Source organism: Streptomyces sp. RPT161 (assembly GCF_027533845.1).
In the GTDB taxonomy this organism is placed as follows: domain Bacteria; phylum Actinomycetota; class Actinomycetes; order Streptomycetales; family Streptomycetaceae; genus Streptantibioticus_A; species Streptantibioticus_A silvisoli_A.
In genome coordinates, this window is sequence record NZ_JAPZVN010000002.1 from 627,338 (window position 1) to 685,008 (window position 57,671).

Here is a 57,671-nt window from a genome sequence, read left to right on the forward strand (position 1 = left end):
GCGCTGCGGGCCTGCGCGCCTCGGACGGAGCAGGCTGCGCTCGCATCTGTTGTAGACCTCTCGGTTGTTGAGGCGATGTCCGTAGATTCCAGATCACGGATCCACCGCCTCGAGGCTGTCCGGAATCGGCAGAGGCGATACGGGCTCTCGGCGTAGCAGTACCTACGACTTACTGTCCGTACCGGAGTCCTTTCCCTAATGACGAGCAGCACCGAGGCCCCTCGCACCACCCCGCAGGTGGCGGTCAACGACATTGGTTCCGAGGAAGCCTTCCTCGCCGCGATCGACGAGACGATCAAGTACTTCAACGACGGCGACATCGTCGACGGCGTCATCGTGAAGGTCGACCGGGACGAGGTCCTGCTCGACATCGGTTACAAGACCGAGGGCGTCATCCCCTCCCGTGAGCTTTCGATCAAGCACGACGTCGACCCGAACGAGGTCGTCGCCGTGGGTGACGAGATCGAGGCCCTGGTCCTCCAGAAGGAGGACAAGGAAGGCCGCCTGATCCTCTCCAAGAAGCGCGCCCAGTACGAGCGCGCCTGGGGCACCATCGAGAAGATCAAGGAAGAGGACGGCATCGTCACCGGTACCGTCATCGAGGTCGTCAAGGGTGGTCTCATCCTCGACATCGGCCTCCGCGGCTTCCTCCCCGCCTCCCTGGTCGAGATGCGCCGCGTCCGCGACCTGCAGCCGTACGTCGGCAAGGAGCTCGAGGCCAAGATCATCGAGCTGGACAAGAACCGCAACAACGTGGTCCTGTCCCGCCGTGCCTGGCTGGAGCAGACCCAGAGCGAGGTCCGCCAGACCTTCCTCACCACCCTGCAGAAGGGCCAGGTGCGCTCCGGCGTCGTCTCCTCCATCGTCAACTTCGGTGCCTTCGTGGACCTGGGTGGCGTCGACGGTCTGGTCCACGTCTCCGAGCTGTCCTGGAAGCACATCGACCACCCGTCCGAGGTCGTCGAGGTCGGCCAGGAGGTCACGGTCGAGGTCCTGGACGTCGACATGGACCGCGAGCGCGTCTCCCTGTCGCTCAAGGCGACCCAGGAAGACCCGTGGCAGCAGTTCGCCCGTACCCACCAGATCGGCCAGGTCGTTCCGGGTAAGGTCACCAAGCTGGTGCCGTTCGGTGCGTTCGTCCGCGTGGACGAGGGCATCGAGGGTCTGGTCCACATCTCCGAGCTGGCCGAGCGCCACGTGGAGATCCCGGAGCAGGTCGTCCAGGTCAACGACGAGATCTTCGTCAAGGTCATCGACATCGACCTGGAGCGCCGCCGCATCAGCCTCTCGCTGAAGCAGGCCAACGAGTCCTTCGGCGCCGACCCGGCCTCGGTCGAGTTCGACCCGACCCTCTACGGCATGGCCGCGTCCTACGACGACCAGGGCAACTACATCTACCCCGAGGGCTTCGACCCGGAGGCCAACGACTGGCTGCCGGGCTACGAGAAGCAGCGCGAGGAGTGGGAGCGCCAGTACGCCGAGGCGCAGACCCGCTTCGAGCAGCACCAGCAGCAGGTCATCAAGTCCCGCGAGGCCGACGCCGAGGCGGCGGCCGAGGGCGGCCAGGCCGCTCCGCAGGGCGGCGGCCAGGCGTCCGGCGGCTCGTACTCCTCGGAGTCGGCCGACAACTCCGGCGCCCTGGCTTCGGACGAGGCGCTGGCCGCGCTTCGCGAGAAGCTGGCCGGTGGCCAGAGCTGAACGCTTCCCGCTGAGGGCTAGCTGAGACGAAGCCCCGCCTCCCCTTCCGGGAGGCGGGGCTTCGTCATTCACTTGTTCAGGTGACGGTGATGGTCGCGGTACGGGCGACGGTGGCGCCTTGACCGTCCCTCACCCGGACCACCACCTGGTACGTGCCGGGCGCCGTGCCCGCGGGGACGGTCACCCGGACCGGCACCTCGGCGGTGGCGGGCAGGTTGTCGGAGCGCAGGCTCAACCCCCGCTGTGCCGGGTCGGCGGTCAGCGGGCCGCCGGGGGTGACGGTCAGCGTGCCGGTCGCGGTGCCGGGGTCGGTGAGCACCGCGTCGGCGGTCAGGGTCACGGTGCCGCCCGCCGAGGTGGTGGCGGTCGGCGGGGTCAGCCCAAGCGCCAGATGGTGCTGGGCGACCGGACGGCCCTCGATCGTCGGAGGAGCGTCGGTCGGCTTCGTCCCCCACGCGGAAGGTTTACTTCCGACGGTGAAGGCGATATCCCGTCCTGCCCGCAGATCGCCGGTCGTGACATACGTCGCCGAACGCGCCCGGCCGCCCACCCGCACCGACTGGATGTACCGCTTGCTGTCCGAAGTGCCCGGAGCGGTGATGGTGAGATGGCCGCGCGGGTAGTAGTGCTGGTCCAGGGTCAGATCGACCCGGTCGAAGATTGGGGTGGACAGGGCCCAGGTGTCCACTCCGGAGGTCACCGGGAAGATCCCGATCGCGGAGAGCACCTGCCATGAGGACATCGTGCCCAGGTCGTCGTTTCCGGTGAGGCCGTCGGGCGAGTTGGTGAACAGCGTCAGCGCCGCGTGCACCACGTCCGTGGACTTCCATGGCTGCCCGGTGGACAGATAGGTGTAGGGGGCGAGGATGTCCGGCTCGTTGTCAGGGTTGTACTTGTCCTGGTTGTAATAGGTGTACGGCCCGTTCACCCAGATGTTGCGGGCGGTTCCGGCCGGGTCCTTGAGCAACTGCGGATAGGCGAAGAAGGAGTCCAGCCGCTTGTTGGTGGCGACCGCGCCGCCAATCAGCTTCGTCAGCCCGGGGATGTCCTGCGGAACGAGCCACAGATACTGCCAGGCCGTGCCCTCGTGGAATCCCACGCTCTTCTTGGGGTCGGCGGGCCCGGTGAAAACCCCTTGCGGGTCACGGGCCCGGAAGAATCCGGTGCGCTGGTCGAAGATGTTGCGGTAGTTCTGGCCGCGCGCCAGGTAGCGCCGGGCGTCCGCCTCGTGGCCGAGCCTGTGCGCCATCGTGCTCAGGGCCGCGTCCGACAGCGCGTACTCCAGGGTGGCCGACGGGCCGTGGTCGTAGTCGAAGTCCCCTGGCTTGTGCGGGGCGTTGGGGTCCAGCGGTACGTAACCGTCCACCAGGTAGCGCGGGTTGCCGCCGCGACCCTCGTAGGGGGAACCGGCGGGCGGCACCGAGTCGGCGTTCTTCTTCAGCGCCTGGTACGCCTCCTGTTCATGGCCCGCCAACAGCCCCTGGTTGTAGGCGTTCACCAGGAACGGGGTGACCGGGTCGCCGGTCATGATGTTGGTCTCGACCGTGGCGTAGGCCCACTTGGGCAGCCAGCCGCCCTGGTCGTTCACCTTCAGCAGCGATAGGGCCATGTCCCGCATCTGGGCGGGAGCGAGCAGCGACAGCAACTGCGCCTGGGTGCGGTAGACGTCCCACAGCGACCAGTTCTGGTAGTACGTGAACCCATCGGCCTTATGTACGCGGCCATCCCAGCCGGTGTATGAGCCGTCCACGTCGCTGCCCGTGTTGGGGGACAGCAGGGCACGGTAGAGCGAGGAGTAGAAGGTCCGGCGCCGCTCATCGCTGCCGCCCTGTACCCGAACCCGCTCCAGCCAGTGCTCCCAGGACTGCTGGGCCGCCCGGGCGGTGCCGTCGAAGGTGCCGCGGCCCTCCTGGGCGAGGTTGCGCCTGGCGCCGTCGACGCTCACATAGCTGATCGCGGTGGTGGCGGTCACCGTGCGCTGGGACGTGGTGTCGAAGCGCAGGTAGGCGCCGCGCAGCCCACCGCCGGACGAGGAGTCGGACCCGTCGGTGACCGTACCGCCGCTCCAGGTGCCGTGATCGGTGAACGGGCGGTCGAAGCGGGTGACCGTGTATACCGTGTAGGGCCTGGTGTCCTGACAGAAGCCATGGCCGGTGATGGTCGTGGCCACCGTGCGGTTGTCCAGCACGGTGACCGTGCTGGAGCTGACGCTGTGCAGCGCCTGCCCGCTGTTGAGCAGCACATTGGCCTTGGTGGTGGCGGGGAAGGTGTAGCGCTGCCATCCCGTGTGGGTGGAGGCCGTCAGCTCCGCGGTGATGCCGCCGTACGAGGACAGCCCCACCCGGTAGTAGCCGGGGGACGCCTGCTCCTGGGCGTGCGAGTAGGAAGCGGCGTATTTCGCGTAGTCGGTGGAGGAGATGTCGCCGGTGGTGGGCAGTACGGGGAGGTCGCCCCCGATGCCGCAGCCCACCCCCGACAGGTGCACCGCGCTGAAGCCGCGGATGGTGGTCTGGTCGTAGTCGTAGCCGGTGTCGTGCCCGGTGTCGGGGGAGAGCTGCACCATCCCGAACGGCACGGCGGCGCCCGGGTAGGTGTTCCCCTCGTTCTGCGTTCCGATGAACGGGTTGACCAGGTCGGTGAGTTGGCCCCCCGGGGAGGGGGCGGCGTGTGCGGTGGACGTCAGTGCGCTTGTGAAGAAGGCCGCCGCGAAGACGGCGACCAGAGGTGACTTCAGGCGCGGGCCGAGTGATCTCACTCTGTGGTGGGATCCCGCCCGGCGCGGGGTTCTGCCGCGTCGGGCGGCGAACGGTCCGATGGTGCCGCGGTGCGTCGGTCGATGGCTCAAGGCTCGGCGTCCCTTCCTGGCGACATCGTTGTCAGTCCCGGGGTTGCGCACAGCTGCTCGGTGGATCTTCGGCCCCGCTGATCTGCACTGTCAAGGTCGCGTCAACTCAAGGTGACGGTCTGCGGGTTGGTGGCTCGGGAATGTCAGTGGGGCGCCTTACGTTGGTAGCAGGGGAGAGTGGGAAGGGACGGTCACGGTGCTTGATCCGCAGAGTCTTTACGAGTTCGAGCCGGACGGCGTCCACGCGGTCGATTCCGCGGACGCCGGCGGCCTGGTGCTGCTCTACCACCTGGAGGGCTTCATCGACGCGGGCGACACCGGCGAGCAACTCGTCGACGAGCTGCTGGAGAACCTCGACCACCAGGTCGTGGCGCGGTTCGACGTGGACCAGCTGCTGGACTACCGCGCCCGCCGCCCGCTGATGACGTTCCAGCGCGACCACTGGTCGGGCTATGAGGCGCCCGAGCTGGCGCTGCGCCTGATGAAGGACACCACGGGCACACCGTTCCTGCTGCTGTCCGGACCGGAGCCGGACGTCCAGTGGGAGCGGTTCGCCGAGGCGGTGGGCGGGCTGGTCGAGCGGTTCGGCGTGCGGCTCTCGATCAACTTCCACGGCATTCCGATGGGTGTGCCGCACACCCGCCCGGTCGGTCTGACCCCGCACGGCAACCGGACCGATCTGACGCCGGGGCACCGCAGTTGGTTCGACGAGGCGCAGGTGCCCGGCAGCGCGGACTCGCTGATCGAACTGCGGCTGGGCCAGGCGGGGCACGATGTGCTGGGCGTGGCCGCCCATGTGCCGCACTACCTGGCCCGCTCGCCGTACCCGGACGCTTCGCTGGCGGTGCTGGAGGCGGTGACCGCCGCCACCGGTCTGGTGCTGCCCGGTCCGGCGCACGCGCTGCGCGCTCAGGCGTACACGGTCCAGGAGGAGATCGAGCGGCAGCTGGCCGAGGGCGACGCGGAGTTGACTTCGGTGGTCCGCGGGCTGGAGAACCAGTACGACGCCCTGGCGGGCGCGGGCGGCCGGGAGAGCCTGCTCGCCGAGCCCGCGGATCTGCCTTCCGCCGACGATCTCGGCGCGGAGTTCGAGCGCTTCCTCGCCGAACGCGAGGCGGACGGCAGCTGAGGGGCGCGGCTGACGCCGTGTCCGACGGAGTGTGGCTCCGGCGGCGCGGCCGGTTCGGCGCCGCCGGAACGCGCCGTTTCGGTTGCCTGCCGCCGCGCGGTTTTCGAGGCGGGCACGCCGAGCCCCGGATCGGGCGAAGGCATACCCTGGAGCCGTGTTGAAGGTGGGACTGACCGGCGGTATCGGCGCCGGCAAGAGTGAGGTGTCGCGGCTGCTCGCCTCGTACGGCGCGGTCGTGATCGACTCCGACCGTATCGCCCGGGAGGTGGTGGAGCCGGGGACCCCCGGGCTGGCCGCCGTGGTGGCCGAGTTCGGCAAGTCGGTGCTGGCCGCTGACGGCAGCCTGGACCGACCGAAGCTCGGTGGGATCGTTTTCGCCGATCCGGAACGCCTCAAGGCGCTCAACGCCATCGTGCACCCCCTGGTCCGCGACCGCTCCGCGCAACTGGAGGCCGCGGCGGCCGACGACGCGATCGTCGTCCATGACGTCCCGCTGCTGACCGAGAACGGCCTCGCCCCCCTCTTCGACCTGGTGGTCGTGGTGGACGCCGCCCCGCACACCCAACTCGACCGGCTGGTCAGGCTGCGCGGAATGGCCGAGGACGAGGCCCGCTCCCGGATGGCCGCACAGGCCAGCCGGGACCAGCGGCTCGCCATCGCCGACCTCGTGATCGACAACGACGGACCGCTGGCAGACCTCGAACCGCGGGTGCGCGAGATCTGGGAGGCGTTGCGGGAGCGCGCCCGCGACCTCAGCCGCCCCAACTGACCTTGAACACCCAGGCGTACTCCCCGGCCGCCCGCGCGGCGGCCGGGACCTGGACGGTGAGCGTGTCACCGGTGAAGTCCCACTCCAGGGCGCGGTGGTAGCCGAGCATGGTCACCTTGTCGCCCTTGCGGATGGGCACCGGGGCCCGCACCACCAGTTTGCTGCCCGGCTCGGTGAGCGAGGAGATGTAGAACGCCTGGTTCTGCCGGACGGAGAACCGCAGGTCGCCGAGTTGTGCCAGCCGTGACCAGTAGGTGGTGCCGTACACCGACTCGCCGTTGACCGCCAGCCAGCGCCCGGTCTGCCGTAGCCGGGTCTGCATGATCTCCGGAATGGTGCCGTCCGAGCGCGGCCCGATGTCCAGCAGGAAGTTGCCGTTCTTGCTGACGATGTCGACCAGGGTGTGCACCACCTCTTGCGCGGTCATGTACTGGTCGTCGGGCGTGGCCTGGTTGTAGCCGTAGGAGTGCGGATCCAGGCCGCGGCTCGCCTCCCATTTGGCGATCACGGTGTTGTTGTACGTGGTGTACTCGGGCGTGGTGAAGTCGTGCGGGGCGATCCCGGAGCGGTTGTTGACGGTCACGTCCTTGGGCCGCGGCCGGTTCTTGGCGTGGTTGAAGTAGTCCGCCAGCACGTCATGGCTGTCGTTCACGCCGCCGATGTCGCACCAGATGACGTCCGGGTCGTAACCGTGCACCAACTCCCGCATCTGCGGGGCCTGGTAGTCCTTCACATAGTCCCGGCCAGGGGTGTATCCGGTGTACGGAACCGGTGCCAGGGTGTACGGGTTGCGCGGCGCGTGGCCCATCCACGGGTTGTCGGGGTTGAACCACTCCGGCATGGAGAAGTACAGCCCGTTGCGCAGCCGCGGGGTGTACGTACGCGACGCGGTGAACAGCTCCTTGACCAGGTCCCGGTGCGGGCCCATGCGTACCGCGTTGCGGTCCGAGACCTTGGTGTCCCACAGCGCGAAGCCCTCATGGTGCTTGGAGGTCAGTACGTAGTACTCGGCGCCCGCGTCCTGGAACAGCTCGACCCAGGCGCGCGGGTCGAAGCGCCGCGCGGTGAACATCGGGATGAAGTCGTCGTAGGCGAAGTCCTCGCCGTACCGGCCCGCGTGGTAGGAGTACACCGGATTCGACGGGCTCTGCATCGAGTTCCAGTACCACTCCGCATAGGTGCCGCCCACCGGCGCCCAGGCGGGCACCGAGTAGACGCCCCAGTGGATGAAGATCCCGAACTTCGCGTCGTCGAACCAGTAAGGGGCCTGGTGGGTGCCCAGTGAGGCGTCTGTCGGCTGGTAGTCGGGCGTACCGAGCACCAGGCCGGTGCGTCGGGCGGCGGCGCGCCCGCCCCTGCCGTCCACCGCGACCGTACCGGTGCGGGCGGTACCGGCCCTCGTCCCGGCCGAGTTGCGGATGCCGACCCGTACCCGGGCCTGCTCGCCCGGGGCCAGCGCGGTCACCGGTGCGGGCGCCACGGTACGGGCGCCGTCGACGTCGACGGCGACCCGCACCGCGTCGGCGGCGCCGATCCACACCGTGCCCGCGTTGACCACGGTCGCCTCGACGCTCTGGGTGCGCGGATCCAGCAGGGAGTTGGTGGAGGCGGCGGTCCGCAGCTGCAACGCCCGCCCCTGCGCGGCCGGTTGCAGGGACAGCGCGAACACGTGCAGGGCAGGGGAGTTGGCCTTGGCGGGGCCGATGTCCGGCAGGGTGATGGCCACCGCGCGGCGGGCCGGGTCCAGCCACAGCTCCGCCATGCCGATGGAGACCGGATGCTGGTCGGTGCCGCCGGGGCCGTAGCGGAACGGCGTGCTCAGCACGCCGCCGCCGGAGTACCAGTCGGTACCGCCGAGTTGGGCCTGTGAGGTGCTGCCGTCCTGGTACGTGACGGTGGCGGTGCCGGAGGCGTCACCGTAGCTGGCGGCCACCAGCAGCTGGGCCGACAGGTACGCGCCCGGTGCCGGCAGAGCGATGCGCTGGCCCGTCGCCACCACGTTGTTCTTGGCGCCGGCAGCCGACGAGGGGAACAGAAACGGTACGCCGTCGACCACCGTGCGTCCCGCGGGCGGTAGCCGCTCACCGGGGAAGGCGTAACCGGAACCGTCGAAGTCACCGTCGCGGGCGTTCGCGGTGTCGATGCCGTCGTTGTCGAAGCAGCCGTCGAGCGGAACGGGAACCGCCTCCGGAACCGGGACCCAGGACGGCCCCGGGGCGGACGGCGGTTGGCCCGCCGCGTGTGCGGTCCCGGCGACGAACGGGACGGCGACCGCGGCGCCCAGCGCGGTACCCAGCACCTGGCGTCTGGGAAGTCCGGTGGCGCCGTCGCGCCCGGGGTGGGTGGGGGAGTCGTTCATGTGCCCTCCGATGGGTGCGTTGTCGCATGGAGTGGCTCAAGCGGATGGATACATCCGATGAGTCATCTTTGGGAGGGCGTCAAAGGGTGTCAATAGACCGAGCAGTACGGGTTGTTGGCAGAAAGATCCCAGGTTTGGGAGGGCAGGAGGCACTGAGTGGGTCAGGGCTCCCTCGGAGGTATCACCACAGGTTCTGCTTGGCCCAGGTCGGGTCGCCGTCGTACGGGTGGTACTCCTCCAAGGTGTCCTTCGCCGGATGGGTGCGCCCGGCCGGTCCCGCGGCGAAGACGCGGAACATGTTCGCCGTGACCCGCGAGGTGAACTCGGCGGTATGCGGCGGAATCCCATGCCCCGGATCGTCGGTGAGCGACTCCACCCAGCGCATGGTGCCGGTGTTGAACACGCCCGCGCCGCTCCCCGTGGTGTAGTAAGCGGAGTCTCCGAAGGAACGTACTCCACGGCACACCAGCCTGGAGTGGGCGACTATCTCCAGCGGACGGGGCGTGTCCTGGCCGGAGTTGACCCGGTCGTACTCGGTGCCGACCAGATTGGCGAAGCTGGTACCACGGCTGACGCCGGTCCCCTCGAACAGCCAGTGTCCGGGATCGGCCACCACGTAGGGCGCCGATGTCGGATTCGACTCGTACAACGTGCCCGTCATCGAACTCTCCGGCCGGGGGTGCGGCGCCGCCCGCCAGTCGGTGGTCACCGCCGCGTCGTCCTTGCCGTTCATCGGGTCGTGCGGCCAGTCGGTCTTGTAGCAGACGACCAGACGGCGCTGGCCCGTCGGCGCCGGCTCAAGACGGATCCGGCGGAAGCAGGCGTTCGCACCGAGGAAGGCGAGGTTGCACCCGGCGTCCCTGGCCGCGGTCACCCGCTCGCGCATCGCCGGGGTCCAGTACTCGTCATGGCCGAGCGAGATGATCGCCCGTGCCCCGTACAGCAGTCGGGGGTCACGGTCGATGTCCATGTTCGTCACATAGGCGAGCGGCAGCCCCAGCTTCTCCGCGAGCGCTATCGCGGGCTGCTCGTAGGTGGTGAACAGCGGCGCGCCGTCCCGGTCGTAGGGCCGGTCGCAACTGACCGCCAGCGAGCGGTTGTCGTAGTCGGACTTGCCGCCCGGCCCCTGGTAGAGGCTGCGGCCGCCCCAGGTGTTGTACGCCTGCCAGGTGCCGACCGCGTTGACCAGCACCAGCTTGCCCGCGGTGGACGCGGAGCGGACGGTGATCGGCACATACCGCTGCTCCCCGGAGTCCGTGGTCAGCCGGATCAGATAGGCCCCCTCCGGCCAGCCCCGGGTACTGACCCCCAGGGACGGCTGCCAACCCGCCGAGACGGTGCGCGTGTCGCCGTGCGCCGCCGGAACCGGCCGTGCGCCGCCGGGTATGCGCTCCGAGGCCCACACCCTGCGCGCCTGCGCGCCCCCGTACCAGCCCATCCGGAACGCCTCGGCGCGGAATCCGGCTGCGGTGGTGGAGACATGGAGGTGGAACGTCTCGCCGGGCAGCACGCTGACCTGGTCCGCGTAGCCCTCCACCGCCCGGTCGGGGCCCCGGTGCGTCAGCCCCCAGTCGCGGTCGCCGGGCAGCGCGTTCTCGGCCGCCACCGGGTCCGCCGTGGTCGTCCGTCCCGCCGAGCCGCCGCCCGAGGTGCAGCCGGCGGCCAGCGCGCCCACGCCCACGCTCGCCGCGGCGCCGAGGAAGTGCCGACGGTCCCAGTCCGCGTTGCCCATGACGTACTCCTCGATACGACCCCGTCACTCTGCGCACGCCCGTGCGCACAGTCGGTGACCCGCCTGTTTCCGTTCCACGGGACCCACCGTGCGACGGACGCCCGCTCCCTGCAGCGGACGGGCGCCACGGACGGCGCTCGCGCCACGGCCGCGAGCGGGCCGCCCCCGGTCGGCGAACCGATGCTGGGCGTTGCTCCAGACGGGGCACCCGGTCACTGGCCGGGAATGCGGTTGTGCGAGTCGACGTTGGGTAGTCCTGGGACGGTGGACGGCAGTCGGCCGCGCCCTGGAAGGAGGCGGACGTGCCCGAGCGCACCCCGGAGACCAACGTCATCGACTTCCGCGCCGCGGAGCAACTGCTCGCCGCCCGCGATCCGCGCGGCGCGGTGAAGTTGCTGGACGCCGTGATCGCCGCCCACCCGGAGAGCATCTCCGCCCGGCTGCTACGCGCCCGCGCCTACTTCATGGCCGCCCAACTGCGCTCCGCCGAAGCGGACTTCCAGATGGTCCTGGAACGCGAGCCGACCAACGCCTACGCCCACTTCGCACTGGCCCGCACCCTGCAACGCGCCAACCGGCACGACCAGGCGAAACGCCACTTCCGCCTGGCCGCCGCCCTCGACCCGAGGCCGGAGTACGTGGAGGCGGCGGGATTCGACGGGGACGGCTGAGCGGGCGGCGGCCACCGCACGACGGCGCCCGTCCGGTGCCTCGCCCCGTCGGCGACAGCCGCCCACGCCACGCCGCCGACCACGGGTGAAGCGCCTGGCCGCGCCTGGTGGTTAACCGTTCGAAGCGGCTCGGCCATGCCTGCTACCGTCCATGCCGTGGCGAAACTCAATCAGATCATCGCAGTGGAGAAGGGCGTCAAGGCCGGCTCCCACCAGGACCTGGCGGCCGCTCAGCACGGGCTGACCAAGCCCGCACTGCTCGCCGGGATATCCCGCACCTACCAGCCGAAGGACGAAGAGGGCGAGCAACTGCCGCCCGAGTCCACCCGGGTGCAGGTCAAGGCCGAGGACGTACTGCGGGACACCGCGACCACGCTGACCCGGCTGTTCGACATCACCGCCACCAAAGACTGGGCCAACTGCGCGGCGCGCGCCGACATCACGGTCGACGGCCAGGTACTGCTGCGCGAGGTGCCGGTGTCCTACCTGCTGTTCCTGGAGAAGCAGCTGGCAGAACTCGCCGTCTTCGTAAGGAAGTTGCCGGTGCTGGACGGCGCCGAGTCCTGGTCGCTCGACCCCTCCACCGACTGGTGGCGCACCGAGCCGGTGCGCACCGTGCGGACGAAGAAGGTGCCGCGCAACCACGTCAAGGCCGAGGCCACGGACAAGCACCCCGCGCAGGTCGAGGTGTACTACGAGGACGTGCCGGTCGGCTACTGGACCACCGTGAAGTTCTCCGGTGCGCTTCCGGCGCGGCGGGTCAACGAACTGCTGACCCGGCTGGAGAAGTTGCAGCAGGCCGTGAAGTTCGCCCGCGAGGAGGCGAACGGCGCCGAGGTCACCGACCAGCGCGTCGGCGACGCGGTATTCGGCTACCTCTTCGGGTAGCACCTCGTATACCGTGGTGAACTCCCCGACCGCCCATGGCGGTTGGGGTGCGCGAGGAGCGCAAGCTGAAGCTGAAGCTTGTCGTGACGGCGTGGCCCGGACTCTCAACCGGATCACGATCAATCTCAGACTCTCGCTCCAGACTCAGCATTCGCCGCCGATCGCCGAACCGACCGGGCCGGACCTGGTCGTCGGATGCCGGTTCAAGTCCGGCCCGCGCAGCCAACGATGCGTGGTAGTTCAAAGGCAGAACACGACGACATCAGACTGATCCGTGCCCTCAACCGGTTCGGCGTGTCCAACACGGCGGCATTCCCAGGGCTCGGGGGCAGGCTACGCCCCCGAGTCCGCTCCCGCCCCGCCGGCCCGCCCGGCGGCCGTTCAGAACAGCGGTTCCGGCAGCACGCCCTCCAGCGCCAGCAGCGTCCGCTTGATCTCCAGGCCGCCGCCGAAGCCGCCGATCCCGCCGCCGCTCTCCACCACGCGGTGGCACGGCACGACCACCGGAAGCGGATTGGCGCCCATCGCCATGCCGACCGCCCGGGCGGCACCCGGCTCGCCCACCCGGTCGGCCAGCGTCTGGTAGCCGACCACCGTGCCGTACGGGACGCCCTCGGCGAGTTCGTGCAGCACCCGGCGGTTGAACCCGGTGCACAGCGACCAGTCCAGCGCCACGGCGAACTCCCGCAGCGCCCCCGAGAAGTAGCTGTCCAGCTCGCGTATCGCCTGGCCCAGATGCCCGGACCGGTCGCGGACCGGCTCGGTGCCGAAACGGGCGGCGAGCCGGGCCACGGCGTCCCGCGCCGTGCGCTCCCCGGGCCCGGAAGACGACGTTGACCAGGCCGTCCGGCGTCGCGGCGAGCAGCAGCGGCCCGATCGGTGTGTCCTGTACGGACCAGCTCACGGTCCGGTTCGATTCCGTCACGCGCCCAGCGTAGGACCGGGCACTGACAGCCGGACCCCGCGTTGACTCCCGTCACTTCAGCCCCACCGGCATCAGAACGAGTGGCTTGGGCGGCCCATTGTCAGTGGGGGGTCGTACGGTGAATCCATGCGGCCCGTTTCTGAGATCGAACGCAAGGTGGCGCCCTTCGAGGTCGTCAGCCCCTACCAGCCCAGCGGGGACCAGCCAGCGGCCATCGCCGAGCTGGACCGGCGGATCCGCGCGGGTGAGAAGGATGTCGTGCTGCTCGGCGCCACCGGCACCGGCAAGTCGGCGACCACCGCGTGGATGATCGAGAAGCTCCAGCGGCCGACCCTGGTCATGGCGCCGAACAAGACGCTCGCCGCCCAGCTCGCCAACGAGTTCCGCGAGCTGCTGCCCAATAACGCGGTCGAGTACTTCGTCTCCTACTACGACTACTACCAGCCGGAGGCGTACGTCCCGCAGACGGACACCTACATCGAGAAGGACTCCTCGATCAACGAGGAGGTCGAGCGGCTGCGCCACTCCACCACGAACTCGCTGCTCACCCGGCGCGACGTGGTGGTGGTCGCCTCCGTCTCCTGCATCTACGGCCTGGGCACCCCGCAGGAGTACGTGGACCGGATGGTGCCGCTGCGGGTCGGCGAGGAGATCGACCGCGACCAGCTGCTGCGCCGCTTCGTGGACATCCAGTACACGCGCAACGACATGGCGTTCACCCGGGGCACCTTCCGGGTGCGCGGCGACACCATCGAGATCTTCCCGGTCTACGAGCAACTCGCCGTGCGCGTCGAGATGTTCGGCGACGAGATCGAGGCGCTGTCCACCCTCCACCCGCTGACCGGCGAGGTCATCACCGACGACCAGGAGCTGTACGTCTTCCCCGCCACGCACTACGTGGCGGGGCCGGAGCGCATGGAACGGGCGATCGCCGGGATCGAGCAGGAGCTGGAAGGCACCCTCGCCACCATGGAGAAGCAGGGCAAGCTGCTGGAGGCCCAGCGGCTGCGGATGCGCACCACGTACGACATCGAGATGATGCGGCAGATCGGCACCTGCTCCGGCATCGAGAACTACTCGCGGCACATCGACGGCCGTGAGCCCGGCTCCGCGCCCAACACCCTCCTCGACTACTTCCCCGAGGACTTCCTGCTGGTCATCGACGAGTCGCATGTCACCGTGCCGCAGATCGGCGCGATGTACGAGGGCGACGCGTCCCGCAAGCGCACCCTCATCGAGCACGGGTTCCGGTTGCCTTCCGCGCTGGACAACCGGCCGCTGAAGTGGGAGGAGTTCCTGGAGCGGATCGGGCAGACCGTCTATCTGTCCGCCACCCCGGGGCCGTACGAGCTCTCCCGCTCCGAGGGCGTCGTGGAGCAGATCATCCGCCCCACCGGCCTGGTCGACCCCGAGGTCATCGTCAAGCCCACCGAGGGCCAGATCGACGACCTCGTCCACGAGATCCGGGTGCGCGCGGAGAAGGACGAGCGCGTGCTGGTCACCACCCTCACCAAGAAGATGGCCGAGGACCTCACCGACTACATGCTGGAGCTCGGCATCCAGGTGCGGTACCTGCACAGCGACATCGACACGCTGCGCCGCGTCGAGCTGCTGCGCGAGCTGCGGGCGGGCGAGTTCGACGTACTGGTCGGCATCAACCTGCTCCGTGAGGGCCTGGACCTTCCCGAGGTCTCCCTGGTGGCGATCCTCGACGCGGACAAGGAGGGGTTCCTGCGTTCGGGCACGTCGCTGATCCAGACCATCGGCCGCGCGGCGCGCAATGTCTCCGGTCAGGTCCATATGTACGCGGACAAGATCACCCCGGGTATGGAGCGGGCGATCGAGGAGACAAACCGGCGCCGCGAGAAGCAGATGGCGTACAACAAGGAGAGGGGGATCGATCCGCAGCCGCTGCGCAAGAAGATCGCGGGCATCCTCGACTCGTTCGCCCGCGAGGACGCGGACACCGAGGAACTGCTGGGCTCCGGCCGGCAGCGGTCCCGCGGCAAGTCCCCGGTGCCGGGGCTGTCGGCGAAGGCGGGCGAGAAGCGCGCCGGGAAGAAGGCCCTGCCCGCCGAGGAACTCGCCGATCTCATCGGCGAGCTGACCGAGCAGATGCGCACCGCCGCGGCCGACCTGCAGTTCGAGGTGGCGGCCCGGCTCCGTGACGAGGTCGGCGAGCTGAAGAAGGAGCTGCGGCAGATGAGGGAGGCCGGAGTGGCCTGACGGCCTCCCGATACGCCGGTCATGTGGCCTGACGGGCTCCCGACACGCCACATGACCTGCACATTTGGTCTTTGCTTTACCTGTACTTGGTGATTCCTGTACCGTTCCGGGGATGGACGTCTCTCTCGCCCTGTGGGCCGCGACCATCCTCGGACTGTGCGCCCTGATCGCGGTCGACTTCTTCGTCGGCCGCAAACCCCACGACGTCTCGATCAAGGAAGCCGCGATCTGGACCGTCGTGTGGATCGTGCTCGCCGCCCTCTTCGGGCTCGGGCTGCTGGTCTTCAGGGGCGGACAGCCAGCCGGAGAGTTCTTCGCGGGCTTCATCACCGAGAAGTCACTCAGCGTCGACAACCTCTTCGTCTTCGTCCTGATCATGGCGAAGTTCGCCGTGCCCAGCAGGTACCAGCAACGCGTACTGCTCATCGGCGTACTGATCGCCCTGGTGCTGCGCGCCGCGTTCATCGCCGCGGGCGCCGCCGTCATCGCGAGCTTCTCCTGGGTCTTCTACATCTTCGGCGCCTTCCTCATCTGGACCGCGTGGAAGCTGATCCAGGAAGCCAGGGCCGACAAGCCCGACGAGGAGTACGAGGAGAACAAGCTCCTCAAGGCCGTCGAGAAGCGGGTGCCGTCCACCGACACCTACCACGGCACCAGACTCCTCGTCGTCCAGAACGGCAGACGGCTGATGACACCGATGCTCATCGTCGTCCTGGCGATCGGCAGCGCCGACATCCTGTTCGCCCTCGACTCCATCCCCGCCATCTTCGGCCTCACCCAGGACCCGTACATCGTCTTCACCGCCAACGCCTTCGCCCTGATGGGACTGCGCCAGCTGTACTTCCTCATCGGCGGCCTGCTCAAGCGGCTGGTGCACCTGTCCTACGGGCTGTCCGTCATCCTCGGATTCATCGGCGTCAAGCTGGTGCTGCACGCCCTGCACGAGTCCGGTGTACCGGCACCCGAGATCTCCATCCCGATCTCGCTCGGCGTGATCGTCGCCGTCCTCGCCCTGACCACCGCCACCAGCCTGCTGGCCTCGAAGAGGAACGCCACCAGCGCCCATCCGTAGGGTCGCCTACGGCCCGGCGCCACCCAGCGTCTAACGTGGATGCGGCAATCGAGCCGAATCAGGCATCCCAGAAGAGGGCAGGTGGGCGCCGGTGAGCACATTGGCGGTGGAGAGTCTGCCGGAACTGACGGTCTCCCGCTTCCTGAGCACCTGGGAACTCGACCCGGCGGCGCTCGCGTTCGTCGTGCTGCTCGGCGCGCTGTACGCGGCCGCGCTGGTACGGCTGCGCGGCCGCGGCGAACACTGGCCACCGGCCCGTACGCTCGCCTTCGCGGCCATGGGCCTCGGCATGATCGTCTTCGCCACGATGTCCGCCCTCATGGTGTACAGCAGGGTGCTGTTCTGGCCCGCCGCGGTGCAGAACATCGTGCTCGACCTGATCGCTCCGCTCGGCCTCGCCCTCGGCGACCCGCTGGCACTCGCCGGACGGGCACTGTCCGACCCGGCCCGACGGCGACTGGACGCCGTGATGGCCAGCAAGGTGGTGCGGCTGCTCACCTTCCCGTTCGTCAGCACGGTCCTGGTGCTCGCCTCCGAGCTGTCCATCTACTTCACACCGTACTTCCAGACCGCGCTGCGCGACGACGGCGTACGCCAGCTGATGCACCTGCAACTGCTGCTCACCGGCTGCCTGTTCGTACTGCCGATGCTCACCCGGCAGGAGATGCTGCCCCGCTGGTGCACCCACCCGGTGCGGGCGGTGCTGGTGTTCCTTGACGGGCTGTTCGACTCGATCCCCGGCATCGTGGTCATGCTGAGCGGCACCCTGGTGGCCGGTCACTGGTACGCCGCCCACCCCCGCGACTGGGGCCCCACTCTGCAACGGGACCAGCAGATCGGCGGCGGGCTGATGCTCACCATCGCCGAACTGGTCGGACTGCCGTTCCTGATCGCCGTGTTCGCCGAGTGGTGGCGCGCCGAACGCGCGAAGACCGCGGAGCTGGACGCCCGCCTGGACCGCGAACTGGTCACCGTCCCGGCCGCGGTGGCCCCCACACCTGCCACCCCCGCGGCCGCCCCTGCGCCTGCGGCCGCCCCCGAGATGGTCCGCCCCTGGTGGGAAACCGAGGGCGGCGAGGTGGCCGAACGCGTCCGCCGCAACACGGGCCGCCGGTAGGCTCGCGCCTGCCGACGGCCCCTCTTCCAGCGGGGTTGGCAGCCCGCTACCAACCCCGCTCGCGCCACTCCGCGAGGTGCGGCCGCTCCGCGCCCAGGGTGGTGTCGGCGCCGTGGCCCGGATAGACCCAGGTCTCGTCGGGAAGCTCGCCGAACAGCTTCGCCTCGACGTCGTCGATCAGCCTGGCGAACGCCTGCGGATCGTCGTGGGTGTTGCCCACGCCACCTGGGAACAGGCAGTCACCGGTGAAGACATGGGGGTGGCCATGCGGGTCGTCGTAGACCAGCGCGATGCTGCCCGGCGTGTGGCCCACCAGATGGCGCGCGGTGAGCCCGACCCGCCCCACCCGCACGGTGTCACCGTCCTCCACCAGCACATCGGTCGGAACCGGAATGCCTTCGGCGTCATAGCGCCCGGCGTACGTACGCGCCCCGGTCGCGTCCACGACCTCACGCAGCGCGCCCCAGTGGTCGCCGTGCCGGTGCGTGGTGACCACGGACGCGATGCCGCCGTCGCCGATCATGGACAGCAGGGTGTGCGGCTCGGCGGCGGCGTCGATCAGCAACTGCTCATCGGTCGCACGGCAGCGCAACAGATAGGCGTTGTTGTCCATCGGACCCACGGCGACCTTGGAGATTATGAGGTCGGTGAGCTCGTGCACGTCGGGCGGACCGCCGACCTTTACTGCTCCGGTGTATGACATGGCGTCACCCTAGCGGTGGGAGTGTGGGCAGGGGCACGTCGGGATCGCGGCTCAGCTCCTCTCCGCCGCCGCGACCGCTGACCCAGGCGAGCAGGGCGCGGGTGGTACCGCTGACGGTGAGGTCGGGGCTTTCGGCCGCGCCGATGTCCCAGGTCTCGCCGGTCTCGGTGTCATGTAGCCGGACCGCGGCGATCCCCTCACGACCAGAGAGCCGGTCGATGATCGAGGCGACCTCACGGGCGGCGAAGTCGTCTGGCAGGTCGACGCAGGAGCGGCCGATGCCGAGGTCCACATGGTGCAGATGGATCTCGGCGAGACGTTTCGCCGGAATCTCGGCGGCCGGAAGGACCCCGCCGTGCCGGGTGCGGACCTGGGCCGCCCACGCCTGCGGCGGCATCGCCGCCACGGCCTGGTCGAACCGCTCGGCGCTCTGCCGCAGGTCGTCCAGCTGCTCGGGCAGCGGCCGCTTGGCGCCCTCCTCGATGTCCTTGTCCCGCGCCTCCTCGCTGGCGTACATCGGTGTCTCCTCGCCCGTTCGCGCCCAGGTCAGCAGATTGACCAGGGCGTCGGCGTTGCGGGCGAGATGGGCCAGCACATGGCCGCGGGACCAGCCGGGGAGCAGCGAGGGCTCGGCGACGGCTGACGGGTCGAGCGCCGAAACCGCCTCGATGAGCTGCTGCGTGGCTTCGCGCGTGGCGGCCGCATCGCTGACGGGATCAGGTCGTTGGACGGTCAAGGAGGCCTCCCGCTCGTCGGCTCTGGCTCTGCGATCTTCGTCGCCCTCTGCCGATCTTCAACGTCCGATCCGCGCGGAACGATCCCGATCAGGTACGACGCTAGCGCGGCTCACTCGGTCGAGTGAACGTGGCACGAGGCGGCCGTAATTCGAATGCGCGTGCTATAAGCTCGATGGAAGCACGTAGATGACAGACTCGAAGAATTCGACAGGAAGAACGGAAGGCGCCCCGGCTACGCTGATCGGGGGGTGCTGCCCCTCCGTTTCTACGAAAGGTACGGACCGGCGTGGCCGATCGACTCACTGTCCGCGGCGCTCGCGAGCACAACCTCAAGAACGTCTCACTGGACCTCCCGCGGGACTCGCTCATCGTCTTCACCGGGCTCTCCGGCTCCGGCAAGTCGTCCCTCGCGTTCGACACGATCTTCGCCGAGGGCCAGCGTCGCTACGTTGAGTCGCTCTCCTCCTACGCCCGGCAGTTCCTCGGACAGATGGACAAGCCCGACGTCGACTTCATCGAGGGCCTCTCGCCGGCCGTCTCGATCGACCAGAAGTCCACCTCGCGCAACCCGCGCTCGACCGTGGGCACCATCACCGAGGTCTACGACTACCTGCGGCTGCTGTTCGCCCGCATCGGCAGGCCGCACTGCCCGGAGTGCCGCCGCCCGATCTCCCGGCAGTCCCCGCAGGCCATCGTCGACCGGGTGCTGGAGCTGGAGGAGGGCAGCCGCTTCCAGGTCCTCTCCCCGCTGGTCCGGGAGCGCAAGGGCGAGTACGTCGACCTCTTCGCCGACCTGCAGAGCAAGGGCTACAGCAGGGCCCGGGTGGACGGTAAGACGATTCAGCTCACCGATCCGCCCAAGCTCAAGAAGCAGGAGAAGCACACCATCGAGGTGGTGGTGGACCGCCTCACCGTCAAGGAGAGCGCCAAGCGGCGGCTGACCGACTCGGTGGAGACCGCGCTCGGCCTGTCCGGCGGCATGGTGATCCTCGACTTCGTGGACCTGCCGGAGGGCGACCCGCAGCGTGAGCGGATGTTCTCAGAGCACCTCTACTGCCCGTACGACGACCTGTCCTTCGAGGAACTGGAGCCCCGCTCCTTCTCCTTCAACTCGCCCTTCGGCGCCTGCCCCGACTGCACCGGCATCGGCACCCGCATGGAGGTCGACCCCGAGCTGATCGTCCCCGACGAGGAGAAGTCCCTCGACGAGGGAGCGCTCGCCCCCTGGTCGCTCGGCCACACCAAGGACTACTTCGCCCGGCTCGTCGGCGCACTAGCCGACGAGCTCGGCTTCCGTACCGACATCCCCTGGGCCGGACTGCCGCAGCGCGCCAAGAAGGCACTGCTGCACGGACACAAGACCCAGATCGCGGTGCGCTACCGGAACCGGTACGGACGCGAGCGCTCCTACACCACGGCCTTCGAAGGCGTCATCCCGTTCGTCCGGCGGCGCCACTCCGAAGCCGAGACCGACTCCAGCCGGGAGCGCTTCGAGGGCTACATGCGCGAGGTGCCCTGCCCCACCTGCGACGGCACCCGACTCAAGCCGATCGTCCTGGCGGTCACCGTCGCCGACCGCTCCATCGCCGAGGTCTCGGCCATGTCGATCAGCGACTGCGCCGAGTTCCTGCGCTCACTCAAGCTCACCGCGCGAGAGAAGACCATCGCCGAGCGGGTGCTCAAGGAAGTCAACGAGCGGCTGCGGTTCCTGGTCGACGTCGGCCTGGACTACCTCTCGCTCAACCGCGCGGCGGGCACCCTCTCCGGCGGCGAGGCACAGCGCATCCGGCTGGCCACCCAGATCGGCTCCGGCCTGGTGGGCGTGCTGTACGTACTGGACGAGCCATCCATCGGCCTGCACCAGCGGGACAACCACCGACTGATCGAGACCCTGGTGCGGCTGCGCGACCTGGGCAACACCCTCATCGTGGTCGAACACGACGAGGACACCATCCGCACCTCCGACTGGGTCGTCGACATCGGCCCCGGCGCGGGCGAGCACGGCGGCAAGGTCGTGCACTCCGGATCGCTGGACAAGCTGCTCGTCAACAAGGAGTCGCTGACCGGCCAGTACCTCGCCGGCAAGCGGGAGATCGCCACACCGGACGTCCGTCGACCCGTCGACCCCAAGCGGAAGCTGACCGTACATGGCGCGCGGGAGAACAACCTGCGCGACATCTCGGTGTCGTTCCCGCTCGGTGTGTTCACCGCCGTGACCGGCGTCTCCGGATCCGGCAAGTCCACGCTGGTCAACGACATCCTGTACACCTACCTGGCACGGGAGTTGAACGGTGCCCGCGCGGTTCCGGGCCGCCACACCCGGGTCGACGGCGACGACCTGGTCGACAAGGTGGTCCACGTCGACCAGTCGCCCATCGGCCGGACCCCGCGCTCCAACCCCGCCACCTACACCGGCGTCTTCGACCACATCCGCAAGCTGTTCGCGGAGACGATGGAGGCCAAGGTCCGCGGCTACCTGCCGGGACGCTTCTCCTTCAACGTCAAGGGCGGCCGCTGCGAGAACTGCTCCGGCGACGGCACCATCAAGATCGAGATGAACTTCCTCCCGGACGTCTACGTCCCGTGCGAGGTCTGCCACGGCGCCCGCTACAACCGCGAGACGCTGGAGGTGCACTACAAGGGCAAGTCCATCGCCGAGGTGCTGGACATGCCGATCGAGGAGGCACTGGAGTTCTTCGAGGCGGTGCCCGCCATCGCCCGACACCTGCGCACCCTGCACGACGTGGGCCTGGGGTACGTACGGCTCGGGCAGAGCGCGCCCACGCTCTCCGGCGGTGAGGCGCAGCGGGTCAAGCTCGCCAGCGAACTGCAGAAGCGCTCCACCGGGCGCACGGTATACGTACTGGACGAGCCCACCACCGGTCTGCACTTCGAGGACATCAGCAAGCTGATCAAGGTGCTGTCCGGACTGGTCGAGAAGGGCAACTCGGTCATCGTCATCGAGCACAACCTCGATGTGATCAAGACCGCTGACTGGGTGGTCGACATGGGCCCCGAAGGCGGCAGCGGCGGCGGCCTGGTGGTCGCCGAGGGCACCCCCGAGCAGGTCGCCAGCGTGCCGTCCAGCCACACCGGCAAGTTCCTCCGGGAGATCCTGGGCGACCGGGTCAGCGACAGCTCCCCGCAGTCCGGGTCCGGTACCAGGCGGCGCGCGTCGTCGGCGGGCGAGGGTTCCAGTACCCCGAAGAACGCCAAGCGGGTCAAGAGCGCGACCGCGGCCAAGACCACGGGAGCCGCGAAGACCGCGAGCGCGGCCAAGAAGACGGCTGCCGGGCGGGCCGTGGCCACCGCGACCAAGAAGGTGCCCGCGCCGCGCAAGCGCACCGGCGGCAAGGGCTGACCGGTAGCTCATATCGGCGGGGCGTAGGGTACGACTCGCTGACGCGGCGCGTTCCGCCCGTCAGCGAGTACGTGCGCACACTGCCGCGCGCGTCCTGGTAACGAGCGCGGAGAGCTTCACCATGACTGAACAGCCCACCTGCCGCCGCACCCTGCTCCAGGGCGCAGCCCTCGCCGGAGTGGCTGGTCTCGGCCTTACCGCCTGCTCCGGCGGCGGTACGTCGTCGTCGGCGCCGACCTCGCCCACCGAGCTGGGGGCGGCCGACCAGATCCCGGTTGGCGGCGCCAAGCTGTTTCGCGACGACAAGGTTGTCGTCGCACAGCCGTCCAAGGGGACGTACAAGGGGTTCAGCGCGGTCTGTACGCACGCGGGCTGCGTGGTGGACAACGTCGAGGGCACGGTCATCTCCTGCCCCTGCCATGGCAGCCGCTTCAACGCCCTGACGGGCGCGGTCGAGCAGGGGCCAGCGGCCTCGCCGCTGCCGGAGGTGGCGGTGCGAGTGCAGGGAGGCAAGCTCGTCGCTGGGTAGGGGTTTCCCTCACACCCAGCCGTTTGGCCTTCGCCGTTTGAGTCATTGCGCACGGTGGGCTGCGGCTGCATGGGTTGGGGGCCGTCCCCCCCTCGCCCCCCACCCCCCACCCCCACCGTGCGCAGTGGCGCTCATGCGGTTTCCGGGGCTGGGGGTGCGCGCCTCAATCCCAGTCCCATGTGATGCCAAGCACGCCTGCGCGGACCTCGGGTTCCACCAGGTGCACCGTCCTGTGTGCGTTGAGCGTCAGCTCGACCAGCCCGGTGCGGGCGGCACCCGGAGATGTGCGGGTGAAGCGGCGGCAGCGGACCGGCAGTGCTTCGCGGGCGAAGGCGATCTGCAGGACGTAGTCGCCGCCGCCGTAGGTGAAGCCCCGGACGTACTCGTCGGACGGTGCTCCGGTGCCGTCTTCGAAGCGGTAGCCGAGTACCGCGGTGTCGCCGGTGCGCAGCCGGGCGTCGAAGAGGAGTTCCGCGACGACCACCCCCGAGTCGGCGTGCCGACGGACCCTGCCCACACGGCAGTTGTCGACCGCGGTGACCCGTATTCGCTCCACGTCGCACCCCGGGTCGCCCTGGTGGATGGTGAGGTAGCGGTCGACGCCGTCGCGGTGGGCGCGTACCACGTGGTGCGAGTCGCGGAACAGCAGTTCGCGGTGGGCGCCGATGTGTACCCGCTCGTAGTGGACGACGGTGTGCAGCCCGCCGTCCGCGGGGGCCTCCAGGCCCGCGAGCAGGGCTTCGAGTGCCGAGGCCGGTGCAAGTACGGTGCGGTAGGGGCGGGCGACCGGCTGTTCGGCGGTGCGCGGCCCCAGCAGTCTGGTCAGGGCGTGCGCGGGTAGCTCCAGTACCTCTTCGAGTGCGGTGACGGCACGCAGCGACTCGGGCCGGTCGGGTCGCCGGATGCCGCGCTGCCAGTAGCTGAGGCTGGTGACTCCGACCCTTATGCCGCGTTGGGCGAGCCGGTGCTGGACCCGGTTGAGGGCCAGCCCGCGGGCGGCGAGGGCGGTGCGCAGTGCGACCGGGAAGGGCCCGGTGCGCAGCGCCTCGGCCAAGTCGGCTTCCAGGCGGCTGGTTTGGCGCGCTCCGGGCTGTGCCGCATTGCCCTTCGGATTCACTTGTTGTAAGCCTTGCTGTGCTGCCATGGTGTCTTCCCCGCGTCTGGTGAAAACCGTTGTCACAGGCGGCCATTGCCGCGCTGGTCGATGTGACGTGATGTGAACGTTTACTTGCGGACGCGCGGAACCGGTATCCGCGTCCCGGGTAACAGCTGTTATCGGCGGTGGTGTTCACAAAGTACGGCTGGCGTTCACATCCCAGCCACCCCTGTGGATAACTTCGTTGACCTGAACCCGACAACTGCCTGATGCTCTGTCCCAGCGTCCGGACGCGCTCCTCCATCAGCCCCTGACAGCGAGGAACGCCATGTTCAAAACCCCCCACCCCAGGCCGCGTGGCCAAGGTCGCAGACGCCTCGCGGCGGCGGCCCTGGCGCTGGCCGCGGTGCTGACCGCGAGCGTCGCGACAGCCAGCGGCGCCAGCGCGGCCAGCGGTTCGAAGCAGCTGAACATCACCATGCAGGCGCAGCAGCAGAGCAACTGGTGCTGGGCGGCCAGCGGCAACACCATCGCCACCTGGTTCGGCCGCGACTACACCCAGAACCAGTTCTGTGACGCGGCCTTCAACGAGCCGCAGGGCACCCAGTGCGGCAACTGGCAGGCGGCGCTGGACGATGTGCAGAACGCCCTGAACTGGATGGGCATCAACTCCGGTTCGTATGTGACCGGTTATCTGCGCTACAGCACCGTGCAGAGCGAAATCAACGCCAACCGCCCGATCGAGACCCGTATCGAGTGGAGTTCCGGTGGCGGGCACATGCACGTGCTGTACGGCTACGACACCTCCAACAACTGGGTGTACTGGGGAGACCCGTGGCCGTCCAACTACCGCTACAACTGGGCGGATTACAACTACTACGTGGGCAACGACTCGTTCACGTGGACCCATTCGCTCTACGGGATCGGAGCGTGACGCCGTGAACCCGATCCGTACCTGCGCCGCGGGCGTGCTGGCGGCCACCGCGCTGACCCTTGGTGCCGCCTCGGTGGCGCACGCCGACCCCCCGTCCGCCCCTGCCCCGTTCACCGCCGCGCAGACCGCCCAGGCGCGCGCCGCGGCGGACGCCCCGGCCTCCCTCGCCACGCTCTCACGGTTCTTCGACCGCGACGGCAAGCACCCGGCGGCGGCGTCCGAACCGCACCTGGCGGGGCCGACCGTCACCGTGTTCACCCTCGACCCCGGATTCGTCGCCGGACGCGCGGGCGCACCGGTGGCCGACCCGGACTTCCTCGCCAGCAAGGCTGTCTCAGCCGACGGCCAGGTCGCCTCCCTGTGGACGGTGCGCACGGCCTCCGGCTGGAAGGTGGTCAACATCGCCACCGGCGGTGACGAGGTCGACTACGTCACCAAGGCACACGGAGCCGGCACGGTGTTCCGTGAGCCGCAGATCGACGCGTGGTACGTGCTGCGCGCGGGCCGGGTGCTGCCGCTGGACGCCGAGGCGCGGCACGCGGTGGGCGCGGGCGGTGCCACTCTCGCCGACTACCAGCGGCTGGTGCACCGCGAGTACGGCGACAAACTGCCGGGCTCCGCCTATGACCGCGAGGGCAAGGCCGGTGGCTATGGCGGCCGGGCCGCGCCGACGGCGCCGGTGCGTGAACGGGCCGCCGCCACCGGCACGTCGGCCGCCACGGCCGGTACCGCCGCCGCGGCGGGCGCCCTGCTGGCCGGGGCCGCGGCCCTCGCCGTCCGCAGGCTGCGCCGTTCCCGCCGCACCGTCTGACCGCACGAAGCCCGAACCGTGCGTTCCGGCCCCGGAGGCGCCCCCACGCGCCGCCGGGGCCGGGATTGTCGGTGGCCGCCAGTAGGGTTGACCTCATGGCCGACCCCTCCAGCTACCGCCCGCAGCCGGGACAGATCCCGGACTCTCCCGGGGTGTACAAGTTCCGGGACGAGCACGGTCGTGTGATCTACGTGGGCAAGGCCAAGAGCCTGCGGCAGCGGCTCTCCTCGTACTTCCAGGACCTCGCTGGTCTGCACCCGCGCACCCGCACCATGGTGACCACGGCCGCCTCGGTGGAGTGGACCGTGGTCACCACCGAGGTCGAGGCGCTGCAGCTGGAGTACTCCTGGATCAAGGAGTTCGACCCGCGGTTCAACGTCAAGTACCGCGACGACAAGAGCTATCCGTCGCTCGCCGTCACGATGGGCGAGGAATTCCCGCGCGTTCAGGTGATGCGCGGTCCGAAGCGCAGGGGCGTACGGTACTTCGGGCCGTACGCGCACGCGTGGGCGATCCGGGAGACCGTCGACCTGCTGCTGCGGGTCTTCCCCGTACGCACCTGTTCCGCCGGGGTGTTCAGGCGCTCGCAGCAGATCGGCCGCCCCTGTCTGCTCGGTTACATCGGCAAGTGCTCCGCACCCTGCGTGGGTCGGGTGACCGCCGAGGAGCACCGTGAACTGGCCGAGGAGTTCTGCGACTTCATGGCCGGGCGTACCGGCACCTATCTGCGCCGCCTGGAGCGGCGGATGCAGGACGCGGCGGCCGAGATGGAGTACGAGAAGGCGGCCAGGCTGCGCGATGACATCGAGGCGCTCAAGCGCGCGATGGAGAAGAACGCGGTGGTGCTGGCCGACGCCACCGACGCCGATGTGATCGCGGTCGCCGAGGACGACCTGGAAGCCGCCGTCCAGATCTTCCACGTCCGCGCCGGGCGGGTGCGCGGTCAGCGCGGCTGGGTCACCGACAAGGTGGAGGCCGTCGACACCGCCGGGCTGGTCGAGCACGCGCTCCAGCAGCTGTACGGCGAGGAGAGCGGCGACGCGGTGCCCAAGGAGGTGCTGGTCCCGGCGCTGCCGGAGCCCGTCGAGCCGCTGGCGCAGTGGCTGACCGGGCGCCGCGGGTCCAACGTCAGCCTGCGGGTGCCGCAGCGCGGCGACAAGAGGGACCTGATGGCCACCGTGCAGCGCAACGCCCAGCAGGCGCTGGCGCTGCACAAGACCAAGCGGGCCTCCGACCTGACCACCCGCTCGCGCGCCCTGGAGGAGATCGCCGAGGCGCTGGACCTGGAGTCGGCGCCGCTGCGCATCGAGTGCTTCGACATCTCGCACCTGCACGGCGAGGACGTGGTGGCGTCCATGGTCGTCTTCGAGGACGGGCTCGCCCGTAAGAGTGAGTACCGCCGCTTCCAGATCAAGACGTTCCAGGGCCAGGACGACGTACGGGCCATGCACGAGGTGGTTTCCCGGCGGTTCCGCCGCTATCTGCGGGAGATGCAGAAGGCGGGGGAGTGGCAGGAGCAGGACGCCGCCGACGCCCGTGAGGACGCCGAGGGGCCGGTGGGCGGCCCGATCGACCCGGACACCGGTCGGCCGCGCAAGTTCGCCTACCCGCCGCAGTTGCTCGTGGTGGACGGCGGACAGCCGCAGGTCGCCGCAGCCCGCCGGGCGCTGGACGAACTGGGCATCGAGGACATCGCGGTCTGCGGCCTCGCCAAGCGCCTGGAGGAGGTGTGGCTGCCCGGCGAGGACGACCCGGTGATCCTGCCGCGCACCAGCGAGGGCCTGTACCTGTTGCAGCGGGTACGGGACGAGGCGCACCGTTTCGCCATCCGGTACCAGCGCGGCAAGCGCGGCAAGGCGATGAAGGCCGGTGCGCTGGACGCCGTCGCCGGGCTGGGGGAGGCCCGTAAGCAGGCGCTGCTGAAGCACTTCGGTTCGCTCAAGCGGCTGCGCGCCGCCACCGTTGACGAGATCTGTGAGGTACCGGGCATAGGACGCAAGACGGCGGAGGCCGTCGTCGCGGCGCTCGCCCAGGCTTCACCCGCTGTTCCCGCTGTCAACACCGCCACTGGAGAGATCATGGAAGACGAGCTGGCGGCCACGCAGGGGACCGCCCCGGCTGAACGGGGGCAGGAAAGATGAACCAGGTCAATCACAGCGATGACCACGACACGTACGGAGCACAGGTGACGACGGGCGGAGCGGGCGAAGCTGCCGAGGCCATCCCGGAACTGGTGATCATCTCGGGCATGTCCGGGGCGGGCCGCAGCACCGCGGCCAAGTGCCTGGAGGACCTCGGCTGGTTCGTGGTCGACAACCTGCCGCCCGCGCTGATCCCCACCATGGTCGACCTCGGCGCCCGGTCCCAGGGCAACGTGGCGCGGATCGCCGTGGTCGTGGACGTGCGCGGTCGCCGCTTCTTCGACAACCTGCGGGAGTCGCTCGCCGACCTGGACACCAAGAGCGTCAAGCGGCGGGTGCTGTTCCTTGAGGCGTCCGACGACGCGCTGGTGCGCCGCTTCGAGTCGGTCCGGCGCCCGCACCCGCTGCAGGGCGACGGCCGGATCGTGGACGGCATCGCGCAGGAGCGCGACCTGCTGCGCGAACTGCGCGGCGAGGCCGACCTGGTCATCGACACCTCCAGCCTCAACGTGCACGAGCTGCGCGCCAAGATGGACGCCCAGTTCGCCGGTGAGGAGGAGCCGGAGCTGCGGGCCACCGTGATGTCGTTCGGCTTCAAGTACGGGCTGCCGGTCGACGCCGACCTGGTGGTCGACTGCCGTTTCCTGCCCAACCCGCACTGGGTCCCGGAGCTGCGCCCGTTCACCGGCCTCAACGACGAGGTCGCCACCTATGTGTTCAACCAGCCCGGCGCCAAGGAGTTCCTGGACCGCTACGCGGAGCTGCTGCACATCATCGCCGCCGGATACCGGCGGGAGGGCAAGCGCTATGTGACCATCGCCGTCGGCTGCACGGGCGGCAAGCACCGCAGCGTCGCCATGTCGGAGCGGCTGGCCCGGCGGCTGTCCTCGGACGGGGTGGAGACCGTTGTGGTCCATCGCGACATGGGGCGCGAGTGATCACGTCCAGGGCCGCGAGGCGGCTGCGCCGCACCAGCCACCGCTTCGGCGCCACCCCCAAGGTGGTGGCGCTCGGCGGCGGCCACGGACTGTCCGCCTCACTCGCCGCACTGCGCCGCATCACCCAGGACCTGACCGCCGTGGTCACCGTCGCCGACGACGGCGGCTCCAGCGGCCGGCTCCGCGACGAACTGGGCGTACTGCCCCCCGGAGACCTGCGCAAGGCGCTGGCCGCGCTGTGCGGGGACGACGAGTGGGGGCGCACCTGGTCACGGGTGATCCAGCACAGGTTCACCAGTAAGGGTGAGATGCACGGGCACGCGGTCGGCAACCTGCTGATCGTCGCCCTGTGGGAGCAGCTGGGCGATCCGGTGGCCGCCCTGGAGTGGGTCGGCCGTCTGCTGGGCGCGCACGGCCGGGTGCTGCCGATGTCCGCGGTGCCGCTGGAACTCCAGGCCACCGTACGCGGCCACGATCCGGCCCAGCCCGATGTCACCAGCACGGTGCGCGGGCAGGCGACGGTCGCGCTCACCCCGGGCGAGGTGCAGGAGGTACGGGTGGTCCCGCAGGACCCGCCCGCGGTGCCGCAGGCCGTGCAGGCCGTGCTGGACGCGGACTGGGTGGTGCTCGGCCCCGGCTCGTGGTTCTCCTCGGTCATACCGCACCTGCTGGTGCCGGAGCTGGCCGAGGCCCTGATGCAGACCAGGGCGCGCCGGGTGCTGACCCTCAACCTGGCACCGCAGCCCGGAGAGACCGAAGGATTTTCTCCGCAGCGTCACTTGGAGGTTTTGGCCCGACACGCCCCTAAACTCACCATCGACGTGGTGCTGGCCGATGAGGCCGCCGTTCCCGACCGCGAAAGCCTTGACCAGGCCGCCGCGCGCCTGGGTGGCACGGTCGAGCTGGCCGCGGTCGCCGCCCCGGACGGGCCGCGGCACGACCCCGAGCAGCTGGCCGCCGCGTATGACCGGATTTTTCGGATGCATGGAAGGATCGGCCCATGGCGATGACGGCAGCGGTGAAGGACGAGATCTCCCGGCTACCCGTCACCCGTACCTGCTGCCGCAAGGCGGAGGTGTCGTCGATCCTGCGGTTCGCTGGCGGGCTCCATCTCGTCAGCGGTCGCATCGTGATCGAGGCGGAGCTGGACACCGGTATCGCGGCCCGGCGCCTGCGCAAGGACATCCTGGAGATCTTCGGTCACCCCTCCGACCTGGTGGTGATGGCACCAGGCGGGCTGCGCAGGGGCAGCCGCTATGTGGTGCGGGTGGTCGCCGGGGGTGACCAGCTGGCCCGGCAGACCGGTCTGGTGGACGGCAGGGGCCGCCCGATCCGCGGGCTGCCGCCGCAGGTGGTGTCCGGGGCCACCTGCGACGCGGAGGCCGCCTGGCGTGGCGCGTTCCTGGCACACGGGTCGTTGACCGAGCCCGGCCGCTCGTCCTCCCTCGAGGTGACCTGCCCCGGACCCGAGGCGGCGCTGGCCCTGGTCGGCGCGGCCCGGCGGCTCGGCATCCCGTCCAAGGCCCGCGAGGTGCGCGGCGTGGACCGCGTGGTGGTCCGGGACGGTGACGCGATCGGCGCGCTGTTGACCCGGCTCGGGGCGCACGAGTCGGTGCTGGCGTGGGAGGAGCGCCGGATGCGCCGCGAGGTGCGGGCCACCGCGAACCGGCTCGCCAACTTCGACGACGCCAACCTGCGCCGCTCTGCGCGGGCCGCGGTCGCCGCGGGGGCGCGGGTGCAGCGCGCCCTGGAGATCCTCGGTGACGAGGTACCGGAGCACCTGGCCGCCGCCGGGCGGCTGCGGATGGACCACAAGCAGGCGTCGCTTGAGGAACTGGGCTCGCTCGCCGACCCGCCGCTGACCAAGGACGCGGTCGCCGGACGCATCCGGCGGCTGCTCGCGATGGCCGACAAGCGCGCCGCGGACCTGGGGATTCCCGGCACCGAGTCCAACCTCACCGAGGAGATGGTCGGCTAACCGCCGCCGGGCGGGGGCGGGTTGTGCTCATGGGCGCTTCGCCCCAGACTCCGGTTGTGCCCACCCGCGTCGCCCCCCGGAACGACTGCCCACAAACCGGGGCGTGCTCGATGTCACCCGGGACACCTGGGCGAGGTAGGGTCGTGGGTGGTCGGGGACATCCATTCGGCGCAGCCGGATTGTATTCCGGTACATAAACGAGGAGATCGGTTCGTGACGATCCGCGTAGGCATCAACGGCTTTGGCCGCATCGGTCGTAACTTCTTCCGCGCCGCTCTTGAGCAGGGTGCGGACTTCGAGATCGTCGGTGTCAACGACCTGACCGACAATGCGACCCTGGTGCACCTGCTCAAGTACGACACCATCCTGGGCCGCCTCAAGCACGACGTCAGCCACACCGACGACACCATCACCGTCGGCGGCCAGACCTTCAAGACGATGGCCGAGCGCGACCCGGCGAACCTGCCGTGGGGCGAGCTGGGCGCGGACATCGTGATCGAGTCCACCGGCATCTTCACCAAGCGTGAGGACGCCGCCAAGCACCTCGCCGCCGGCGCCAAGAAGGTCATCATCTCGGCCCCGGCCAAGGACGAGGACATCACCATCGTCATGGGCGTCAACAACGACAAGTACGACGCCGCCAACCACCACGTCATCTCCAACGCCTCCTGCACCACCAACTGCGTGGCGCCGATGGCCAAGGTGCTGCTGGAGAACTTCGGCATCGTCAAGGGCCTGATGACCACGGTCCACGCCTACACCAACGACCAGCGCATCCTGGACTTCCCGCACAAGGACCTGCGCCGCGCCCGGGCCGCCGCCGAGAACATCATCCCGACCACCACGGGTGCCGCGAAGGCCACCGCCCTGGTCATCCCGGAGCTGAAGGGCAAGCTGGACGGCATCGCCATGCGCGTCCCGGTCCCCACCGGCTCCGTCACCGACCTGGTCATCGAGCTGGAGCGCGAGGTCACCAAGGACGAGGTCAACGCCGCGTTCCAGAAGGCCGCCCAGGGCCAGCTCAAGGGCATCCTGGACTACACCGAGGACCCGATCGTCTCCTCGGACATCGTCAACTGGCCCGCCTCCTGCACCTTCGACTCCTCCCTGACCATGGTCCAGGGCAAGAGCGTCAAGGTCGTCGGCTGGTACGACAACGAGTGGGGCTACTCCAACCGTCTGGTGGACCTGACCGCCTTCGTCGGCGGCCAGCTCTGACCCCCGCACAGATGTGACGGACGGGGCCCGGACGACGCGCATGTCGTACGGGCCCCGTCCCACGACCTAGGAGCCCTTCACCATGAAGACGATCGACGACCTTGAGGTCGCCGGGCGGCGGGTGTTCGTCCGCGCCGACCTCAACGTCCCGCTGGACGGTGACCAGATCACCGACGACGGCCGCATCCGGGCCGCCGTGCCGACCATCACCAAGCTCGCCGAGCGCGGCGCGAAGGTGATCGTCGCCTCCCACCTCGGCCGCCCCAAGGGCGCGCCGGACCCGCAGTACTCGCTCGCTCCGGTCGCCAGGCGGCTCGGTGAACTCCTCGGCAGGCAGGTCGCGTTCGCGACCGACACCGTGGGTGACAGCGCGAAGGCCACCGTCGCCGCCCTGGCCGACGGCGAGGTCACGCTGCTGGAGAACCTGCGCTTCAACGCGGGCGAGACCAGCAAGGACGACAGCGAACGCGGCGCGTTCGCCGACGAGTTGGCGGCCCTCGCCGACCTCTACGTCGGCGACGGCTTCGGCGCCGTGCACCGCAAGCACGCCTCGGTCTACGACCTGCCGAAGCGCCTGCCGCACGCCGCGGGCGACCTGATCGCCACCGAACTCGGGGTGCTGAAGAAGCTCACCGAGGACGTGCGCCGCCCGTACGTGGTGGTGCTCGGCGGTGCCAAGGTCTCCGACAAGCTCGCTGTCATCGACCAGTTGCTGGCCAAGGCGGACCGGCTGCTGATCGGCGGCGGCATGGCGTACACCTTCCTCAAGGCCAAGGGCTACGAGGTGGGCAAGAGCCTGCTGCAGGAGGACCAGATCCCGGCCGTCAACGAGTACCTGGCGCGCGCCGAGAAGAACGGCGTCGAACTGGTGCTGCCGGTCGACGTGTTGGCCGCGGACGACTTCCCCGACCTGAAGACCAAGGCCCCGGCCGAGTACGTCACGGTCGACGCCGACCAGATCCCCTCCGACAAGGAGGGCCTGGACATCGGCCCGAAGACCCGCGAGCTGTTCGCTTCGAAGATCGCGGACGCCGCGACGGTGTTCTGGAACGGCCCGATGGGTGTCTTCGAGCACCCCGACTACGCCGGGGGCACGAGGGCCGTCGCCCAGGCCCTGGCGGACAGCGACGGCTTCACCGTCATCGGCGGTGGCGACTCGGCCGCCGCCGTGCGCACCCTGGGCTTCGACGAGAACGCCTTCGGCCACATCTCGACCGGTGGCGGCGCCAGCCTCGAATACCTCGAAGGCAAGACGCTGCCCGGCCTCGCCGCACTGGAGGACTGACCTTGAGCACCCGCACGCCGCTGATGGCGGGCAACTGGAAGATGAACCTCAACCACCTCGAGGCCATCGCCCACGTCCAGAAGCTCGCCTTCGCCCTCACCGACAAGGACTACGAGGCCGTCGAGGTCGCGGTCCTGCCGCCGTTCACCGACCTGCGGTCGGTGCAGACGCTGGTCGACGGTGACAAGCTGAAGATCAAGTACGGTGCGCAGGACCTGTCCGCGCACGATGCGGGCGCGTACACCGGGGAGATCTCCGGTTCCATGCTCGCCAAGCTCAAGTGCACCTTCGTGGTCATCGGCCACAGCGAGCGCCGCCAGTACCACCGCGAGGACGACGCGCTGGTCAACGCCAAGGTGAAGGCCGCCTACCGGCACGAGCTGACCCCGATCCTGTGCGTGGGCGAGGGCCTGGAAGTCCGCAAGGCGGGCAACCAGGTCGCGCACACCCTCGCCCAGGTCGACGGCGCCCTGAAGGACATCCCGGCCGACCAGGCGCGCAGCATCGTCATCGCCTACGAGCCGGTGTGGGCGATCGGTACCGGCGAGGTCGCCACCCCCGAGGACGCGCAGGAGGTCTGCGGGGCGATCCGCGGCCGACTGGCCGAGCTGTACGGCCAGGAGGTGGCCGACGAGGTGCGCATCCAGTACGGCGGCTCGGTGAAGTCCGGCAACATCGCCGCGATCATGGCGCAGCCCGACGTGGACGGCGCGCTGGTCGGCGGTGCCTCGCTGGACGCCGAGGAGTTCGTCAAGATCGTCCGCTTCGGTGACCAGGCAGTAGGCTGACGCACTCGCCACGAAGTACCCTGTCGGGGACTGGGTCGGCAGCTCGCCGCCCGGTCCCCGAACCCTTCTACATCGAACTACGTCCCCGAGAGAGTTGGTCCAGCCGTGGTCATCGGGTTCTCCATCGCCCTCATCATCTTCAGCCTGCTGCTGATGCTGCTGGTCCTGATGCACAAGGGCAAGGGCGGCGGCCTCTCCGACATGTTCGGTGGCGGTATGCAGTCCTCTGTCGGCGGTTCCTCGGTGGCCGAGCGCAACCTCGACCGGATCACCGTCATCGTCGGCCTGCTGTGGTTCGCCTGCATCGTGGGGCTCGGCCTGGTGCTCAAACTCCAGCACTGACGGCTCCGGCACTGAGAGCCCGGTACCGCGCCGCACGCTCCAGTACCGGGCGGTGGTTCACGGACACAGTACCCAGATCGCCCCAATCCCGTTCGTTCGGGCATAACTGACGCCTCGTCGCCCCAGCGGCTTATCATGGAACGACGTCCGCGGGTCCAGGTGCGGTTCCCCACTGTGGTGGGGGTGAGCCGGTCCCCGTAAGCTGGACGACCTCGCAGCACCATCACGCAGGGAGTTACGACCGTGGCAAGTGGCAACGCGATCCGTGGTAGTCGGGTCGGAGCGGGGCCGATGGGGGAGGCAGAGCGCGGTGAGTCCGCGCCGCGTCTTCGCATCTCCTTCTGGTGCTCGAACGGGCACGAGACCCAGCCGAGCTTCGCCAGCGACGCGCAGATCCCGGACACCTGGGACTGCCCCCGCTGCGGCTTCCCGGCCGGGCAGGACGAGAACAACCCGCCGGACCCGCCGCGTACCGAGCCGTACAAGACCCACCTGGCCTATGTACGGGAGCGGCGCAGCGACGCGGACGGTGAGGCGATCCTCGCCGAGGCGCTCGCGAAGCTCCGCGGCGAGATCTGAACACGCGAAGAGGGTCCGGGGCAGCAACCCCGGACCCTCTTCGCGTCGGTTCCGTCAGGCGGACGCCAACGGATACAGCTGCTTGGGCAGTTGGGCCGCCGCGGCTTTGTCCAGCAGCCACAGCGTCCTGCCACGGCCGTGCGCCCCGGCGGCCGGGGCCTGTATCTCTCCCGCGCCCGACAGTGCGATGGCGACGGCGTTGGCCTTGTCCTCGCCGGCCGCCAGCAGCCACACCTCACGCGCCGCCCGGATCGCCGGAAGCGTCAGCGAGATACGGGTCGGCGGCGGCTTGGGCGCTCCGCGCACCCCGATGACCATCCGCTCCGTCTCCCGTACCCCCGGGTGCTCCGGGAACAGCGAGGCGACATGGGTGTCCGGGCCGACGCCCAGCATCAGCACGTCGAACGTCGGCACCGGGCCGTGGTCCTGCGGCCCCGCGGCCTTGGCCAGCTCCTCGGCGTACGCCTCCGCGGCGGCGTCCACGTCATTGCCGAACGGGCTGTCCGAGGCGGGCATCGGGTGCACCCTGGCCGGATCCAGTGGCACGGCGTCCAGCAGCGCGGCCCGCGCCTGGGTGTAGTTGCGGTCCGGGTCGCCCTCCGGCAGGAACCGCTCGTCGCCCCACCACAGGTCAAGCCGCGACCAGTCCACCGCGTCCCGGGCCGGCGCCTCGGCGAGCGCCGCCAGCAGCGCGTTGCCGTTGCGCCCGCCGGTGAGCACCACGCTGGCCGAGCCGCGGGCGGCCTGGGCGTCGACCACCTTGGTGATCAACCGGGCCGCCGCGGCCTTCGCCATCAGCTCCTTGTCGCGGTGCACCACGACCTGGGGCGGGGTCACTTCGCCTTCTCCGTACCGGAGTCGGCGGGCTTCCCCGGCGCCTCAGCGGCCTTCTTCGCGGGCGCCGCGGCCTTCTTCTCCGGCTTGTGCGCACCGTTGGACGGCGGCCGCCCGGCCGAACCCTCCTGCGTCGACTGGACGTTCAGCCGGTCCACGCCGAACTGCACGGAGGAGCGGTAGATCTCGTCCGGGTCCAGCCTGCGCAGTTCCTCGGCGATCAGCTCGGCGGTCTCCCGCCGCTTGAGCGCCACCCGGCGGTCCGGCTGACCCGGCATCGCCAGCTCCGCCAGCGCGCCGTCGGCGCGGTCCAGGCAGATCGTGCCGTCCGCGGTGGTCATCCGTACCGCGGTCAGCCCCGGACCGTCCGAGACCCGGCGCTCCACCGGCACCTTCAGCCGGTCGGCGAGCCACATGCCGAGCAGCTCGGTGCTCGGGTTGTACGGCTCGCCCTCGACCACCGCGGCGCTGATCGCCGAGTGCTTCTGGTCCAGCGCCGCGGCCAGCATGCTGCGCCACGGGGTGATCCGGGTCCAGGCCAGGTCGGTGTCGCCCGGGGAGTAGGAACCGGCGCGCACCTCCAGCGCGGCGACCGGGTCCTCGGCCGAGGCGGCGTCGGTGATCCGGCGCTGGGCAAGCTTGCCCAGCGGGTCCTCGGCGGGCTTGTCCGGGGCGTCCTCCGGCCACCACACCACGACCGGCGCGTCCGGCAGCAGCAGCGGCAGCACCACCGACTCGGCGTGGCCGGACAGCTCACCGTGCAGCCGAAGCAGCACCGTCTCGCCGGTGCCCGCGTCGGAGCCGACCCGGACCTCGGCGTCCAGCCGGGACTTGGCGCGGTCCCGCGGGGTGCGGCCCGGCCGCCTGATGACGACCAGGATCCGCGACGGGTGCTCCCGAGAGGCGTCACCGGCCGCCTTGAGGGCGTCGTAGGCGTTGCCCTCGTCGGTGACGATGACCAGCGTGAGCACCATGCCCACCGCGGGGGTGCCGATGGCCCTGCGGGCCTCGATCAGACCCGAGTTGATCTTCGAGGAGGTGGTGTTGGTGAGATCGATCTTCATGGCCGGCGCCAGCTCCTGCCGTCTCGTGCGAGCATCTCGTCCGCCTCCACCGGCCCCCAGGTTCCGGCGGGGTACTGGGCGGGCTTGCCGTGCTTCTCCCAGTACTCCTCGATCGGGTCGAGGATCATCCAGGAGAGCTCGACCTCCTGGTGGCGCGGGAAGAGGTTGGCGTCGCCGAGCAGCACGTCCAGCAGCAGGCGCTCATAGGCCTCCGGGCTGGACTCGGTGAAGGACTCGCCGTAGGCGAAGTCCATCGTCACGTCCCGCACCTCCATCGAGGTGCCCGGCACCTTGGAGCCGAACCGCACCGTGATGCCCTCGTCCGGCTGGACCCGGATGACCAGGGCGTTCTGGCCGAGCTCCTCGGTGGCGCCGGACTCGAACGGCAGGTACGGCGCGCGCTTGAAGACCACCGCGATCTCGGTGACCCGGCGGCCGAGCCGCTTGCCGGTGCGCAGGTAGAACGGGACGCCCGCCCAGCGGCGGTTGTTGATGGTCAGCTTGATGGCGGCGTAGGTGTCGGTCTTGGACTTGGGGTCGATGCCCTCTTCCTCCAGGTAGCCGAGCACCTCCTCGCCACCCTGCCAGGCGTGCGCGTACTGGCCGCGCACGGTGTGCTTGCCCAGGTCCTCCGGCAGCTGGACGGCGCTCAGCGCCTTGAGCTTCTCGGTCACCAGCGCCTTGGGGTGGAAGGAGCCGGGCTCCTCCATCGCGGTCAGCGCCAGCAGCTGGAGCAGGTGGTTCTGGATGACGTCACGGGCCGCGCCGATGCCGTCGTAGTAACCGGCCCGGCCGCCGATGCCGATGTCCTCGGCCATGGTGATCTGTACGTGGTCGACGTAGGACCGGTTCCAGATCGGCTCGAACATGGTGTTGGCGAACCGCAGCGCCAGGATGTTCTGGACCGTCTCCTTGCCCAGGTAGTGGTCGATCCGGAAGACGTCCACCGGCTCGAACACCTCGTGCACGACCCGGTTGAGCTCCTGGGCGCTGGCCAGGTCGTGGCCGAACGGCTTCTCGATGACCGCGCGCCGCCAGGAGTCCCCGGAGCCCTGCGACAGCCCGTGCTTCTTGAGCTGCTGGACCACCTTGGGGAAGAACTTCGGCGGTACGGAGAGGTAGAAGGCGAAGTTGCCGCCGGTGCCGCGGGCCTTGTCCAGCTCGTCGATGGTGGCCCGCAGCGTCTCGAAGGCGTCGTCGTCGTCGAACTCACCGGGTACGAACCGGAAGCCCTCGGCGAGCTGCTGCCAGACCTCCTCGCGGAACGGGGTCCGCGCGTGCTCCTTGACCGCGTCGTGCACGACCTGGGCGAAGTCCTCGTCCTCCCAGTCGCGGCGGGCGAAGCCGACGAGCGAGAAGCCCGGCGGCAGCAGTCCGCGGTTGGCGAGGTCGTACACCGCGGGCATCAGCTTCTTACGGGACAGGTCGCCTGTGACCCCGAAGATGACCAGGCCCGACGGCCCCGCGATGCGCGGGAGCCGTCGATCCTGAGGGTCACGCAGCGGATTGCCGCTGGTGGTCACTGTTCTCACGCCTCCGAAGGGGCGAGGCGCTTCAGCTCCGCCTCGGTGGACTTGAGCAGGTCGTTCCAGGACGCCTCGAACTTCTCCACGCCCTCCTCCTCCAGCAACTGGACCACGTCGTCGTAGGAGATCCCGACCGCCGCGAGCGCGTCGAGGTCGGCCTTGGCCTGCTCGTAGGTGCCCTGGATGGTGTTGCCGGTGATCTCGCCGTGGTCGGCGGTGGCCAGCAAGGTGGCCTCCGGCATGGTGTTGACCGTGTTGGGGGCGACCAGCTCGGTCACGTACAGGGTGTCCGGGTACGCCGGGTCCTTGACGCCGGTGGAGGCCCACAGCGGACGCTGCTTGTTGGCACCGGCCTTCTCCAGCGCGAGCCAGCGCTCCGAGGAGAACACCTCCTCGTACGCCTGGTAGGCGAGCCGGGCGTTGGCCAGAGCCGCCTTGCCGCGCAGGGCCTTGGCCTCGTCGGTGCCGATCTTGTCCAGCCGCTTGTCGATCTCGGTGTCCACCCGGGAGACGAAGAACGAGGCGACGGAACGGATCTTGGACAGGTCCTGTCCGGCCGCCTTGGCCTTCTCCAGACCGGCCAGGTAGGCGTCCATGACCTTGCGGTACCGCTCCAGGGAGAAGATCAGCGTGACGTTGACGCTGATGCCCAGGCCGATGACCTCGGTGATCGCGGGCAGGCCGGCCTCGGTCGCCGGGATCTTGATGAGCGTGTTCGGCCGGTCGACCAGCCAGGCGAGCTGCTTGGCCTCGGCGATGGTGGCCCTGGTGTTGTGCGCCAGGCGCGGGTCGACCTCGATGGACACACGGCCGTCCTGGCCGTCGGTGTCGTCGAAGACCGGGCGCAGGACGTCGGCGGCGTCCCGGACGTCCGCCGTGGTGATCATCCGGATGGCCTCTTCGACGGTGACCTTGCGGGCGGCGAGGTCGGCGACCTGCTGCTCGTAGCCGTCGCCGCCGGAGATGGCCTTCTGGAAGATGGACGGGTTGGTGGTGACACCGACGACATGGCTGTCGTCGATCAGCTCCGCGAGGTTGCCGGACGTGATCCGCTTGCGGGACAGGTCGTCCAGCCAGATCGCGACGCCTTCTTCGGAGAGGCGCTTGAGTGCGTCTGTCATGGGTTTTGCATCTCCTCGTAAGGTCGTTGAGAGGTCAGCGGTTCGCGGCGGCGATGGAGTCGCGGGCGGCGTCGACGACCGCCTCGGAGGTGAGACCGAACTCGCGGTACAGCACCTTGTAGTCGGCGGAGGCGCCGAAGTGCTCAAGGCTGACGATGCGTCCGTCCTCACCGACGAACTTGTGCCAGGTGAGGCCGATTCCGGCCTCGACTGCCACCCGCGCCTTGACGTTGGGCGGCAGAACGTGGTCGCGGTAGGCCTGGTCCTGCTCCTCGAACCACTCCACCGACGGCATCGAGACCACCCGGGTCGGGACGCCCTCGGCCTGGAGCGCCTCGCGGGCCTCCACGGCCAGCTGGACCTCGGAGCCGGTGCCGATCAGGATGACCTGGGCCTGGCCGCCCTCGGCGTCCAGCAGGACGTAACCGCCCTTGGCGGCATCCTCGTTGGCCTCGTACGTCGGCACGTTCTGCCGGGTCAGCGCCAGACCGTGCGGGGCGGGCTTGGCGGAGTGGCGGCGCAGGATCTCCCGCCAGGCGATGGCGGTCTCGTTGGCGTCGGCCGGACGGACCATGTTCAGGCCGGGGATGGCGCGCAGCGCGGCCATGTGCTCCACCGGCTGGTGCGTCGGGCCGTCCTCGCCGAGGCCGATGGAGTCGTGCGTCCACACGTAGGTGACCGGCAGCTTCATCAGCGCGGCCAGGCGCACCGCCGGACGCATGTAGTCGGAGAAGACCAGGAAAGTGCCGCCGTAGATACGGGTGTTGCCGTGCAGCGCGATGCCGTTCATGGTCGAGCCCATGGCGTGCTCGCGGATGCCGAAGTGCACCGTGCGGCCGTACGGGCTGGCCTCCGGCAGCGGGTTGCCCTCCGGGAGGAACGACGACGAGGCGTCGATGGTGGTGTTGTTCGACCCGGCCAAGTCGGCCGAGCCGCCCCACAGTTCGGGGATCACCGCGCCCAGCGCCTTGAGCACCTCACCGGAGGCCTTGCGGGTGGCGATCGCCTTGCCGGGGGCGAACGCCGGCAGGGCCTGCTCCCAACCGGAGGGCAGCTCACCGGCGTTGATGCGGTCGAAGTCGGCGGCGCGCTCGGGGTTGGCGGTGCGCCACTCCTCGAACCGCTTGTTCCAGGTGCTGTGCGCCTCACGGCCCCGGTCGGCCACCGCGCGCGCGTGCGCCAGGACCTCGGGGGCGACCTCGAAGTGCTGCTCCGGGTCGAAGCCCAGCACCCGCTTGGTGGCGGCGACCTCGTCGGCGCCCAGCGCGGAGCCGTGCGCGGCGGCGGTGTTCTGGGCGCTCGGCGCGGGCCACGCGATGATGGTGCGCGCGATGATCATCGAGGGGCGCTCGGTCTCCGCCTGGGCGGCCTTGAGCGCCTGGTACAGCGCGTGCACGTCGAGGTCGCCTTCGGCGGACTGGGTGACGTGCTGGACGTGCCAGCCGTACGCCTCGTAGCGCTTGGCGACGTCCTCACTGAAGGCGGTCTCGGTGTCGCCCTCGATGGAGATGTGGTTGTCGTCGTAGAGCGCGACCAGGTTGCCGAGCTTCTGGTGCCCGGCAAGCGAGGACGCCTCCGCCGAGACGCCCTCTTCCAGGTCACCGTCGGAGACGATGGTCCAGATCGTGTGGTCGAACGGGGACTCGCCCGCCGGGGCCTCGGGGTCGAACAGGCCGCGCTCGTAGCGGGCGGCCATGGCCATGCCGACCGCGTTGGCGATGCCCTGGCCGAGCGGACCGGTGGTGGTCTCCACGCCCACGGTGTGGCCGTGTTCGGGGTGGCCGGGGGTGCGCGAGCCCCAGGTGCGGAAGGACTTGAGGTCGTCGAGTTCCAGGCCGTAACCCGACAGGTAGAGCTGGATGTAGAGGGTCAGGCTGGAGTGGCCGCACGACAGGACGAAGCGGTCACGCCCGGTCCAGTCGGGGTTGGCCGGATCATGCCGCATCAGCTTCTGGAACAGCAGGTAGGCGGCGGGTGCGAGGCTCATGGCCGTGCCCGGATGGCCGTTTCCGACCTTCTGGACGGAGTCCATGGCCAGTACCCGGGCGGTGTCCACGGCCCGCTTGTCCAGATCGGTCCAGTCGAGGTCTGCGGTGGTCGGCTGCGTGCTCACCCTGGGTCAGGGCTCCTCTCCACATTTTCTCCAACGCCGTCAGCCCTTGCGGCCACCGGCGATTTCGAGCCTACCCTCGTACGGGCGGGCGTTCGGCCCCGTCTCAGGCAACGGCAGGCCGACTTTGTTCATTCCCGGTACATAGTCTCTCCCGTCGGTTCCAGCGTGGTCCATGGGGGCTGCTTCCGCCCGGTGGACTGCGCGGAACGGCCGCGTGAATGTCACCTTGCGTGTCGCCGCCGCACCGCCTCCCCGCCACGCACGAGGCTCTACGCCAACACGGGTGCCCCCCGCGACAGGTCCCGTAACAGCAACGTCTAGAGTGGCGTGGTACGCGCAGGGACTTACCCGGTCTTCACAACTGGGAGGGCCTTGCTGGTCTTTCTTCCTCTCAGAGGTGTTCGTGACGGCCGTCGAAACCCGACCCCCCGGGGTCGTCGGGACGAGCCCTGGGCACCGGCCCTTCGGGGCGCGGGTCAAGGCGTTCGTGGAGCTGACCAAGCCGCGCATCATCGAGCTGCTGCTGATCACCACGGTGCCGGTGATGTTCCTGGCCGCGCACGGCGTACCTGACCTGTGGCTGGTGCTGACGACGGTCGTCGGCGGCTACATGTCGGCGGGTGGCGCTAACGCCCTGAACATGTACATCGACCGCGACATCGACGCGCTGATGCACCGCACCGAGCAGCGCCCGCTGGTCACCGGCATGGTCTCGCCGCGCGAGTGCCTGGTATTCGGCATCTCCCTGTCGGTGGTCTCGACGGTCTGGTTCGGCCTGCTGGTCAACTGGCTGTCGGCCGCGCTGTCGCTCACGGCCATCCTGTACTACGTCTTCGTCTACACGCTGTGGTTGAAACGCCGTACCACGCAGAACATCGTGTGGGGCGGCATCGCGGGCTGCCTGCAGGTGTTCATCGGATGGTCGGCGGTGCGCGACGAACTCGCCTGGGCGCCGTTCGTCCTCTTCCTGGTCCTGTTCTTCTGGACGCCGCCGCACTACTGGCCGCTGTCGATGAAGGTCAAGGACGACTACGAGCGGGTGGGCGTGCCCATGCTGCCGGTGGTCGCGGGCAACCTGGTGGTGGCCAAGCAGATCCTCGCCTACAGCTGGGTGATGGTGCTGGTCTCGCTCACCCTGTGGTGGCCGCTGGGCGCCACCGGCTGGCTGTACCCGGTGGCCGCCACGCTGCTCGGCGGCTTCTGGCTGAAGGAGGCGCACGCGCTGTACTCCCGCGCGAAGAACGGCGTGACCGGCCCCAAGCTGAAGGAAATGCGGCTGTTCCACTGGTCGATCACCTACGCGACGCTACTGTTCGTGGTCGTCGCCGTGGACCCCTTCGTGCGCTGATCACCGCTGCCCCGCCACGGTGTCCCCGCCCTCTTCCGTGGGCTGGGACACCTTTTCCGTTGGGCCTTCCAGCAGTGATTACTCGCGGGTAGCATTCTGTTCATGGCAGAGACCGAGGCCCCGCACCGCACCCCCGACGCCCGCGCGGAGCGCCGGGCGCACAGACTCGCCCAGCAGATCGGCGCCTTCGCGCGCGACCACGGCGGCAGCGCCGAAGGCCAGATCGCGTACATCGGCGAGGCCGGTACCCGCATCGTCCTGGTCGGCGAGGACGGCGGTTGGGGCGACCTGGTGGCCCCCTCGTACCACGTCGCCGAGCGCGCGGTGGAACTGTCCGGAATCACCGTCCATGAGGACTTCGACGGCGAGTTCGCGGCCAAGGTCCGTACCGGGCCCTACGAGTGGACGAGGATGGCCGGAATTCAAGTGGGCGGACCCGCCAACACCTGACACCCATCCGTCCCGTTAGCACCATGGACACGATCAAACCCAAGTTGATCGTGAACCGGACCTGGACTAGGGGAGTTGCATGGGCGCGCGGGAAGTACGGGAACAACGGCACCGGCTCGCGCGCCAGGAGGCGGCACGGCTCGGTGCCGAGGGCATTCACGCGGTCGCCCTCACCTGGGTGGACAACGCCGGGGTGACCAGGGTCAAGGCGGTGCCCACCAGCCGTCTCGCGCACGCCGTGCGGCACGGCGTCGGCATGTCACCGGTGTTCGACGTCTACACCTCCGACGACGCGATCGCCGCGGTGCCCGAACTCGGCCTCGGCAGCCCCGACGGCGACCTGCGGCTCATCCCCGACCTCGACCGCCTCACCACCCTTGCCGCGCAGCCGGGTTGGGCCTGGGCGCCGGTCGACCGCCACGACCAGCAGGGCGACCCGCACCCGGGGTGCGCGCGGCTGTTCGCCCGCCGCATGGTGGCCCGGGCCAAGGAGCGGGGGCTGGAAGCGCGCATGGGGTTCGAGACGGAGTGGATGGCCATGCGGCCCGGGGAGCCGCCCACCCCGTCCACCTCGGCGCCCGCCTACGGGATGACCCGGATCGTCGAACTGTCCGACTACGTGCGCGACATCGTTCAGGCGCTCGCCGCCGAGCACCTGGAACTGCTCCAGATCCACCCCGAGTACACCCCGGGCCAGTTCGAGATCTCCACCGCCAGCGCCGATCCGCTGCGCGCCGCCGACGAGTTGATCCTGGCCCGCGAGACGGTACGGGCCGTGACCCGGCAGCACGGGCTGCGCGCCTCGTTCGCGCCCACCGTCGTCGCCGGACAGGTGGGCAACGGCTGCCATCTGCACCTGAGCCTGCGCCACGACGGCGAGGACATCTTCCGCGGCGGCGCGGGCAGCCACGGGCTGGCCGGCGCCGCCGAGGCCTTCCTCGCCGGGGTGCTGGACGCGCTCCCGGCACTGATGGCGATCGGCGCCCCCTCACCCGCCAGCTATCTGCGGCTGGTGCCCTCGCAATGGGCCGGCGCCTTCCAGTGCTGGGGGGTGGAGAACCGGGAGGCCGCGCTGCGGCTGGTGCCCGGCCCGCCGGACGAGGCCGGCAGCGCCAACGCCGAGGTCAAGTGCTTTGACGCCGCGGCCAATCCGTACCTGGTGGTGGGCGCGGTCATCGCCGCCGGGCTGCACGGCATCGACGCGGGCCTGAAACTCCCCGACCCGGTACAGGGCGACCCGGCCACCACCGCGCCCGACACCCCCCGGCTGCCGCGCTCGCTGACCGAGGCGGCGGACCGCTTCGCGCAGTACGAGCCGCTGCGCAGCGCACTGGGCGAGTCGGCGCACGGCGCGGTGCTCGCGGTACGCCGGGCGGAGGCGCGGCAGTTCGCCGACGCCGACCCGGAGCGGATCGCCTCGGCCGTCCGCTGGCGCTACTGATGGCCGAACCGCCGTCGCTGCCACCACTGGTCGACCACCACTGCCACGGGGTGGTACGCCACGACCTCGGCCTCGGCTCGTTCGAGCCGTACCTCACCGAGGCGCAGGCGCCCGCCGCACGCGGCACCACCTACTTCGACACCCAGACCGGGTTCGCGGTGCGCCGCTGGTGCCCGCCGCTGCTCGGGCTGGAACCGCACTGCCCACCCGCGTACTACCTGGCCCGCCGCCGCGAACTCGGCGCGTACGAGGCGACCCGGCTGCTGCTGCGCGGCACCGGCATCGGAACGTTCCTGGTGGACACCGGCCTGCCCGGGGACCTGACGGAACCGGCCGAACTCGCCGCGGCGGCAGGCGGATCCGCCCGGGAGGTCGTGCGTCTGGAGACCCTGGCCGAACAGGTCGCCGACACCTCCGGCACCGCCGCCGCGTTCGTCGCCAACCTCGCCGAGGCGGTGCACACCGCGGCGCAGGCCGCCGTCGGTTTCAAGTCAATCGCCGCCTACCGGTACGGCCTGGCGCTGGCCCCCGACCCCCCGCGCCCCGCCGAGGTGCGCCGCGCCGCGCAGGAGTGGCTGGCCGCGCGTTCCACCGGTGGCCGGGTCAGCGACCCGGTACTGCTGCGGCACCTGCTGTGGACCGCGGTCGCCACCGGGCTGCCGCTGCAACTGCACACCGGATTCGGCGATCCGGACCTACGACTCGACCAGGCCGACCCGACGCTGCTCACCGACTTCGTCAGGGCCGTGGACGGACTCGGTACGGATCTGGTGCTGCTGCACGGATATCCGTACCACCGGCAGGCCGCCTATCTGGCGAACGTGTTCCCGCATGTCCACGCCGACGTCGGGCTGTCCCTCACCCACACCGGGGCGCGGGCGGCGGCGGTGCTCGCCGAGACGCTGGAACTGGCGCCCTTCGGCAAGGTGCTGTTCTCCACCGACGCCTACGGGCTGCCGGAGCTGTACGTGGTCGGCGCCCGGCTGTTCGCCGAGGCGCTCCAGCGGCTGCTCACCGGCTGGGTCGAGGAGGGCGCCTGGGCCGCGTCGGACGCGGCCCGCGTCGCCGTGATGATCGCGGCGGACAACGCCCGGCGGGTGTACCGGCTGCCGTGACCGTCGCCGGGCCCGGCGCACCGGAAGGGGCCTCGCCCCGAACACCGTGGAGCCTCAGACGGCGGCCGGAACGGCCGGGTCCTGCGCCGGGATCTCCGCCGCGCCCGCCTGGTACGGGCGCTCGCGCAGCGACAGCGCCACCCGCAGCACCGCGATCCACACCAGGCACGAGCCGAGCATGTGGATGCCCACCACCAGCTCCGGCAGGTGCGTGAAGTACTGGACGTAGCCCACCACGCCCTGCGACATCAGTACCGCGAACAGCTCGACCACCCGCCGCCGGGCGGCGGTTGGGCCGCCCACCGCGCGCAGCACGAACCACAGTGCGACGGTCAGGCCGATGACGACGTACACGAAGTCGACGTGCAGCTGGGTGATCTCCCGCCAGTCCACCGGGATCCGGTGCACGGTGTGCGCATCGCCCGCGTGCGGACCCGCGCCGGTGACCAGCGTGCCGACCACGATCAGCAGCCCGGCCGCGGTGACCAGCAGCCACGACAGCTGGCGTACCGGCCGCACCACCAGGTCGCGCACCGGTCCGTCGCCCTCCCGCGAGCGTTGCCACATCAGCAGGGCGACGGTCAGCAGCGCCGTCGCCGACAGGAAGTGCGCGCCCACGGTGTACGGGTTCAGACCGGTCAGCACGACGATGCCGCCGAGCACCGCGTTGCTCATCACCAGCCAGAACTGCGCCCACGCCAGCTTGGTCAGGCCGCGCCGCCAGGGGGTACGGGCGCGAGCGGCGATGATCGCCACGCCGACGACCACGCACAGCACGTCGGTCAGCATGCGGTTGCTGAACTCGATGATGCCGTGCAGGCCCATCGCCTTCGTAGGCGTCAGACTCTGCGGGGTGCAGGTCGGCCACGTCGAGCAGCCGAGACCGGAGTCCGTCAGCCGCACCGCGCCACCGGTGACCACGATGACCACGGCCATCACCACGGTGGCGAGCGCGGCCCGCTCCACGAACTTGGCGGAGGGCTGCCAGCGCTCGGCGATCAGCGCGAAGGGATTGAGCGATTTCGGCACCCGCCCATCGTAGGCGGGGCGCTTGTGCATTCCTTCACGAGGGTCGGTTGCAACTACTCCCAGCGGAAGAAGCGTGCCGCCGCGGCCAGCCCGAGCACCGCCCACACGGCCAGGACCGCCAGGTCCGACCAGGGCGTTCCGGCCCCGTGCTGGAGCACCCCGCGCAGTCCGTCCGACAGCGCGGAGATCGGCAGCAGATCGAGCGCCGAGCGCACCCCGGCCGGGAACTTGTCAAGCGGCACGATCACGCCGCCGCCGACCAGCAGCAGCAGGAAGACCAGGTTGGCGGCGGCCAGTGTCGCCTCCGCCCTGAGCGTTCCGGCCATCAGCAGCCCGAGCCCGGAGAACGCCGCCGTGCCGAGCACGAGCAGCAGCACCACCGCCACCGGGTTGCCGTGCGGCGACCAGCCGAGCGCCAGCGCGATCACCGACAGCAGTACGACCTGGAGGACCTCGGTGACCAGCACGGAACCGGTCTTCGCGGTCATCAGCGCCCAGCGCGGCAGCGGCGAGGCGCCGAGCCGCTTGAGCACCCCGTACCGTCGCTCGAAGCCGGTCGCGATGGCCTGGCCGGTGAAGGCGGTGGACATCACGGCGAGCGCCAGCAGGCCGGGGGCGAGGAAGTCCACCCGCTTGCCGGCACCGGTGTCGATGATCGGCACCGCGCTGAACAGCACCAGGAGCACGGTCGGGATCACGATGGTCAGCAGCAGCTGCTCGCCGTTGCGCAGCAGCATCCGCGTCTCCAGCGCGGTCTGCGCGCCGATCATGCGGGGCAGCGGCGCCGCGCCCGGGTCCGGGGCGAAGGTGCTCGGGGATGCGGCGGTCACGAGCGCAACTCCTTGCCGGTGAGTTCCAGGCTGTGCTTCTCCGGGGGACGCCCCCCGGGCCCCCGGCCGGTTGGTGCGTACCCGGTCACGAGCGCAACTCCTTGCCGGTGAGTTCCAGGCTGTGCTTTTCCGGGGGGACGCCCCCCGGGCCCCCGGCCGGTTGGTGCGTACCCGGTCACGAGCGCAACTCCTTGCCGGTGAGTTCCAGGAAGACGTCCTCCAGCGTGCGGCGCTCGACCGCTATGCGGTCCGGCATCACGCCGTGCTGGGCGCACCAGGAGGTGACGGTGGCCAGCATCTGCGGGTCGACCTTGCCCTCCACCCGGTAGTTGCCGGGGGTGAGTTCGGCCGCCGCGCTGTCCGAGGGGAGCGCCTTGAGCAGCGAGAGCAGGTCGAGGCCGGGGCGCCCGGAGAACCGCAGGGTGTCCTCGGCGCCGCCCCGGCACAGCGCCTCCGGGGTGCCACGGGCGATCACCCTGCCGCCGTCCACGATCGCCACGTCGTCGGCGAGCTGCTCGGCCTCGTCCATGAAGTGCGTGGTCAGCACGGTGGTCACCCCGTCGGCGCGCAGCTCGCGGACCAGGTCCCAGGTGGCCCGGCGGGCCTGCGGGTCCAGACCCGCGGTCGGCTCGTCCAGGAAGACCAGTTCCGGTCGGCCCACCACGGCCATGGCGAGCGCCAGCCGCTGCTGCTGCCCGCCGGACAGCCGGCGGTACGGGGTACGGCCGCAGGAGCCGAGGCCGAGGCGTTCGATGAGCAGCGCCGGATCGATCGGGTTGGCGTGCAGCCTGGCGGTGTGCCGCAGCATCTCCTCGGCGCGCGCGCCCGGATAGACGCCGCCGGACTGGAGCATCACCCCGATGCGGGGACGCAGCCGCGCCGACTGGGTGACCGGGTCGAGTCCGAGGACCCGCACCGTGCCGGCGTCGGGGCGGCGGTATCCCTCGCAGGTCTCGATCGTGGTGGTCTTTCCGGCGCCGTTCGGTCCCAGTACGGCGGTGAGGGACCCCCGGGGGACGGACAGTTCGAGCCCGTCCACCGCGGTCTTGGCCCCGTACCGCTTCACCAGGCCGACGACCTCGACCGCGGGGGTGCTCTGCATGAGCCCGAGTTTAGGGAGCCGTCGGGCGGCGTCGGCACGGGGTCCGGGAAAGTCGCCGCGCGGGTTCGGCGAGTGAGGTTCGCCTTACGTGACGGACCTAACCGGCGCGGTGATCCATCCGCCGCTTGTCGTTGTGCGGGGAATTACGCAACAATGGCGTTGTGAAATACACGGGCAAGGTAGCGCACGAGAAGGCGACCGCCGCCGCGGCCGTCGCCTCCGTCGCGCCCGCGCCCGAAGGCAGTGAGGCCGAGGCCCACCGCGGCACCCGTAACCGGGTGGCCCGCTCCATCCTCGACCACGGCCCGTCCACCGCGGCCGACCTCGCCGAGCGGCTGGAGCTCACCCCGGCGGCGGTCCGCCGCCACCTGGACGCCCTGGTGGCCGAAGGCATCGTCGAGCCCCGGGAGCAGCGGGTCTACGGATCACGCTCCCGCGGTCGCCCGGCGAAGGTGTTCGCGCTCACCGACTGCGGCCGGGACGCGTTCTACCAGGCGTACGACCAGCTCGCCGCCGACGCGATGCGCTGGATCGCGCAGAGCGCGGGCGACGGGGAGGCCGGCGAGGCGGCGGTGGCCGCGTTCGCCAGGGCCCGCGCGGCGGGCCAGGCCGAGCGGTACCGCACCGAGGTGGAGGCCGCCGCCCCGGAGGACCGGGCCAGGGCGCTCGCCAAGGCGTTGACCGAGGACGGGTACGCTGCTACCACGCGCAGTGCGCACGCCTCCGCCGGTGAGCAGCTCTGCCAGCACCACTGCCCGGTGGCTCACACCGCCGAGAAGTTCCCGCAGCTGTGCGAGGCGGAGGCCGAGGTCTTCTCCCGCCTGCTCGGAACCCATGTGCAGCGTCTGGCCACCATCGCCCACGGCGACGGTGTGTGCACGACGTTCATTCCGAAAGCACCACAAACCAAAGCACCACAAACCAACACGTCCGACAGCGCACCTGCGTCCGCATCCGCATCTGCCAGGAAGTCCGGGAGGAACCCCGCATGACTGCTCCCACGGAGACCACTCACCCGGAGCTCGAAGGCCTGGGCACCTACGAGTACGGCTGGGCCGACTCCGACGTGGCGGGCGCCTCCGCCCGGCGCGGCCTTAGCGAAGCGGTCGTCCGCGACATCTCGGCGAAGAAGAACGAGCCGGAATGGATGCTGAAGCTGCGGCTCAAGGGTCTGAAGCTGTTCGAGAAGAAGCCCATGCCCACCTGGGGCTCGGACCTCTCGGGCATCGACTTCGACAACATCAAGTACTTCGTGCGCTCCACCGAGGCGCAGGCGGAGTCCTGGGAGGACCTGCCCGAGGACATCAAGAACACCTACGACAAGCTGGGCATCCCGGAGGCGGAGAAGCAGCGGCTGGTAGCGGGTGTCGCCGCCCAGTACGAGTCCGAGGTCGTCTACCACAAGATCCGTGAGGACCTTGAGGAGCAGGGCGTCATCTTCCTGGACACCGACACCGGCCTCAGGGAGCACCCGGAGCTGTTCAAGGAGTACTTCGGCACCGTCATCCCGGCCGGTGACAACAAGTTCGCCTCGCTGAACACCGCGGTGTGGTCCGGCGGCTCGTTCATCTACGTGCCGAAGGGCGTGCACGTGGAGATCCCGCTGCAGGCTTACTTCCGGATCAACACCGAGAACATGGGCCAGTTCGAGCGGACGCTGATCATCGTGGACGAGGACGCCTACGTCCACTACGTCGAGGGCTGCACCGCGCCGATCTACAAGTCCGACTCGCTGCACAGCGCGGTCGTGGAGATCATCGTCAAGAAGGGCGCCCGCTGCCGCTACACGACCATCCAGAACTGGTCGAACAACGTCTACAACCTGGTCACCAAGCGCGCCGTCGCCTACGAGGGCGCGACCATGGAGTGGGTGGACGGCAACATCGGCTCCAAGGTGACGATGAAGTACCCGGCCGTCTACCTGATGGGCGAGCACGCCAAGGGCGAGACGCTGTCCATCGCCTTCGCGGGCGCCGGCCAGCACCAGGACGCGGGCGCCAAGATGGTGCACATGGCGCCGAACACGTCGTCCAACATCGTCTCCAAGTCGGTGGCGCGCGGCGGCGGCCGTACCTCGTACCGTGGCCTGATCGAGATCGGCGAGGGCGCCAACGGCGCCAAGTCCAACGTGCTGTGCGACGCGCTGCTGGTGGACACCATCTCGCGGTCCGACACCTACCCGTACGTGGACGTCCGCGAGGACGACGTGTCGATGGGCCACGAGGCGACCGTCTCCAAGGTCAGCGAAGACCAGCTGTTCTACCTGATGAGCCGCGGCCTGAGCGAGACCGAGGCCATGGCGATGATCGTCCGGGGCTTCGTCGAGCCCATCGCGCGCGAGCTGCCGATGGAGTACGCGCTTGAGCTCAACCGGCTGATCGAGCTGCAGATGGAGGGCGCGGTCGGCTGACCCCCGCCCGACCGCAGCGACGACTCCCTTACCAAGAGAAAGTTCTACGACAGCCATGGCTGAAACGATCCCGGCCGGTAGCACCACCGACGGTGCGATCCAGGTTGGCCAGCCCGCCGACGCGCGGGTCAGCGCCGCCCCGTCCTACGACGTGGCCGACTTCCCCGTGCCGCACGGCCGCGAGGAGGAGTGGCGCTTCACCCCGCTGGAGCGGCTGCGCGGCCTGCACGACGGCACCGCCGAGGCCACCGGTGGCCTGCGGGTCGAGGTGACCGCCCCCGAGGGCGTCACCGTCGAGACCGTGGACCGCACGGATCCGCGGCTCGGCAAGGCGGGCAAGCCGGTCGACCGGGTGGCCGCCCAGGCGTACAGCTCCTTCGAGAAGGCCTCGGTCGTCTCGATCGCCAAGGACGCCGTGCTGACCGAGCCGGTCCGCATCTCGGTGCACGGCGAGGGCGGTGTCGCCTACGGCCACCAGGTGGTCGAGGTCGGCGCGTTCGCCGAGGCCGTGGTGGTCATCGACCACACCGGCGACGCCACGCTGGCCGCCAACGTCGAGTACCTCATCGGCGACGGCGCCAAGCTCACCGTCGTCTCGGTGCAGGACTGGGACCGCCAGGCCGTGCACGTCGCCCAGCACACCGCGCTGGTCGGCCGGGACGCCAGCTTCAAGTCGGTGATCGTCACCTTCGGCGGCGACGTGGTACGGCTGCACCCGCGCGTCGTCTACGGCGCCCCGGGCGGTGAGGCCGAGCTGTACGGCCTGTACTTCACCGACAACGGCCAGCACCAGGAGCACCGCCTCTTCATCGACCACGACACCCCGCACTGCCGCTCCAACGTGGCCTACAAGGGCGCGCTGCAGGGCAAGGACGCGCACGCGGTGTGGATCGGCGACGTGCTGATCCGCGCGGTCGCGGTGGGCACCGACACCTACGAGCTGAACCGGAACCTCGTCCTCACCGACGGGGCCCGGGTGGACTCGGTCCCCAACCTGGAGATCGAGACCGGCGAGATCGTCGGCGCCGGGCACGCCTCGGCGACCGGCCGGTTCGACGACGAGCAGCTGTTCTACCTGATGGCCCGCGGCATCCCGCACGACGAGGCGCGCCGTCTGGTGGTCCGCGGCTTCTTCGCCGAGCTGGTCCAGCACATCGGCCTGCCCGACATCGAGGAGCGGCTGCTGGCCAAGATCGAGCAGGAGCTGGAGGCGTCCGTCGCATGACCGCCGCCAATGGCTTCGTCCGCGTCTGCGCGCTGAGCGAGCTCGAAGACGACACGCCCAAGCGTGTCGAGGTCGGCGACACCCCGGTCTCCATCGTGCGTACTGAGGGCGAGGTGTTCGCGATCAACGACGTCTGCTCGCACGCCAACGTCTCGCTGTCCGAGGGCGAGGTGGAGGACTGCCAGATCGAGTGCTGGCTGCACGGCTCCAGCTTCGACCTGCGCACCGGAAAGCCGTCCGGGCTGCCCGCAACCCGGCCCGTCCCCGTATACCCCGTCAAGATCGAAGGGGACGACGTGCTCGTCTCCGTCACCCAGGAGTCCTGAGGCACCCATGGCAACGCTTGAGATCCACGACCTGCACGTCTCCGTCGAGGCCGAGAACGGCCCCCGCGAGATCCTGCGCGGTGTCGACCTGACCGTGAAGCAGGGCGAGACGCACGCCATCATGGGCCCCAACGGCTCGGGCAAGTCCACCCTGGCGTACTCGCTGGCCGGGCACCCCAAGTACCAGGTCACCGGTGGCACCGTGACCCTCGACGGCGAGGACGTCCTGGCGATGTCCGTCGACGAGCGGGCGCGGGCCGGTGTCTTCCTGGCCATGCAGTACCCGGTCGAGGTCCCGGGTGTCTCGGTCTCCAACTTCCTGCGCACCTCGGCCACCGCCGTGCGCGGCGAGGCGCCGAAGCTGCGCACCTGGGTGAAGGAGGTCAAGGAGGCCATGGAGGCGCTCCAGATCGACCCGTCCTTCGCCGAGCGCAACGTCAACGAGGGCTTCTCCGGCGGTGAGAAGAAGCGGCACGAGATCCTCCAGCTCGAACTGCTCAAGCCGAAGGTCGCGATCCTGGACGAGACCGACTCCGGTCTGGACGTCGACGCGCTGCGCGTGGTCTCCGAGGGCGTCAACCGGGTGCGTGAGTCCGGCCAGGTCGGCACCCTGCTGATCACCCACTACACGCGCATCCTGCGCTACATCAAGCCGGACCATGTTCACGTCTTCGCCAAGGGCCGGATCGTCGAGTCCGGCGGCGCCGAACTCGCGGACAAGCTGGAGAACGAGGGCTACGAGGCATACGTGAAGGGCGGCGCATCAGAGTGATTTCACTGCCGGGCCTCCTCGACACCGAGGCGATCCGCAAGGACTTCCCCATCCTGGATCGCACGGTCCACGACGGTAGGAAGATCGTGTACCTGGACAACGCGGCGACCTCGCAGAAGCCGCGCCAGGTGCTGGACGTCTTGAACGGGTACTACGAGCGCCAGAACTCCAATGTCCACCGCGGCGTGCACGTACTCGCCGAGGAGGCCACGGCCGCCTACGAGGGCGCCCGCGACAAGGTGGCCGGGTTCGTCAACGCCCCCAGCCGGGACGAGGTGATCTTCACCAAGAACGCCTCGGAGTCGCTCAACCTCGTTGCCAACATGCTGGGTTGGGCCGACGAGCCGTACCGGGTGGACCGCGGTACGGAGATCGTCATCACGGAGATGGAGCACCACTCCAACATCGTTCCGTGGCAGCTGCTGTCGCAGCGCACCGGTGCGAAGCTGAAGTGGTTCGGCCTCACCGACGACGGCCGCCTCGACCTGTCCAACATCGACCAGGTCATCACCGAGAAGACCAAGGTCGTCTCGTTCGTGCTGGTCTCCAACATCCTGGGCACCATCAACCCGGTGGAGGAGATCGTCCGCCGGGCCCAGGAGGTCGGCGCACTGGTGGTGATAGACGCCTCGCAGGCCGCGCCGCACATGCCGCTGGACGTGCAGGCGCTGCAGGCCGACTTCGTGGCCTTCACCGGCCACAAGATGTGCGGCCCGACCGGCATCGGGGTGCTGTGGGGCCGCCAGGAGCTGCTGGAGGACCTGCCGCCCTTCCTCGGCGGCGGCGAGATGATCGAGACCGTCTCGATGCACTCGTCCACCTACGCTCCGGCGCCGCACAAGTTCGAGGCCGGTACGCCGCCGATCGCCCAGGCGATCGGTCTGGGCGCGGCGGTGGACTACCTCAACGGCATCGGCATGGAGAACATCCAGGCCCATGAGCACGCCATCACCGAGTACGCGGTGCGGCGTCTGCTGGAGGTGCCCGACCTGCGCATCATCGGCCCCACCACGGCCGAGGACCGCGGCGCGGCGATCTCGTTCACGCTCGGTGACATCCACCCGCACGACGTCGGCCAGGTGCTGGACGAGCAGGGCATCGCGGTGCGCGTCGGACACCACTGCGCACGGCCGGTCTGCCTGCGCTACGGAATTCCTGCGACCACGCGGGCGTCGTTCTATCTGTACTCCACCCCGGCCGAGGTCGATGCCCTGGTCGACGGGTTGGAGCAGGTCCGGAACTTCTTCGGCTGACGAGAGTGCTGACGCTGTGAAGCTTGATTCGATGTACCAGGACGTGATCCTGGACCACTACAAGCACCCGCAAGGGCGGGGCCTGCGGGACGGCGACGCGGAGGTTCACCATGTCAATCCGACCTGCGGCGACGAGATCACGCTGCGCGTGAAGCTCGATGGCGAGCGGATCGAGGACGTGTCGTACGAGGGCCAGGGCTGTTCGATCAGTCAGGCCAGCGCCTCCGTGCTGCACGAACTGCTGGTAGGCAAGGAACTGTCCGAGGCGCGCAGGGTCCAGGAGCTGTTCCTGGAGCTGATGCAGTCCAAGGGCCAGATCGAGCCGGACGACGCGATGGAGGAGGTGCTGGAGGACGCGGTGGCGTTCGCCGGCGTCTCCAAGTACCCGGCACGTGTGAAGTGTGCTCTGCTGGGTTGGATGGCGTGGAAGGACGCGACCGCACAGGCACTGTCCGGTGACGGTGCGAAGGAGACGGCATGAGCGAGAACGAGACCACCACGACCAAGCCCGCCACCGAGGAGGAGATCCGCGAGGCGCTCTACGACGTGGTGGACCCCGAGCTGGGCATCGACGTGGTCAACCTCGGCCTGGTCTACGGCATCCACGTCGACGACTCCAACGTCGCGACCCTGGACATGACCCTGACCTCGGCGGCCTGTCCGCTGACCGATGTCATCGAGGACCAGGCCCGGTCGGCGACCGACGGCATCGTCAACGACCTGAAGATCAACTGGGTCTGGATGCCGCCGTGGGGCCCCGACAAGATCACCGACGAAGGCCGGGAGCAGCTCCGGGCGCTCGGCTTCAACGTCTGAGTGCCTTAAGGCCGCAGGAACGGCCCTCGCGCATGGCGCGGGGGCCGTTTCGCATGCGTTCACCCTCCGTTTATGGACGCTTGTACACAACGATTCGTACACTCGTACGCATGGGATACGCAACGTTGGCCGGCGCCATCTGCGCCGAGGTGCTTGGGACCACGTCGATGAAGTTCAGCCACGGCTTCACCCGGCTGTGGCCCTCGCTGGGCACACTGGTCGGATACCTGATCGCCTTCGTACTGCTGGCGCAGACGTTGAAGACCATGCAGGTCGGAACGGCATACGCGATCTGGGCCGGGGTAGGGACAGCCGCGGTGGCCGTCATCGGGATGGCCTTCCTCGGCGAGAGCGCGAACCTCGCCAAGCTGGTGGGGGTCGTACTGGTGATAGCGGGGGTCGTCGTGCTCAATCTGGGTGGGGCGCACTGAGATGGCCCGGCGGTACGACCCCGAGCGCCGGCAGCGGATCATTGACGCGGCGATCCAGGTGGTGGGTGAACGCGGCATCGCGGGGCTCAGCCACCGCGCGGTGGCCGCGGCGGCCGACGTACCGCTCGGGTCGACCACGTACCACTTCGCCACCCTGGACGAGCTGCTGGTCGCGGCGCTGCGCCAGATCAACACCGCGCTGTTCGAGGACTTCGGGCGGCGGGTGGAGCGGATCGCCCCGGACGCGGACCTGGCAGTCGAACTGGCCGATCTGGTCGGCGAGTTGCTGACCGACCAGCGGGACCGCAGCGTCCTTGAGTACGACATCTATCTGACCGCCCTGCGCCGCGCCCCGGTCCGGCCGATCGCCGCGGAGAGCGTGGACGGCATGGTCGACGTCCTCACCCCCCGCACCGGGCGGGCCACCGCGCAGGCGCTGGTCGCGCTGATCGACGGGATCTCGCTCCAGATCCTGCTCACCGGCCGCGCCTACGACCGGGAACAGGCCCGGGCGATGATCGCCCGGCTCCTCGGCTGACCCACACCACCGCGGCTTCGCGGAACGGATCTTCCGGCATCCGGGCCGGTTGGGCATCGCCCACGGCCAGCGACTAGCGTTCGGTGCATGACTGAAACGACTGCCACGACGCCCTCCCGCGCCACCGGCGCCGCCGCGGCCGGGCTCGCCACCATCGCCGCCGACGGAACCATCCTCGACACCTGGTTCCCGGCCCCCGAACTCGTCGCGGAGCCCGGTCCCGCCGGGACCGAGCGGCTGTCCGCCGAGCGCGCCGCCGAGCTGCTGGGCGAGACCGCCCCCAATGCCCTCGGGTCCGACCCGCGGCGCGGCGTCGAGGTCGTCGCGGTCCGTACGGTCATCGCCTCGCTGGACGACAAGCCGCTGGACACGCACGACGTCTACCTGCGACTGCACCTGCTGAGCCACCGGCTGGTCCGCCCCAACGGGCAGAACCTGGACGGCATCTTCGGTCTGCTGGCCAACGTCGCCTGGACCTCCCTCGGCCCGGTGCCGGTGGACAACATCGAGCGCGCCCGGCTCGCCGCCCGCGCCGAGGGCCGGCACCTGTCGGTCTACGGGGTCGACAAGTTCCCGCGGATGACCGACTACGTGGCGCCGTCCGGTGTGCGGATCGCCGACGCCGACCGGGTGCGGCTCGGCGCCCACCTCGCGGCGGGTACCACCGTGATGCACGAGGGCTTCTGCAACTTCAACGCGGGCACCCTGGGCACCTCGATGGTCGAGGGCCGGATCAGCCAGGGCGTGGTGGTCGGCGACGGCTCAGACATCGGCGGCGGCGCCTCGATCATGGGCACCCTCTCCGGCGGCGGCAAGCAGATCGTCTCGATCGGCAAGCGCTGCCTGCTCGGCGCCGAGGCGGGCCTGGGTATCGCGCTCGGCGACGACTGCGTGGTCGAGGCGGGCCTCTACGTGACCGCGGGCACCCGGGTCACCCTGCCGGACGGCGAGGTGGTCAAGGCGCTGGAACTGTCCGGCGCGGACAACCTGCTGTTCCGCCGCAACTCCATGACCGGCACGGTCGAGGCGCTGCCGCGCACCGGCTCGTGGGGCGGC

Annotated in this window: 50 protein-coding genes and 1 pseudogene (1 of these 51 cut by a window edge); 36 read left to right on the forward strand and 15 right to left on the reverse strand. The window is 69.8% G+C overall.

What is annotated here, in order from left to right; genetic code table 11:
- Positions 1 to 198 precede the first annotated feature (198 nt).
- Positions 199 to 1,698 carry a 30S ribosomal protein S1 gene (rpsA, locus tag O5O46_RS07460; RefSeq protein ID WP_269854441.1) on the forward strand — a complete coding sequence of 500 codons (1,500 nt, stop codon included), beginning with the start codon at positions 199 to 201 and terminating at the stop codon, positions 1,696 to 1,698.
- A 76-nt stretch (positions 1,699 to 1,774) separates the two neighbouring features.
- On the opposite strand, the gene O5O46_RS07465 is transcribed toward rpsA, so the two are convergent.
- The gene (locus tag O5O46_RS07465) at positions 1,775 to 4,453 is read right to left on the reverse strand and encodes a GH92 family glycosyl hydrolase (RefSeq protein ID WP_443072417.1); all 2,679 of its coding nucleotides are present in this window, start codon (positions 4,451 to 4,453) and stop codon (positions 1,775 to 1,777) included.
- Between the two features lie 286 nt (positions 4,454 to 4,739).
- On the opposite strand from O5O46_RS07465, the gene O5O46_RS07470 reads away from it, so the two are divergent.
- Together O5O46_RS07470 and coaE are read left to right on the forward strand one after the other, a co-directional pair.
- On the forward strand, positions 4,740 to 5,672 hold the full coding sequence (locus O5O46_RS07470; RefSeq protein WP_269854442.1) for a PAC2 family protein: 933 nt from the start codon (positions 4,740 to 4,742) through the stop codon (positions 5,670 to 5,672).
- Positions 5,673 to 5,826: 154 nt separating this feature from the next.
- Positions 5,827 to 6,441, forward strand: coding sequence for a dephospho-CoA kinase (gene coaE, locus O5O46_RS07475; protein WP_269854443.1), 615 nt, complete (start codon positions 5,827 to 5,829; stop codon positions 6,439 to 6,441).
- Here the strand turns inward: coaE and O5O46_RS07480 are convergent.
- Positions 6,425 to 8,800, reverse strand: a complete 2,376-nt coding sequence (locus O5O46_RS07480; protein WP_269854444.1) for an alpha-L-fucosidase — start codon at positions 8,798 to 8,800, stop codon at positions 6,425 to 6,427. The genes coaE and O5O46_RS07480 overlap by 17 nt on opposite strands.
- A 181-nt stretch (positions 8,801 to 8,981) precedes the next feature.
- A complete protein-coding gene (locus O5O46_RS07485; protein ID WP_269854445.1) occupies positions 8,982 to 10,532 on the reverse strand; it encodes a N,N-dimethylformamidase beta subunit family domain-containing protein in 1,551 nt (516 codons plus the stop codon).
- Positions 10,533 to 10,834: 302 nt separating this feature from the next.
- Between O5O46_RS07485 and O5O46_RS07490 the strand changes: the two genes are divergently transcribed.
- Together O5O46_RS07490 and O5O46_RS07495 are read left to right on the forward strand one after the other, a co-directional pair.
- Positions 10,835 to 11,203 (forward strand): tetratricopeptide repeat protein, encoded by a 369-nt coding sequence (locus tag O5O46_RS07490; protein ID WP_269854446.1) that lies wholly within the window; start codon positions 10,835 to 10,837, stop codon positions 11,201 to 11,203.
- A gap of 156 nt (positions 11,204 to 11,359) precedes the next feature.
- Entirely contained in the window at positions 11,360 to 12,091 is a 732-nt protein-coding gene (locus tag O5O46_RS07495) for a DUF7873 family protein (protein WP_269854447.1), read from the forward strand.
- A 381-nt stretch (positions 12,092 to 12,472) separates the two neighbouring features.
- On the opposite strand, the pseudogene O5O46_RS07500 reads toward O5O46_RS07495, so the two are convergent.
- Positions 12,473 to 13,016 (reverse strand): annotated as a pseudogene (locus tag O5O46_RS07500) (methylated-DNA--[protein]-cysteine S-methyltransferase).
- 126 nt (positions 13,017 to 13,142) lie between these two features.
- On the opposite strand from O5O46_RS07500, the gene uvrB reads away from it, so the two are divergent.
- The 3 genes from uvrB (at position 13,143) to O5O46_RS07515 (ending at position 17,431) form a co-directional block, all read left to right on the forward strand.
- Positions 13,143 to 15,242 carry an excinuclease ABC subunit UvrB gene (gene uvrB / locus O5O46_RS07505; RefSeq protein ID WP_269854448.1) on the forward strand — a complete coding sequence of 700 codons (2,100 nt, stop codon included), beginning with the start codon at positions 13,143 to 13,145 and terminating at the stop codon, positions 15,240 to 15,242.
- A 112-nt stretch (positions 15,243 to 15,354) separates the two neighbouring features.
- Positions 15,355 to 16,314 carry a TerC family protein gene (locus O5O46_RS07510; RefSeq protein ID WP_269854449.1) on the forward strand — a complete coding sequence of 320 codons (960 nt, stop codon included), beginning with the start codon at positions 15,355 to 15,357 and terminating at the stop codon, positions 16,312 to 16,314.
- Between the two features lie 91 nt (positions 16,315 to 16,405).
- Positions 16,406 to 17,431: a cytochrome c oxidase assembly protein gene (locus tag O5O46_RS07515; protein ID WP_269854450.1), complete on the forward strand. Its 1,026-nt coding sequence runs from the start codon at positions 16,406 to 16,408 to the stop codon at positions 17,429 to 17,431.
- A gap of 46 nt (positions 17,432 to 17,477) precedes the next feature.
- Here the strand turns inward: O5O46_RS07515 and O5O46_RS07520 are convergent, their stop codons facing one another.
- A complete protein-coding gene (locus O5O46_RS07520; protein ID WP_269854451.1) occupies positions 17,478 to 18,134 on the reverse strand; it encodes an MBL fold metallo-hydrolase in 657 nt (218 codons plus the stop codon).
- Between the two features lie 4 nt (positions 18,135 to 18,138).
- Positions 18,139 to 18,870 (reverse strand): maleylpyruvate isomerase family mycothiol-dependent enzyme, encoded by a 732-nt coding sequence (locus O5O46_RS07525; RefSeq protein ID WP_269854452.1) that lies wholly within the window; start codon positions 18,868 to 18,870, stop codon positions 18,139 to 18,141.
- Positions 18,871 to 19,157: 287 nt separating this feature from the next.
- On the opposite strand from O5O46_RS07525, the gene uvrA reads away from it, so the two are divergent.
- Both uvrA and O5O46_RS07535 read left to right on the forward strand, forming a co-directional pair.
- Positions 19,158 to 22,232, forward strand: coding sequence for an excinuclease ABC subunit UvrA (gene uvrA / locus O5O46_RS07530; protein WP_269854453.1), 3,075 nt, complete (start codon positions 19,158 to 19,160; stop codon positions 22,230 to 22,232).
- A gap of 121 nt (positions 22,233 to 22,353) precedes the next feature.
- Complete coding sequence (locus O5O46_RS07535) at positions 22,354 to 22,761, forward strand: Rieske (2Fe-2S) protein (protein ID WP_269854454.1); 408 nt, start codon at positions 22,354 to 22,356, stop codon at positions 22,759 to 22,761.
- 163 nt (positions 22,762 to 22,924) lie between these two features.
- Here the strand turns inward: O5O46_RS07535 and O5O46_RS07540 are convergent, their stop codons facing one another.
- Positions 22,925 to 23,815 carry a hypothetical protein gene (locus O5O46_RS07540; protein WP_269854455.1) on the reverse strand — a complete coding sequence of 297 codons (891 nt, stop codon included), beginning with the start codon at positions 23,813 to 23,815 and terminating at the stop codon, positions 22,925 to 22,927.
- A gap of 370 nt (positions 23,816 to 24,185) precedes the next feature.
- Here O5O46_RS07540 and O5O46_RS07545 point away from each other — a divergent pair, with 370 nt between their 5' ends.
- From O5O46_RS07545 to O5O46_RS07595, 11 genes are all read left to right on the forward strand, one after another.
- Positions 24,186 to 24,791 carry a papain-like cysteine protease family protein gene (locus tag O5O46_RS07545; RefSeq protein ID WP_269854456.1) on the forward strand — a complete coding sequence of 202 codons (606 nt, stop codon included), beginning with the start codon at positions 24,186 to 24,188 and terminating at the stop codon, positions 24,789 to 24,791.
- A gap of 4 nt (positions 24,792 to 24,795) precedes the next feature.
- Entirely contained in the window at positions 24,796 to 25,602 is an 807-nt protein-coding gene (locus tag O5O46_RS07550; protein ID WP_269854457.1) for a hypothetical protein, read from the forward strand.
- 95 nt (positions 25,603 to 25,697) lie between these two features.
- Positions 25,698 to 27,743 (forward strand): excinuclease ABC subunit UvrC, encoded by a 2,046-nt coding sequence (gene uvrC / locus O5O46_RS07555; RefSeq protein WP_269854458.1) that lies wholly within the window; start codon positions 25,698 to 25,700, stop codon positions 27,741 to 27,743.
- Positions 27,740 to 28,681: an RNase adapter RapZ gene (rapZ, locus tag O5O46_RS07560; RefSeq protein ID WP_255930981.1), complete on the forward strand. Its 942-nt coding sequence runs from the start codon at positions 27,740 to 27,742 to the stop codon at positions 28,679 to 28,681. Before uvrC ends, rapZ begins: the two co-directional genes overlap by 4 nt.
- A complete protein-coding gene (locus O5O46_RS07565; protein WP_391858385.1) occupies positions 28,678 to 29,691 on the forward strand; it encodes a gluconeogenesis factor YvcK family protein in 1,014 nt (337 codons plus the stop codon). The genes rapZ and O5O46_RS07565 overlap by 4 nt, the downstream gene beginning before the upstream one ends.
- On the forward strand, positions 29,682 to 30,659 hold the full coding sequence (gene whiA, locus O5O46_RS07570) for a DNA-binding protein WhiA (RefSeq protein WP_109450922.1): 978 nt from the start codon (positions 29,682 to 29,684) through the stop codon (positions 30,657 to 30,659). The genes O5O46_RS07565 and whiA overlap by 10 nt, the downstream gene beginning before the upstream one ends.
- Positions 30,660 to 30,872: 213 nt before the next feature.
- Positions 30,873 to 31,877, forward strand: a complete 1,005-nt coding sequence (gap, locus tag O5O46_RS07575; protein ID WP_269854459.1) for a type I glyceraldehyde-3-phosphate dehydrogenase — start codon at positions 30,873 to 30,875, stop codon at positions 31,875 to 31,877.
- Positions 31,878 to 31,959: 82 nt separating this feature from the next.
- On the forward strand, positions 31,960 to 33,162 hold the full coding sequence (locus tag O5O46_RS07580; protein WP_269854460.1) for a phosphoglycerate kinase: 1,203 nt from the start codon (positions 31,960 to 31,962) through the stop codon (positions 33,160 to 33,162).
- Positions 33,163 to 33,164: 2 nt separating this feature from the next.
- Positions 33,165 to 33,950, forward strand: coding sequence for a triose-phosphate isomerase (gene tpiA, locus O5O46_RS07585; RefSeq protein ID WP_269854461.1), 786 nt, complete (start codon positions 33,165 to 33,167; stop codon positions 33,948 to 33,950).
- A 105-nt stretch (positions 33,951 to 34,055) separates the two neighbouring features.
- Positions 34,056 to 34,292, forward strand: a complete 237-nt coding sequence (gene secG, locus O5O46_RS07590) for a preprotein translocase subunit SecG (RefSeq protein ID WP_255930986.1) — start codon at positions 34,056 to 34,058, stop codon at positions 34,290 to 34,292.
- A 243-nt stretch (positions 34,293 to 34,535) separates the two neighbouring features.
- Positions 34,536 to 34,871: an RNA polymerase-binding protein RbpA gene (locus O5O46_RS07595; protein ID WP_109450932.1), complete on the forward strand. Its 336-nt coding sequence runs from the start codon at positions 34,536 to 34,538 to the stop codon at positions 34,869 to 34,871.
- Between the two features lie 54 nt (positions 34,872 to 34,925).
- On the opposite strand, the gene pgl is transcribed toward O5O46_RS07595, so the two are convergent.
- Genes pgl through tkt form a run of 5 tightly spaced genes read right to left on the reverse strand, consistent with a single transcriptional unit; the run spans position 34,926 to position 41,529 of the window.
- On the reverse strand, positions 34,926 to 35,708 hold the full coding sequence (pgl, locus tag O5O46_RS07600; RefSeq protein WP_269854462.1) for a 6-phosphogluconolactonase: 783 nt from the start codon (positions 35,706 to 35,708) through the stop codon (positions 34,926 to 34,928).
- Positions 35,705 to 36,769 (reverse strand): glucose-6-phosphate dehydrogenase assembly protein OpcA, encoded by a 1,065-nt coding sequence (gene opcA / locus O5O46_RS07605; RefSeq protein WP_269854463.1) that lies wholly within the window; start codon positions 36,767 to 36,769, stop codon positions 35,705 to 35,707. Before opcA ends, pgl begins: the two co-directional genes overlap by 4 nt.
- Entirely contained in the window at positions 36,766 to 38,292 is a 1,527-nt protein-coding gene (zwf, locus tag O5O46_RS07610; RefSeq protein WP_269854608.1) for a glucose-6-phosphate dehydrogenase, read from the reverse strand. Before zwf ends, opcA begins: the two co-directional genes overlap by 4 nt.
- A 5-nt stretch (positions 38,293 to 38,297) precedes the next feature.
- Positions 38,298 to 39,416 (reverse strand): transaldolase, encoded by a 1,119-nt coding sequence (gene tal / locus O5O46_RS07615; protein WP_269854464.1) that lies wholly within the window; start codon positions 39,414 to 39,416, stop codon positions 38,298 to 38,300.
- Between the two features lie 34 nt (positions 39,417 to 39,450).
- Positions 39,451 to 41,529, reverse strand: coding sequence for a transketolase (gene tkt / locus O5O46_RS07620; protein ID WP_269854465.1), 2,079 nt, complete (start codon positions 41,527 to 41,529; stop codon positions 39,451 to 39,453).
- A 403-nt stretch (positions 41,530 to 41,932) separates the two neighbouring features.
- On the opposite strand from tkt, the gene O5O46_RS07625 reads away from it, so the two are divergent.
- The 4 genes from O5O46_RS07625 (at position 41,933) to O5O46_RS07640 (ending at position 45,883) form a co-directional block, all read left to right on the forward strand.
- Positions 41,933 to 42,877, forward strand: coding sequence for a heme o synthase (locus tag O5O46_RS07625; protein WP_269854466.1), 945 nt, complete (start codon positions 41,933 to 41,935; stop codon positions 42,875 to 42,877).
- A 102-nt stretch (positions 42,878 to 42,979) separates the two neighbouring features.
- Positions 42,980 to 43,327 carry a hypothetical protein gene (locus tag O5O46_RS07630; RefSeq protein ID WP_269854467.1) on the forward strand — a complete coding sequence of 116 codons (348 nt, stop codon included), beginning with the start codon at positions 42,980 to 42,982 and terminating at the stop codon, positions 43,325 to 43,327.
- Positions 43,328 to 43,406: 79 nt separating this feature from the next.
- Positions 43,407 to 44,768 (forward strand): glutamine synthetase family protein, encoded by a 1,362-nt coding sequence (locus O5O46_RS07635; protein ID WP_269854468.1) that lies wholly within the window; start codon positions 43,407 to 43,409, stop codon positions 44,766 to 44,768.
- Entirely contained in the window at positions 44,768 to 45,883 is a 1,116-nt protein-coding gene (locus tag O5O46_RS07640) for an amidohydrolase family protein (RefSeq protein WP_269854469.1), read from the forward strand. Before O5O46_RS07635 ends, O5O46_RS07640 begins: the two co-directional genes overlap by 1 nt.
- 54 nt (positions 45,884 to 45,937) lie before the next feature.
- Here O5O46_RS07640 and O5O46_RS07645 read toward each other — a convergent pair whose 3' ends face one another.
- The 3 genes from O5O46_RS07645 to O5O46_RS07655 form a co-directional block, all read right to left on the reverse strand.
- Positions 45,938 to 46,912, reverse strand: coding sequence for a COX15/CtaA family protein (locus O5O46_RS07645; protein WP_269854470.1), 975 nt, complete (start codon positions 46,910 to 46,912; stop codon positions 45,938 to 45,940).
- A gap of 53 nt (positions 46,913 to 46,965) precedes the next feature.
- A complete protein-coding gene (locus O5O46_RS07650) occupies positions 46,966 to 47,682 on the reverse strand; it encodes an ABC transporter permease (RefSeq protein WP_269854609.1) in 717 nt (238 codons plus the stop codon).
- Positions 47,683 to 47,917: 235 nt separating this feature from the next.
- Entirely contained in the window at positions 47,918 to 48,844 is a 927-nt protein-coding gene (locus tag O5O46_RS07655; RefSeq protein WP_269854471.1) for an ABC transporter ATP-binding protein, read from the reverse strand.
- Between the two features lie 161 nt (positions 48,845 to 49,005).
- Between O5O46_RS07655 and O5O46_RS07660 the strand changes: the two genes are divergently transcribed.
- From O5O46_RS07660 to dapD, 11 genes are all read left to right on the forward strand, one after another.
- The gene (locus O5O46_RS07660; protein WP_269854472.1) at positions 49,006 to 49,836 is read left to right on the forward strand and encodes a helix-turn-helix transcriptional regulator; all 831 of its coding nucleotides are present in this window, start codon (positions 49,006 to 49,008) and stop codon (positions 49,834 to 49,836) included.
- Positions 49,833 to 51,254 (forward strand): Fe-S cluster assembly protein SufB, encoded by a 1,422-nt coding sequence (gene sufB / locus O5O46_RS07665; RefSeq protein WP_269854473.1) that lies wholly within the window; start codon positions 49,833 to 49,835, stop codon positions 51,252 to 51,254. The genes O5O46_RS07660 and sufB overlap by 4 nt, the downstream gene beginning before the upstream one ends.
- A gap of 55 nt (positions 51,255 to 51,309) precedes the next feature.
- Complete coding sequence (sufD, locus tag O5O46_RS07670; protein ID WP_269854474.1) at positions 51,310 to 52,479, forward strand: Fe-S cluster assembly protein SufD; 1,170 nt, start codon at positions 51,310 to 51,312, stop codon at positions 52,477 to 52,479.
- Complete coding sequence (locus O5O46_RS07675; protein ID WP_269854475.1) at positions 52,476 to 52,805, forward strand: non-heme iron oxygenase ferredoxin subunit; 330 nt, start codon at positions 52,476 to 52,478, stop codon at positions 52,803 to 52,805. The genes sufD and O5O46_RS07675 overlap by 4 nt, the downstream gene beginning before the upstream one ends.
- Before the next feature lie 7 nt (positions 52,806 to 52,812).
- Positions 52,813 to 53,577: a Fe-S cluster assembly ATPase SufC gene (gene sufC, locus O5O46_RS07680; RefSeq protein ID WP_269854476.1), complete on the forward strand. Its 765-nt coding sequence runs from the start codon at positions 52,813 to 52,815 to the stop codon at positions 53,575 to 53,577.
- Positions 53,574 to 54,830, forward strand: coding sequence for a cysteine desulfurase (locus O5O46_RS07685; protein ID WP_269854477.1), 1,257 nt, complete (start codon positions 53,574 to 53,576; stop codon positions 54,828 to 54,830). Before sufC ends, O5O46_RS07685 begins: the two co-directional genes overlap by 4 nt.
- Positions 54,831 to 54,846: 16 nt before the next feature.
- Positions 54,847 to 55,311, forward strand: coding sequence for a Fe-S cluster assembly sulfur transfer protein SufU (gene sufU, locus O5O46_RS07690; protein ID WP_269854478.1), 465 nt, complete (start codon positions 54,847 to 54,849; stop codon positions 55,309 to 55,311).
- On the forward strand, positions 55,308 to 55,646 hold the full coding sequence (locus O5O46_RS07695; protein ID WP_269854479.1) for a metal-sulfur cluster assembly factor: 339 nt from the start codon (positions 55,308 to 55,310) through the stop codon (positions 55,644 to 55,646). Before sufU ends, O5O46_RS07695 begins: the two co-directional genes overlap by 4 nt.
- Before the next feature lie 110 nt (positions 55,647 to 55,756).
- A complete protein-coding gene (locus O5O46_RS07700) occupies positions 55,757 to 56,077 on the forward strand; it encodes a DMT family transporter (protein WP_269854480.1) in 321 nt (106 codons plus the stop codon).
- Position 56,078: 1 nt separating this feature from the next.
- On the forward strand, positions 56,079 to 56,615 hold the full coding sequence (locus O5O46_RS07705) for a TetR/AcrR family transcriptional regulator (RefSeq protein WP_269854610.1): 537 nt from the start codon (positions 56,079 to 56,081) through the stop codon (positions 56,613 to 56,615).
- 87 nt (positions 56,616 to 56,702) lie between these two features.
- Positions 56,703 to 57,671, forward strand: the 5' portion of a protein-coding gene (gene dapD, locus O5O46_RS07710) for a 2,3,4,5-tetrahydropyridine-2,6-dicarboxylate N-succinyltransferase (RefSeq protein ID WP_269854481.1). The gene runs 30 nt beyond the window's last position; only the first 969 of its 999 coding nucleotides appear in the window; the start codon lies at positions 56,703 to 56,705; the stop codon falls past the right edge of the window.

Coding starts and splice junctions, on each gene's coding strand:
- O5O46_RS07695 (WP_269854479.1), top strand. CDS start 55,308: ATGAGCGAGAACGAGACCACCACGACCAAGCCCGCCACCGAGGAGGAG.
- O5O46_RS07485 (WP_269854445.1), bottom strand. CDS start 10,532: ATGGGCAACGCGGACTGGGACCGTCGGCACTTCCTCGGCGCCGCGGCG.
- O5O46_RS07510 (WP_269854449.1), top strand. CDS start 15,355: ATGGACGTCTCTCTCGCCCTGTGGGCCGCGACCATCCTCGGACTGTGC.
- uvrC (WP_269854458.1), top strand. CDS start 25,698: ATGGCCGACCCCTCCAGCTACCGCCCGCAGCCGGGACAGATCCCGGAC.
- O5O46_RS07480 (WP_269854444.1), bottom strand. CDS start 8,800: ATGAACGACTCCCCCACCCACCCCGGGCGCGACGGCGCCACCGGACTT.
- whiA (WP_109450922.1), top strand. CDS start 29,682: ATGGCGATGACGGCAGCGGTGAAGGACGAGATCTCCCGGCTACCCGTC.
- O5O46_RS07640 (WP_269854469.1), top strand. CDS start 44,768: ATGGCCGAACCGCCGTCGCTGCCACCACTGGTCGACCACCACTGCCAC.
- O5O46_RS07650 (WP_269854609.1), bottom strand. CDS start 47,682: ATGATCGGCGCGCAGACCGCGCTGGAGACGCGGATGCTGCTGCGCAAC.
- O5O46_RS07700 (WP_269854480.1), top strand. CDS start 55,757: ATGGGATACGCAACGTTGGCCGGCGCCATCTGCGCCGAGGTGCTTGGG.
- O5O46_RS07655 (WP_269854471.1), bottom strand. CDS start 48,844: ATGCAGAGCACCCCCGCGGTCGAGGTCGTCGGCCTGGTGAAGCGGTAC.
- sufC (WP_269854476.1), top strand. CDS start 52,813: ATGGCAACGCTTGAGATCCACGACCTGCACGTCTCCGTCGAGGCCGAG.
- O5O46_RS07705 (WP_269854610.1), top strand. CDS start 56,079: ATGGCCCGGCGGTACGACCCCGAGCGCCGGCAGCGGATCATTGACGCG.
- O5O46_RS07545 (WP_269854456.1), top strand. CDS start 24,186: ATGTTCAAAACCCCCCACCCCAGGCCGCGTGGCCAAGGTCGCAGACGC.
- rpsA (WP_269854441.1), top strand. CDS start 199: ATGACGAGCAGCACCGAGGCCCCTCGCACCACCCCGCAGGTGGCGGTC.
- O5O46_RS07630 (WP_269854467.1), top strand. CDS start 42,980: ATGGCAGAGACCGAGGCCCCGCACCGCACCCCCGACGCCCGCGCGGAG.
- O5O46_RS07580 (WP_269854460.1), top strand. CDS start 31,960: ATGAAGACGATCGACGACCTTGAGGTCGCCGGGCGGCGGGTGTTCGTC.
- tal (WP_269854464.1), bottom strand. CDS start 39,416: ATGACAGACGCACTCAAGCGCCTCTCCGAAGAAGGCGTCGCGATCTGG.
- O5O46_RS07520 (WP_269854451.1), bottom strand. CDS start 18,134: ATGTCATACACCGGAGCAGTAAAGGTCGGCGGTCCGCCCGACGTGCAC.
- O5O46_RS07675 (WP_269854475.1), top strand. CDS start 52,476: ATGACCGCCGCCAATGGCTTCGTCCGCGTCTGCGCGCTGAGCGAGCTC.
- opcA (WP_269854463.1), bottom strand. CDS start 36,769: ATGAAGATCGATCTCACCAACACCACCTCCTCGAAGATCAACTCGGGT.
- uvrB (WP_269854448.1), top strand. CDS start 13,143: ATGCGGCCCGTTTCTGAGATCGAACGCAAGGTGGCGCCCTTCGAGGTC.
- sufD (WP_269854474.1), top strand. CDS start 51,310: ATGGCTGAAACGATCCCGGCCGGTAGCACCACCGACGGTGCGATCCAG.
- O5O46_RS07535 (WP_269854454.1), top strand. CDS start 22,354: ATGACTGAACAGCCCACCTGCCGCCGCACCCTGCTCCAGGGCGCAGCC.
- sufB (WP_269854473.1), top strand. CDS start 49,833: ATGACTGCTCCCACGGAGACCACTCACCCGGAGCTCGAAGGCCTGGGC.
- rapZ (WP_255930981.1), top strand. CDS start 27,740: ATGAACCAGGTCAATCACAGCGATGACCACGACACGTACGGAGCACAG.
- O5O46_RS07635 (WP_269854468.1), top strand. CDS start 43,407: ATGGGCGCGCGGGAAGTACGGGAACAACGGCACCGGCTCGCGCGCCAG.